At 70.1% G+C, this 42,123-nt stretch carries 36 protein-coding genes and 3 pseudogenes (1 of these 39 running past the window's edge); 17 read left to right on the top strand and 22 right to left on the bottom strand.

Features of this window, described 5'->3' with window-relative positions:
- The 3 genes from ACFYXF_RS27580 to ACFYXF_RS27570 form a co-directional block, all read left to right on the top strand.
- The coding region (locus ACFYXF_RS27580) for an MFS transporter (RefSeq protein WP_389353309.1) at positions 1-727 on the top strand (727 nt) is incomplete at its 5' end.
- A gap of 70 nt (positions 728-797) precedes the next feature.
- Complete coding sequence (locus ACFYXF_RS27575; protein ID WP_389353307.1) at positions 798-2,540, top strand: CocE/NonD family hydrolase; 1,743 nt, start codon at positions 798-800, stop codon at positions 2,538-2,540.
- A gap of 163 nt (positions 2,541-2,703) precedes the next feature.
- Positions 2,704-3,063 (top strand): hypothetical protein, encoded by a 360-nt coding sequence (locus ACFYXF_RS27570; protein ID WP_389353305.1) that lies wholly within the window; start codon positions 2,704-2,706, stop codon positions 3,061-3,063.
- Positions 3,064-3,500: 437 nt separating this feature from the next.
- On the opposite strand, the gene ACFYXF_RS27565 is transcribed toward ACFYXF_RS27570, so the two are convergent.
- Entirely contained in the window at positions 3,501-4,463 is a 963-nt protein-coding gene (locus ACFYXF_RS27565) for a hypothetical protein (RefSeq protein WP_389353303.1), read from the bottom strand.
- A gap of 253 nt (positions 4,464-4,716) precedes the next feature.
- Here ACFYXF_RS27565 and ACFYXF_RS27560 point away from each other — a divergent pair, with 253 nt between their 5' ends.
- The 4 genes from ACFYXF_RS27560 (at position 4,717) to ACFYXF_RS27545 (ending at position 7,409) form a co-directional block, all read left to right on the top strand.
- Positions 4,717-5,199 (top strand): MarR family winged helix-turn-helix transcriptional regulator, encoded by a 483-nt coding sequence (locus ACFYXF_RS27560; RefSeq protein WP_389353301.1) that lies wholly within the window; start codon positions 4,717-4,719, stop codon positions 5,197-5,199.
- A gap of 97 nt (positions 5,200-5,296) precedes the next feature.
- Positions 5,297-6,340: a CE1758 family FMN-dependent luciferase-like monooxygenase gene (locus ACFYXF_RS27555; protein WP_389353299.1), complete on the top strand. Its 1,044-nt coding sequence runs from the start codon at positions 5,297-5,299 to the stop codon at positions 6,338-6,340.
- Positions 6,341-6,476: 136 nt separating this feature from the next.
- Complete coding sequence (locus ACFYXF_RS27550; protein ID WP_389353297.1) at positions 6,477-6,839, top strand: DoxX family protein; 363 nt, start codon at positions 6,477-6,479, stop codon at positions 6,837-6,839.
- Between the two features lie 141 nt (positions 6,840-6,980).
- On the top strand, positions 6,981-7,409 hold the full coding sequence (locus ACFYXF_RS27545) for a DUF6069 family protein (RefSeq protein ID WP_389353295.1): 429 nt from the start codon (positions 6,981-6,983) through the stop codon (positions 7,407-7,409).
- Between the two features lie 298 nt (positions 7,410-7,707).
- Here the strand turns inward: ACFYXF_RS27545 and ACFYXF_RS27540 are convergent, their stop codons facing one another.
- Positions 7,708-8,700 (bottom strand): aldo/keto reductase, encoded by a 993-nt coding sequence (locus tag ACFYXF_RS27540; protein ID WP_389353293.1) that lies wholly within the window; start codon positions 8,698-8,700, stop codon positions 7,708-7,710.
- Between the two features lie 125 nt (positions 8,701-8,825).
- Here ACFYXF_RS27540 and ACFYXF_RS27535 point away from each other — a divergent pair, with 125 nt between their 5' ends.
- Positions 8,826-9,455: a TetR family transcriptional regulator gene (locus ACFYXF_RS27535; protein ID WP_389353291.1), complete on the top strand. Its 630-nt coding sequence runs from the start codon at positions 8,826-8,828 to the stop codon at positions 9,453-9,455.
- A 213-nt stretch (positions 9,456-9,668) separates the two neighbouring features.
- Here the strand turns inward: ACFYXF_RS27535 and ACFYXF_RS27530 are convergent, their stop codons facing one another.
- Positions 9,669-10,286, bottom strand: coding sequence for a TetR family transcriptional regulator (locus tag ACFYXF_RS27530; RefSeq protein WP_389353289.1), 618 nt, complete (start codon positions 10,284-10,286; stop codon positions 9,669-9,671).
- Between the two features lie 98 nt (positions 10,287-10,384).
- Between ACFYXF_RS27530 and ACFYXF_RS27525 the strand changes: the two genes are divergently transcribed.
- Both ACFYXF_RS27525 and ACFYXF_RS27520 read left to right on the top strand, forming a co-directional pair.
- Complete coding sequence (locus tag ACFYXF_RS27525; RefSeq protein WP_389353287.1) at positions 10,385-11,323, top strand: aldo/keto reductase; 939 nt, start codon at positions 10,385-10,387, stop codon at positions 11,321-11,323.
- Between the two features lie 490 nt (positions 11,324-11,813).
- Positions 11,814-13,388, top strand: coding sequence for a carboxylesterase/lipase family protein (locus tag ACFYXF_RS27520; protein ID WP_389353285.1), 1,575 nt, complete (start codon positions 11,814-11,816; stop codon positions 13,386-13,388).
- 56 nt (positions 13,389-13,444) lie between these two features.
- Here the strand turns inward: ACFYXF_RS27520 and ACFYXF_RS27515 are convergent, their stop codons facing one another.
- From ACFYXF_RS27515 to ACFYXF_RS27505, 3 genes are read right to left on the bottom strand one after another with little or no spacing between them, the layout of a single operon-like run.
- On the bottom strand, positions 13,445-14,212 hold the full coding sequence (locus ACFYXF_RS27515) for a glucose 1-dehydrogenase (protein WP_389353284.1): 768 nt from the start codon (positions 14,210-14,212) through the stop codon (positions 13,445-13,447).
- 29 nt (positions 14,213-14,241) lie between these two features.
- Positions 14,242-14,787, bottom strand: coding sequence for a cyclophilin-like fold protein (locus tag ACFYXF_RS27510; protein WP_389353282.1), 546 nt, complete (start codon positions 14,785-14,787; stop codon positions 14,242-14,244).
- 16 nt (positions 14,788-14,803) lie between these two features.
- On the bottom strand, positions 14,804-15,469 hold the full coding sequence (locus ACFYXF_RS27505) for an SDR family NAD(P)-dependent oxidoreductase (protein ID WP_389353280.1): 666 nt from the start codon (positions 15,467-15,469) through the stop codon (positions 14,804-14,806).
- A 202-nt stretch (positions 15,470-15,671) separates the two neighbouring features.
- Between ACFYXF_RS27505 and ACFYXF_RS27500 the strand changes: the two genes are divergently transcribed.
- Entirely contained in the window at positions 15,672-16,553 is an 882-nt protein-coding gene (locus ACFYXF_RS27500) for a helix-turn-helix domain-containing protein (RefSeq protein WP_389353278.1), read from the top strand.
- Positions 16,554-16,622: 69 nt separating this feature from the next.
- Positions 16,623-17,638: pseudogene (gene cofH, locus ACFYXF_RS27495) on the top strand (5-amino-6-(D-ribitylamino)uracil--L-tyrosine 4-hydroxyphenyl transferase CofH); the annotation flags it as partial.
- Between the two features lie 420 nt (positions 17,639-18,058).
- On the opposite strand, the gene ACFYXF_RS27490 reads toward cofH, so the two are convergent.
- On the bottom strand, positions 18,059-18,727 hold the full coding sequence (locus ACFYXF_RS27490) for an FMN-dependent NADH-azoreductase (RefSeq protein ID WP_389353277.1): 669 nt from the start codon (positions 18,725-18,727) through the stop codon (positions 18,059-18,061).
- Positions 18,728-18,744: 17 nt separating this feature from the next.
- Positions 18,745-19,596, bottom strand: a complete 852-nt coding sequence (locus tag ACFYXF_RS27485) for an aldo/keto reductase (protein ID WP_389353275.1) — start codon at positions 19,594-19,596, stop codon at positions 18,745-18,747.
- 141 nt (positions 19,597-19,737) lie between these two features.
- Here ACFYXF_RS27485 and ACFYXF_RS27480 point away from each other — a divergent pair, with 141 nt between their 5' ends.
- Positions 19,738-20,445, top strand: coding sequence for a TetR/AcrR family transcriptional regulator (locus ACFYXF_RS27480; RefSeq protein ID WP_389353273.1), 708 nt, complete (start codon positions 19,738-19,740; stop codon positions 20,443-20,445).
- A 46-nt stretch (positions 20,446-20,491) separates the two neighbouring features.
- Here ACFYXF_RS27480 and ACFYXF_RS27475 read toward each other — a convergent pair whose 3' ends face one another.
- Complete coding sequence (locus tag ACFYXF_RS27475; RefSeq protein ID WP_389353271.1) at positions 20,492-21,748, bottom strand: FAD-dependent monooxygenase; 1,257 nt, start codon at positions 21,746-21,748, stop codon at positions 20,492-20,494.
- Between the two features lie 126 nt (positions 21,749-21,874).
- Between ACFYXF_RS27475 and ACFYXF_RS27470 the strand changes: the two genes are divergently transcribed.
- The 3 genes and pseudogenes from ACFYXF_RS27470 to ACFYXF_RS27460 all read left to right on the top strand — a co-directional run bounded on the left by ACFYXF_RS27470 (position 21,875) and on the right by ACFYXF_RS27460 (position 25,022).
- Positions 21,875-22,606 carry a helix-turn-helix domain-containing protein gene (locus tag ACFYXF_RS27470; RefSeq protein WP_389353269.1) on the top strand — a complete coding sequence of 244 codons (732 nt, stop codon included), beginning with the start codon at positions 21,875-21,877 and terminating at the stop codon, positions 22,604-22,606.
- A gap of 180 nt (positions 22,607-22,786) precedes the next feature.
- A pseudogene (locus tag ACFYXF_RS27465) lies at positions 22,787-23,256 on the top strand (hypothetical protein).
- Positions 23,257-23,364: 108 nt separating this feature from the next.
- Positions 23,365-25,022 (top strand): annotated as a pseudogene (locus tag ACFYXF_RS27460) (IS1182 family transposase).
- Positions 25,023-25,113: 91 nt separating this feature from the next.
- On the opposite strand, the gene moaA (ACFYXF_RS27455) reads toward ACFYXF_RS27460, so the two are convergent.
- The 10 genes from moaA (ACFYXF_RS27455) to ACFYXF_RS27410 all read right to left on the bottom strand — a co-directional run bounded on the left by moaA (ACFYXF_RS27455) (position 25,114) and on the right by ACFYXF_RS27410 (position 36,602).
- Positions 25,114-26,103, bottom strand: coding sequence for a GTP 3',8-cyclase MoaA (gene moaA, locus ACFYXF_RS27455; protein ID WP_389353267.1), 990 nt, complete (start codon positions 26,101-26,103; stop codon positions 25,114-25,116).
- Positions 26,104-26,119: 16 nt separating this feature from the next.
- Positions 26,120-27,271 carry an XdhC family protein gene (locus ACFYXF_RS27450; RefSeq protein WP_389353265.1) on the bottom strand — a complete coding sequence of 384 codons (1,152 nt, stop codon included), beginning with the start codon at positions 27,269-27,271 and terminating at the stop codon, positions 26,120-26,122.
- A gap of 31 nt (positions 27,272-27,302) precedes the next feature.
- Positions 27,303-29,513: a xanthine dehydrogenase family protein molybdopterin-binding subunit gene (locus ACFYXF_RS27445; RefSeq protein ID WP_389353263.1), complete on the bottom strand. Its 2,211-nt coding sequence runs from the start codon at positions 29,511-29,513 to the stop codon at positions 27,303-27,305.
- The gene (locus tag ACFYXF_RS27440) at positions 29,510-30,487 is read right to left on the bottom strand and encodes an FAD binding domain-containing protein (protein WP_389353262.1); all 978 of its coding nucleotides are present in this window, start codon (positions 30,485-30,487) and stop codon (positions 29,510-29,512) included. The genes ACFYXF_RS27445 and ACFYXF_RS27440 overlap by 4 nt, the downstream gene beginning before the upstream one ends.
- Positions 30,487-31,104: a (2Fe-2S)-binding protein gene (locus tag ACFYXF_RS27435; RefSeq protein WP_389353260.1), complete on the bottom strand. Its 618-nt coding sequence runs from the start codon at positions 31,102-31,104 to the stop codon at positions 30,487-30,489. Before ACFYXF_RS27435 ends, ACFYXF_RS27440 begins: the two co-directional genes overlap by 1 nt.
- 179 nt (positions 31,105-31,283) lie before the next feature.
- Positions 31,284-32,132 (bottom strand): helix-turn-helix transcriptional regulator, encoded by an 849-nt coding sequence (locus ACFYXF_RS27430; protein WP_389353258.1) that lies wholly within the window; start codon positions 32,130-32,132, stop codon positions 31,284-31,286.
- A gap of 162 nt (positions 32,133-32,294) precedes the next feature.
- A complete protein-coding gene (locus ACFYXF_RS27425; RefSeq protein ID WP_389353256.1) occupies positions 32,295-32,777 on the bottom strand; it encodes a hypothetical protein in 483 nt (160 codons plus the stop codon).
- 11 nt (positions 32,778-32,788) lie between these two features.
- The gene (locus ACFYXF_RS27420) at positions 32,789-33,508 is read right to left on the bottom strand and encodes a DUF6152 family protein (RefSeq protein WP_389353254.1); all 720 of its coding nucleotides are present in this window, start codon (positions 33,506-33,508) and stop codon (positions 32,789-32,791) included.
- A gap of 188 nt (positions 33,509-33,696) precedes the next feature.
- On the bottom strand, positions 33,697-35,067 hold the full coding sequence (locus ACFYXF_RS27415) for a metallophosphoesterase (protein ID WP_389353252.1): 1,371 nt from the start codon (positions 35,065-35,067) through the stop codon (positions 33,697-33,699).
- Positions 35,068-35,687: 620 nt separating this feature from the next.
- On the bottom strand, positions 35,688-36,602 hold the full coding sequence (locus ACFYXF_RS27410; RefSeq protein WP_389353250.1) for an SDR family NAD(P)-dependent oxidoreductase: 915 nt from the start codon (positions 36,600-36,602) through the stop codon (positions 35,688-35,690).
- 147 nt (positions 36,603-36,749) lie between these two features.
- Between ACFYXF_RS27410 and ACFYXF_RS27405 the strand changes: the two genes are divergently transcribed.
- Complete coding sequence (locus ACFYXF_RS27405; protein ID WP_389353248.1) at positions 36,750-37,616, top strand: helix-turn-helix transcriptional regulator; 867 nt, start codon at positions 36,750-36,752, stop codon at positions 37,614-37,616.
- A gap of 108 nt (positions 37,617-37,724) precedes the next feature.
- Here ACFYXF_RS27405 and moaA (ACFYXF_RS27400) read toward each other — a convergent pair whose 3' ends face one another.
- The 3 genes from moaA (ACFYXF_RS27400) to ACFYXF_RS27390 form a co-directional block, all read right to left on the bottom strand.
- Entirely contained in the window at positions 37,725-38,714 is a 990-nt protein-coding gene (moaA, locus tag ACFYXF_RS27400; protein ID WP_389353246.1) for a GTP 3',8-cyclase MoaA, read from the bottom strand.
- On the bottom strand, positions 38,704-39,813 hold the full coding sequence (locus ACFYXF_RS27395) for an XdhC family protein (RefSeq protein ID WP_389353244.1): 1,110 nt from the start codon (positions 39,811-39,813) through the stop codon (positions 38,704-38,706). The genes moaA (ACFYXF_RS27400) and ACFYXF_RS27395 overlap by 11 nt, the downstream gene beginning before the upstream one ends.
- A 175-nt stretch (positions 39,814-39,988) precedes the next feature.
- Positions 39,989-42,123 carry the 3' portion of a xanthine dehydrogenase family protein molybdopterin-binding subunit gene (locus ACFYXF_RS27390; protein WP_389353242.1) on the bottom strand. The gene runs 58 nt beyond the window's last position, so the window shows 2,135 of its 2,193 coding nt (coding positions 59-2,193); the start codon falls outside the window, past its right edge — the gene reads right to left on this strand; it ends in the stop codon at positions 39,989-39,991.

Here is a 42,123-nt window from a genome sequence, read left to right as displayed (position 1 = left end):
CAGCGCCCTGGTCGTGGGCGTCGGTCTGTGGATCCGGCTGAGGCTGCCCGAGCCGGAGGTCTTCGAGGCGGCCAGGACCGAAACCGAGCGGGAACTGCCCATCAAGGCGGTCTTCCGCGAGCACTGGGCCACCATCCTCAAGGTCGTCGTCCTGGGCCTGTTCAGTGTGGTCTCGACGATCTACGCCGCCTTCGCCATGGCCTACGCCGGACAGCTCGGGCTTCCCCGCTCCGTGATGCTCCAGGCCGTGATCCTCACCGCCTCACTGAGCCTGGTCGTCCAGCCCTTCGCCGGGATCCTGGCCGACCGCATCGGCCGCAAGCCCGTGTTCATCGCCGGCAACCTGGTCTGCTCCGTCGCGGTGTTCGCGGTCTTCTGGTCGATCAGCACGCGCAACGTCCCGCTGATCTTCCTGAGCTCGATCCTCCTCATGACGGTCGGATACGGCCTCGTCAACCCGCTGGGCCCGCCCATGGTCGCCGAACTCTTCCCCACCCGGATCCGCTACTCGGGCGGCGCGACGGCCTCCCAACTCGGCCTCGTCGCCACCGGGTTCGCCCCCACCATCGCCGCCGCCGTCATCCGTCCCGGCCCCACCGGCTGGGTCCCGGTCGCCGTGCTCACCGCCGTGTGCTGTCTGGCCTCCGCCGCGGTGGTCCTGTTCGGCCTACGGGAGAACTACCGGACCCCCACCGAGGAACTGGGCCTCAGGCCGGAAACCGCATGACCCCTGGGGCGGCGACGGACCCCCGCCGCCGCCCCACCCCCCCTTCCTCCCCTCACAGACAAGGCTCCCCGTGCCGAAACACCCCGTCCTCGTCGAGCACGACGTCGAGGCCAAGATGACCGACGGCACCGTCCTGCGGGCCACGGTCTACCGGCCCGACCGGGACGGCGAGACGTTCCCGGTCCTGTTGACGCGCACTCCCTACGGCCGGGACCTGGCTGTCAACTCCGCCTACTTCAACCCGCTGACCGTCGCCGCCGCCGGTTACGTCGTGGTGATGCAGGACTGCCGGGGCCGCTTCGGTTCCGAGGGCTTCTTCGACCCCGCCGTGCACGAGGCCGCCGACGGAGCCGACACGGTCACCTGGGCGGCGGGGCTCCCCGCCAGTGACGGCCGCGTCGGCATGTGGGGCCGCTCCTACTTCGCCGAGACCCAGTGGCGGGCCGCCGCCACCGCCCCCGAACCGCTCAAGGCCCTGGCCCTCGGTGTGTCAGCCGGCGGCACCGCCAACGACGGCGCCCTCTACCGCGGCGGAGCCCACGAGTTCGGCTCCCGCTTCACCTGGGGACACACCGCCATCACCCCCAACGCCCTGGTCCGCGAGTTCGCCGACGCCCCCGACCAGCGCGAGGCCGCCCTACGCGACTGGCTGGCGCTCGACCAGGACGTGGTCGCCGGAGACGTCTTCGACACCCTGCCGATCCGCGCCCTCGGCTCCCGCCTCAACACCTTCATGAACACCCACATCATGGGCTCGGCCGGGCAGGGCCCAGGCAGCCCCGTCACCGAGCTGTGGGACAGCGCCACCGCCCACCCCGTCGACGCGGCCACCCTGCACATCGGCGGCTGGTTCGACATCTTCGCGCCGGCCACCCTCGCCCAGTACCGCATGCAGCTCGCACACCGCCGCACCCGCTCCCTCCCACCCCCGCGCCTGGTCATCGGGCCCTGGACACACAGCGACTTCTCCGGCGACTTCCCCGACCTCAGCCTCGGCATCGCCGCCTCGTCCGGCGCCATGGGCGGCTACGGCGACCTCACCGCGATGCACATCGCCTGGTACGACGCCGTCCTCAAGGACGACGACACCGCGCTGCGCCGCATCCCGCCGGTACTGCTGTACTTCCTCGGCGAGAACCGCTGGCGCGGCTTCGAGGAGTTGCCCACTCCCGCCGAGCACCGCACCTGGTACCTGGCCGACGGGGGCCGCCTCCTCGACGACCCCGGCCGCGACTCCTGTGCCACCTACGACTACGACCCGCTCGACCCCGTACCGACCGTCGGTGGCGCCACGATGATGCACGGCTTCCGGCCGGGCCCGGCCGACCAGCGGCGCGTCGATGCCCGCGACGACGTCCTCACCTTCACCTCCGAACCGCTCACCGCACCGCTGACCCTCTTCGGCGAGGTCCGCGCCACCTTCCACGCCTCCTCCAGCGCCCCGGACACCGACTTCGTGGTGCGACTGTGCAGGGTCTCGCGGGACGGAGTCTCGATCGGCCTCAACGACGGCATCGTGCGCGCGTCCTGGCGCGACAGCTACGCCACCGGCACCTACCGCCCAGGCCACCGGCCGAGACCGCTCGAACCCGGGCAGGTGTACGAGTTCGCCGTCAGCCTGTGGAACACCGCCTGCACCCTGGCCCCGGGCGAGCGGCTGCGCATCCAGGTGACCTCCAGCTGCCATCCCCGCTGGGACCGCAACCTCAACACCGGCACGCCGGCCTACGACTCGGCCGAGTCCGCCGTCGCCCACCAGTCCATCCACATGGGCGAGGACCACCCGAGCCGCGTGGTGATCGGCACCCTCTGACCCTTCCGGAGGACGGCTCCTGGCTCGCAAGAGGTCGCATCGCTCAACGAAGGCGTCGATGTCCTCGGTCCGGTACAGGAACGGTTCGCTGTCTCCATCCTCCGGTAGTGTGTCGTGTTCTCGACCCACGTCGCGCCCGTGCAGTAGCGAATCTCCTACCGCGATGTTGATCGGGAACTCTTTCAGCGCGTTCAGCCGTCGCTTCTCCGGTGCTTCCTCAGCAGCCTTTAGCACCGCGATCAGCAGTCGGAACCGGGCCACAGCCACCGCGAACGGGTTCTTGTCGCAGCCGTCCACCGAAGCCAGCGCACGCCGAATCAATGTCCAGTCGTCCACTGCCTTGTCCACGGCTCGCCACTTCGCCAGCAGCCGCTCGAACAATCCCAGCAGAGACTTCAGCAGGGCGCTGACCTGCGGAAACGTTCATTTTTTCCTGTCGGATCGTCAACTTTGCCTGAACGGACTGAATCCGCTGCGCGTGAGTTCAACGCCCGTTCCCGACCGGCAGTTGGTGGGGCGCTGACCTGCACCGATGTGCTATTCCGTGATCTGCCTGAGCCTCGGCAGGGGGCCTGCGAGGGCGATTGACGGGGAATTCGGGACGCTGGCAGGACGCAGGGTAAGGGAAACAGCCGCAGGAGGGTCGCCACTTCGATCCCGCTACGACGGTGGCCAACCGGAAGCGCGAGTCGGCTTCCTTCGTGTCCTGGCCCGCGGCGAGCCGCCCACCATGCCCTCGAACAGCGCGGCGCCCGCTTGCGACGCATGCCTATGTGCGGTGATGCCGCGACGCGACCGGGGCGCCCCGTGGTCTTGGGGCGCCCCGGGCAATGTTTTGAGCCGGTGTCGGCAGCGAGCGCGACCTTGCCGCTGGCGTGGCGGACTGCCATGCCGTTGGTGCCTGTCGTGACGTTGCCGGGTGGCCGACGCGGACGTCGGTCACCCGGCAGGGGGAGGGAGTCAGCTGGTGGCGTTGCTCTGGGAGATGGCGTAGACGCGGTTGTCGGGGGCGCGGAAGAGCCGGAAGCGATAGTCGCTGCCGCCGGCTCCGGCGCCGGGGACCACCTGGACGGTGGAGACCCACTCGGCGCCGTTGTTCTGGAGCTGGGTCATGGCCTTGTCCAGATTTGTGGTGTTGAAACCGAAGGCGATGGAGGTGGGGCTGGCGCGCCAGGGGTACTGGGGGGCCTTCGGTCCGTAGAGCTCGAACAGGGCGCCGTTTTCTGTTCCGAAGACGGAGAACTGCTTGGCTTCGTTGAGGGGGGTGAGGCCCAGGCCGTTCGCGGCGAGCTTCTTCATCGTGGGGTACTGCTCGGCGGTCAGGGCGACAGCGCCCCATTGCAGCTTGTTGATCCCTGCGGCGCCGGTGTCCTCATCGCTCACCGGCTGCCGGGGGTCGGTGCCGCTTTGGGCGATGGCGTAGACGCGGTTGTCGGGGGCGCGGAAGAGCCGGAAGCGATAGTCGCCGCCGTCGGCTCCGGCGCCGGGGACCACCTGGACGGTGGAGGCCCACTTGGCGCCGTTGGCCTGCAGAGTCTTCTCGGCGGCGTCCAGGTCGGTGGAGTCGAAGCCGATCGCTGTCGAGGTGGGGCTGGTGCGCCAGGGGTACTGGGGGGCCTTCGGTCCGTAGAGCTCGAACAGGTTGCCGTTGGGCGTGGTGAAGACGGAGAACTCCTCGGAGCTGTTCACCAGGTTCAGGCCGAGGGCTTTCTGGGCGAATTCCTTCATCGCGGGGTACTGCCGGGCGGTCAGGGCGACCGCCCCCCACTGCAGCCTGGTGGTACCCGCGTCAGCGGTGGGGGCAGTCCTCTTCGTGCTGGGGCCGGTCTCGGCCGACGCCAGCGCCAGGGTGGTGGCCGTGAGGGATACGCCTATCACCAGCGCCCCTGCTATCGCGGTGCGGCGTGTGAATAAAGTGGTCATGAAGGTGCTCCTGGAGGGTGGGGGTGGGGGGTTGGGTTGCGTTGTCATCGGTGGGTGTCGCCCCGTGCTGTGCCGCGGAGCCGGCAAGATCCCGAATTCCATGACGAGCCCACTCCGGGCGACGCCCCACCGAATAGTTGATATGTGAACAACCTAGAGTCGAATTGGTATACGTGTCAACTACTTATTGGGTGGCGTCAGGTGTCCACCCCCGATTAGTTCACGCATGAACTAATCGGGATAGGATGGCGCGGTGAGCACGGAACACTGGAATGCGCGAGAGAGTCAGGCGTGGCGGGGTCTGCTGGATGCGCAGCGCCTGGTGCGCGAGCATGTGGAGAGGGATCTTGCGCGCGAGACGGACCTGTCCCCGCAGGACTACACGGTGCTGGTCGCGCTGACCGAGGCGCCGGAGGGGAGGATGCGCCCCACGGACCTTGCCGCGGCCATCAGCTGGGAGAAGAGCCGGCTGTCGAACCATGCGATGCGCATGGAGAAGCGGGGTCTGGTGTCCCGCGAGGGGTATCGCGGTGACGGACGCGGTTCCGTGGTCGCGGTCACCGATGCCGGGCGTGCGGCGATCCGGTCGGCGGCGCCGCTGCACCGCGCGCACGTGAGGAAGTACTTCATCGACGCGCTGACCGCAGAGCAGCAGGAAGCGCTGATCGACATCTCCGCCAGCCTTATCCGGCATGTGACCACCGCAGGTCGGGCCGAGGGGGCGGCCGACGGCTGATGCCCCTCGGGCGTGTAGTTGACGCGTGTACTACCTCCGGGTTAGGTTGTACACGCATCAACTACTTGGCGGGTGTGCCCGCCTGGAAGGTCGCGTCATGGAGTTCGGAATTTTCGGCGTCGGGGACCTGTCCCCTCACCCGGTCACGGGGAAGACGGTCAGCGAGACCGAGAGGATCCGGGGCATCGTCCGCATCGCGCGGCACGCCGACGAGGTCGGCTTCGACGTCTATGCGATCGGCGAGCACCACAACCCGCCCTTCATCTCCAGCGCGGGCGCCGCGATCCTGGCCTCCATCGCCGCGCAGACGACGAACATCACTCTGTCGACGTCGACGACCCTGATCACCACGACCGACCCGGTGCGGATCGCGGAGGAGTTCGCCACCCTGCAGCACCTCGCGGGCGACCGGGTCGACATCATGCTCGGCCGCGGGAACACCCCCGAGGTCTATCCGTGGTTCGGCCAGGACATCCGCCAGGGCATCCCCCTGGCCATCGAGAACTACGCTCTGCTGCGCCGACTCTGGGACGAGGACGTACTCGACTGGGAGGGGAGGTTCCGGGCCCCGCTGCGGGGCTTCACCTCGATGCCCCGGCCGCTGAACGGCACCCCGCCGTTTGTCTGGCACGGCTCGATCCGCTCGCCCGAGATCGCCGAGCAGGCCGCGTACTACGGCGACGGCTTCTTCGTGAACAACCTGTTCATGACCATGGAGTACTTCAAGGACTTCGTCGACTACTACCGCGCCCGCTTCGAACACCACGGCCACGGCCCCGCCGTCGGCGCGATCGTCGGCGCAGGAGGCGGCGCCTTCGTCCGCAGGAACAGTCAGGACGCCGTAGCCGAGTACATGCCCTACTTCCGTGCGGGCAGCCGCTTCCACTCCGGCGACTTCGACCAGGTCACGACGGAGACCGGGCTCACTGTCGGCAGCCCGCAGCAGGTCATCGAGAAGGTCCTCTCCTTCCCCGACTACTTCGGCCCCTACCAGCGCCAACTGTTCGGCCTGGACTTCGGCGGCGTCCCGGAGAAGACCATCCACGAACAGCTCGACCTGTTCGGCTCCGACATTCTCCCCGTCCTGCGCCGCGAAATGCCCACACCTCCGGCAGCCGGAAAGACGCGCACAGCCGCCTGAGCCGCGGCATTCCCGCCGCGCCTCCCCCTCGCCTCCCCCTGCGCACACGCCGTGCGCGGGTCGCCCCCTCCGCAGTGGCGTGGGGCACCCCAGTCCCCTCTCTCTGTCCGCATCCGACCTCACGGAGAACTACGCCATGACCATCACCTTCTGGATAGTCGCCGGCCTCGGCACGCTCGTCTTCCTCGCCGCAGGCGGCATGAAGCTCGCCCGAGACCGCGCCGCCCTCAAAGAGGCCAACATGCCCTGGGTGGACGACTTCTCCGCCGGGCCCATCAAGCTCATCGGCCTGGCCGAGGTGCTCGGTGCACTCGGCCTGATCCTGCCCGCCCTGACCGACACCGCGACCGTCCTCAGCCCGATCGCCGGCATCTGCCTCGCGCTGGTCATGCTCGGTGCCGTCAAGGTCCACACCCGCCGCAAGGAATCCCCGGCCGCGCCGGCGGTACTGGCCGTGCTCACCCTCACTGCCGCCGTCCTTGGCTTCGCCGCCCTGTAGAGCCGCGGGCGCGGGACCGCCCACGCATCCAAGTCGCCGGGCGGCTGCCCCACGCCACATCACACGGCACGTCTATCGCGCCCGCGATACACCCGACCTCCCCACGACGCCCGTCGTCCGACCTTCCGGAAAGAAGTCCGTATGTCCTCCGCTGTCTCCTCCCGCCCCCTGGCCGCTTTCGTCCGCACCGTCCTGCCGGCAGCCATCGCCGCGGCGGTCGCCGTCCTCGTCGCCTACCTCCTCTTCGACATGGCGGGAGCCGACTACACCGTCACCACGTCCGGCAGCCAGAGCACGGTGAACGCGCCGATGGCCGGCATCATGACCCTCCTGATGACCCTGGTCGGAGGCGGTATCGCCCTGGCCATCGCCCGGCGGACCGCACGGCCCGGGCGGACCTTCGTCCTGCTCGTGGCGCTCGCCGTCGTCGTGATGGCGGCAGGGCCCCTCACCTCCGCCCACCAGGGCCTGACCATCGCGGCCCTCGAGGTCCTTCACCTGATCGCGGCGGCGACCGTCCTGCTCATCGTCCTGCCGCGCCTCGGCAACCGCCGGACTGCGTCATCCTGATACCCGCCGATCCAGGCAACCCGTACGCCAAGTCACGTTCACCGTGCTTGGTGTACGGGATCCTCGCTGTTCAGCTTCGAGAACGTACGAACCCGCGCGCTTCCGTCTTCGATGTTCTGGAGGTGGCGGGGGCGTGGAGCCGTTGCGCTCCCTACCGCGAGCACCGTGCCGCCCTCGAAGACCTCATCGCCTGCTGCCGCAATCGGCTCGATGTCAGCCGTACCCTTCCATCCGCGCTCCGTTCGGGACGCGTTCGGGACCCTGACGCCGGCTCTCCTCGGTGGGGTGGTGGCGGAGGTCAGTCGGTGGAGAAGCCACCCAGCATCGCCGCCGGGTAGCGACTGCCGGCCGACCCGTGCGGCAGAATCTCGGCGATACGCCCGAGGTCGGCGTCGGTGAGTTCGGCGTCGGCGGCGCCGGCGTTCTCCTCCAGGCGGACGGTGCTGCGCGTGCCGGGGATCGGGACGACGTCCTCGCCCTGGTGGAGCAGCCAGGCCAGTGCGAGCTGGGCGGTGGTGAGGCCCTTGGCGGCGGCGAACTCCTTGAGCTGGTCGGTGGCGCGCAGGTTGTAGGTGTAGTTGTCGCCCTGCCAGCGCTCGTCCCAGCTGCGCATGTCGTCCGCGGGATACTGGTCGGCGGGCTTGACCACGCCGGTCAGGAAGCCGCGGCCGAGCGGGGAGTAGGGCACCAGGCCGATACCGAGCTCCCTCAGGACCGGCAGGATCTTCTCCTCCAGCTCACGCTCGAAGAGCGAGTACTCGTACTGCAGCGCGGTGACCGGCGTGACGACGTGGGCGCGGCGGATGTACTGCGGTCCGACGTTGCTCAGACCGAAGTACTTCACCTTCCCCTCGGCGATCAGTTCGCCGACCACGCCCGCGACCTCCTCGACAGGCACGTCGGGGTCGGAGATGTGCTGGTAGAAGAGGTCGATGTAGTCGGTCTGCAGGTAGCGCAGGCTGTTCTCGGCGACCTTGCGGATGTTCTCCGGGCGGCTGTCGACCCCGGCACCCAGCGGCTCGGCGGCCACGTCGAAGCCGAACTTGGTGGCCAGCACCACCTCGGAGCGGAAGTCCTTGACCGCCTTGCCCAGCAGTGCCTCGTTGCTCCCGGTGCCGAGGCCGTACAGCTCGGCGGTGTCGAAGAAGTCGATTCCCAGTTCGTGGGCGCGGCGGATGGTCGCGACGCCCTCCTCGTCGTTGGACGCGCCGTACGCCATGGTCATCCCCATCACGCCCAGACCGAGCGCCGAGACGCTCAGGCCCTGAGAGCCCAGATTGCGGTGCTGCATGGATCCACTTCCTCAGTACTCGCCGGTTCCACTCCGAACGGTTCAAACCAAACCGTTTGGTTTGACCCTAGAGCCGGAAAGCCCTCAGCGTCAAACCGAACAGTTCGGTGTCCTATCCTGTGGTGGTGTCCCACCCTCCCGACGCCGGCCAGACCGCCGCCCCCGCATCCGCCCCCGACGGCGGCGACACGACGCGGGAGCGGATCCTCACCGCCGCCATGGAGGAGTTCGCCCGCCACGGCATCGCCGGCGCCCGCGTGGACCGCATCGCGAAACTCGGCAGGACCAGCAAGGAACGCGTCTACGCCTACTTCCGCAGCAAGGAAGCGCTCTACGCCCACGTCGCCACGCGGGAACTGGCCGTGATCGCCGAGGCCACGCAGATGGACCCGTCCGACCTGCCCGGCTACGCGGGCCGCCTGTTCGACTACTTCACCGCCCGCCCCGACCACCACCGCCTGATCACCTGGGGCCGCCTGGAGCTGTCAGGTTCCGAGGCTGCCGAGGACGATCCCACTCAGGCGGTCATCGCCCGCAAAATCGGCCAGCTCGGCCAGGCGCAGCGGGCCGGGCAGCTCGATCCCGCCTGGGATCCCGCCGACGTCCTCGCCCTGATCAACCAGATCGCCACCACCTGGGCAGCCCAGCCCGAACTGAGCCAGGCCGCGACCGAACACGCCGCGGACCGCACCCTCGCAGCCCGGCGCGCCGCCGTGGTGACCGCAGTCGAGCAGTTGTTCCCCCGGACACGCTGAGGCCGCCCGCGCCACCAGCATCCCTGCACGGAAGCCCCGGGTCGCGCTCCACAAGGAGGAGCGATGTCGCCCCAGAGGGGACCGGCAGGACCGGCAGGGGGCGACTGCGTCCGATGTCCTCGCACTCCCACGGCCCGCAGAGCACGCGAGCCCTTCCGCCTCCGGCAGCCCGGTCCTGCCGCCGCTCGAAGAGACTGACCTCTCGCCAGGATCCTATGAATCAGCGGCCGTTGGGGCCGCATCGCCGACAGCGACGGCGGGGAACAGTCGCTGAACAGCTGCGACGATGGCCGCCCGGTGGGCCGCCATGAACGCGTCGCGTTCGGCGCCGACGGGAACGAGGCCGGTCTGGCCTGCCCACGACAGGGCCAGCTGACTGACGAACACGAGGATGTCCTCGGGCTCCCACTCGGGATCGAGGTGGCCTGCCTCCTGCGCCTTCCGCAGCTGCTCGATCTTGCCCCGCAGGGACTCCTGCACCGGGTCGTCGGAAGGAGTCTCCCCGGCGGGGAGTTCCAGTTGGCCCCACATCATCAGCCGGTGGCGTTCGGGATGGCTCGTGGCATGGTCGTGCATCCGGCCGGCGTAGCCCGGAAGGTCGGTGGGATCCAGCGGGACCGCTTCGGCCATCGCCGCGAGTTCCCGGCCGGCGACGAAGCGGTACAACGCCTCCTTGCTGCGGAAATACGCGTACACACGCTCCTTGCCGGTGCGCGCGGCCTTGGCGATCCGCTCGACACGCGCTCCCGCGATGCCGTGGCTGGCGAACTCGGCGGTGGCCGCAGCGATGATGCGATCGCTGGTGGCGTCGATGCTGCTACGGGGAGGCATGTATCCAGCTTATCAGACCGAACCGTTCGGTCTTGACAGGGCGCCCGACGCGTGTACGATCGAACCGAAACGTTCGGTCTGACTTACAGGAGCACCTCATGCAGCAGCGCACTCTGGGCCGGCAGGGCCTGACCGTCTCCGAGATCGGCTACGGCGCGATGGGCACCGCCGTCGGCTACGGCCCCTCGGACGACACCGGATCGATCACCGCGATCCGCCGCGCACACGAACTCGGCGTGACCCATTTCGACACCGCGGAGATGTACGGCTGGGGGGAAGGCGAGAAGCTGCTCGGCAACGCTCTCGCACCCATCCGTGACGAGGTGACCATCGCGACCAAGTTCGGCCTTACCCCGACCTTCGCCCCGAACTCACGGCCGGAGCACATCCGGGAGGTCGTCGACAACAGCCTCCGCAACCTGAACACCGACGTGATCGACGTGCTCTACCAGCACGGCCCCGACCCCAGCGTCCCGATCGAGGACGTGGTCGGCGTGATGAAGGAGTTCGTCGACGCCGGCAAGGTCAAGTACCTCGGCCTGTCCAACACCGACAGCGACGCCATCCGCCGGGCCCACGCGGTGCACCCGATCTCCGTCCTTCAGCACGAGTACTCGATCTTCGCCCACGACTCCGAGCAGTTCTTCCCCGTACTGGAGGAGCTCGGCATCGGACTCGTCGCCTACTCCCCGCTCGCCCGCGGCTTCCTCAGCGGCGCCGTCCAGTCCCGCGAGCACTACGACGCCCGCGACTTCCGCCAGATGATTCCCTGGTGGGCCCCGGAGAACTTCGACCAGAACCTCTCCATCGTCAACGAGCTCACCAAGATCGCGGAGAGCAAGGACGTCACCCTGTCGCAGCTCGCCCTGGCCTGGCTGCTCGCGAAGAAGGACTACATCGTCCCGATCCCCGGATCCCGCAGCCCCGAGCGCGTCGCGCAGAACGTCGCCGCCGCCGGCATCGAGCTGACCGCCGACGACCTCGCCCGCATCGCCGAGATCGCACCCGACGGCGCCATCGGCGGACGAGGTATGTGACACACCCGTCCGACAGAAATCCTCCTTGCCCGCATGGGAAAGGACCCGCATACGGCATGGGCCCGCGCCCCCTCGGGAGGGGGCGCGGGCCCATGCCGTCATTGCGGCGCCTGCGCACCAAGTCGGCTCCCACAGCGGAGTTGCGGCGATGCCTGCGCAGAAGGGGGCGTCGCCGTCCCGCCGGAGGTACGGACCGCCCTCGACGCCGGCATCGAGACCACACGTCCGCCCGCCAATACCGCCGTACAGGTGGCCGACCTGTACCGGCCGGAACGCGTGTTTGAGGTGGAAGACCTCGCCATCGTCCCGTGGTGACCGGGCAAGCCCCTGCGGGCACCTCTCAGAGTTGGGCGCAAGGGGGAGGAATCTCTCCCTCCTTCCTTGGCGAGAGACGTGGAAGTCTCGCCGATCAGGCGGTCGTCGACGTCGACTCGTCGTGCTGCCGGTCTCGGCTTTCGTCTCACGGTTCCACCCTGGAAGGGGCACCCCATTGAGTCAGGATCTTGGGCGTAGAGGATTTCTCGGGCTCACAGGTGCGAGCGTCGCCGGTGCGGCACTCGGGACGGGTGCCTTCGCCCCCTCCGGAGCCTCGGCGAACTCCCGCGGTGGCCATGGCACCCGGTCGGTCGTCGTCGCCACGCGCTCGGGCAGGGTGCGGGGGGTCGAGCGCAGCGACGGTGCGCTGGTCTGGAAGGGCATGCCCTATGCCGCTGCGCCGACCGGACGGCGACGCTTCGCTCCACCGCAGCCGGCGGCGTCGTGGACGGGGGTGCGCGACGCGACGGAGTACGGCCATGCCGCACCGCAGGTGCCTCTGCTGCCGGGCCTGCCGGAGACGCCGAACCAGAGCGAGGACTGTCTGTACCTCAACGTCTGGTCCCCGTCGACCACCGGGAAGAAGCCGGTGATCGTGTGGATCCACGGCGGCGGGTTCATCGCCGGGACGGGCAACGACCCGACCTTCGACGGAGCGCAGTACGTACAGCGGGACTGTGTCGTGGTCACCTTCAACTACCGGCTGGGCGCCTTCGGCAGCCTCTACCAGCCGGACCGCTTCGGTTCGGGGAACCTGCGGCTGCTGGACCAGATGGCCGCGCTGCGCTGGGTGCGCGACAACATCGCCGCCTTCGGCGGGGACCCGTGCGCCGTCACCGTCATGGGTGAGTCGGCGGGCGCCATGTCCATCGGCGCGCTGCTCGGTACGCCCAAGGCGCGGGGTCTGTTCCGCCGGGCCGTCATCCAGAGCGGCGGCCCGCGTCCCGTCCACACCGCCGAGTTCGCGTCCGCGACCCGGGAGGCGGTCAAGCGCTCCCTCGGGGTCTCGGACGCCTCACGCCTGACAGCGGTGTCGACCGCGGAACTGCTCGACGCCTCGGTGCAGGCCTCGAACGACCCTCAATTGCTGGAGCCGTTCGGCCATGTGATCGACGGGCAGGTGCTGCCCCGGCATCCGCTGGGGGCCGTGGACGGGAGCGTCGATCTGCTGATCGGCACCTGCAACATGGAGATCGAGCCGTTCATGGGCTCGCCGGTCTTCCCGCGCCGCTTCGAGACCCTCGCCCGCCAGGCCACGGGCGACCGTGCCTGGGACCGTCTCCTCAAGGTGTACGGCGACACCGCTCTCCCCGGTCACACGACCCTCAACGACGTGCTCAGCGGCTGGTTCGTCGTGATGCCGTCGGTGTGGCTGGCCGAGTACGCCCACCGAGCCGGCGCCAACGTGTGGCAGTACACCTTCGACTACGCGCAGGCTGGCCCCTTCGGGCCCACCCACGGCAGCGACGTCCAGTACACCTTCGGCAACTTCGGGCAGGGCGACTTCACCGGTGCCGCGCCGGCCGACCTCCCGACGGCACGGGCCCTGTCCTCGAAGATGGTGGACGCCTTCGCCGCGTTCGCCCGCCACGGTTCCCCTTCGACCCGGGCGCTGCCGAACTGGCCGGCCTTCACTCCTCGCCATCGGGCCTGCCTGTCCTTCGACGTGGAGCCGCGTCTGGTCGACGACCGCCTCGCCGACGCCCGGCGCGAGGCGTGGGACGGGGTCGATCCCTTCGCCGTCTGCTGACACCTGACGATGCCCTGGGGGCCGCCGTCCGTTGCGTGACGGCGGCCCCCACGCCGTCATCGGGCGACGTAGCCGCCGTCGACGGGGAGGGCGACGCCCACGACGAAACCCGCTCCCGGGCTGCACAGCCACAGGACCGCCTGGGCGATCTCCTCGGCCGTACCGAGGCGATTGATCGGCTGGTTGGCCTCGGCCTCGGCGCGGTCGAGTTCCCCCTTGGTGATCATGTCGCGGACCATGGGGGTGTCGATGGTGCCGGGGCAGACGGCGTTGATCCGGATGCCGCGCGGGGCGTACTCCAGAGCGGCGCTGGTGGTCAGGCCGATCACCCCGTGCTTGGAGGCGTGGTAGGAGGCACGGCCGGGGAGGCCGACCAGGCCGCCGAGCGAGGAGCAGTTGACGATGGCGCCGCTGCCCTGGGCGCGCATGTGCCGCAGCTCGTGCTTCATGCAGGCCCACACGCCACGGAGGTTGATGGCGTTGACGCGGTCGAACCGTTCGGCGGGTTCGTCGGCCGCGTCGCTGGGCGGGATCTGGATACCGGCGTTGTTGAAGGCCGTGTCGAGGCGGCCGAAGGTCTCCACAGTGCGGTCGACCGCGGCGGCGACCTGCTCTTCGTCGCTGACGTCGCAGGTGACGGCGAGGACGTGGTGACCCGCGTCGGCGAGTTCCTTGACCGCCGCGTCGAGCGCCGCTTCGTCGATGTCGGCGAGAGCGACGGCGGCTCCGGCCTCGGCGAAAGCGCGGGCCGTTGCCAGGCCCATGCCGGAGCCGGCGCCCGTGACGAAGGCGACCTGGCCGGTGAAGTCGTAGGCGGGGTTCACGTTTTTCTCCCGTTGAGAGTGGGCCGGGTTCAGGAGGCGGCTTCGATGGTGACCTTGGTGGCGGTGGCGAGGCGTTCGGTGTCGCCGTTCACTCGGCCGAGGATGATCAGGCCGGCGTCGCTGGAGCCGCTGCCGCGGTAGTAGAGGGCCAGATTGCCCCAGGGGGCGTAATAGGCCAGGTCACCGGGCTTGGCCTCGGCGGCGTCCGGGGCGCCGGAGGTGGACAGTCGACGCGGCAGATCGGCGATCCGCTCCGTCTGGTGGAAGTCGCTCAGGTTCAGGGTGAGCGGGAGCAGGGCGGCGAAGTCGCGGGCCGTGGCGCTGTCGTCGAGGGTGGCGTCGACCTGGTGGCCGTCGATGGTGAGCCTGATGTTCATGGCGGTGGTGTTCTTGTCTTCGGACGGGGTGACAGGTGCGGTGGCAGTCGGTGTTCCCTGTGCCGCGGAAGCAGAGGACGCGGAAGCAGAGGACGGGGAAGACGGGGAGGGCGGCGCCTCGTCGGTGCAGGCGGTCACCGCGAGCAGTAAGGCAGTCGGGACGGCGCGGGCGAGGCCGACACGGGTGGTTGTGGTCACGGCGTCCTCCAGAGCGTCAGTCGGGCAGGGGCTCGGCGTAGTGGCGGAAACCGTCCCTCTCGTGGTGAATGTCGTACAGACGCCGGGCCAGGACGTCAGGGCTGCTGTGCTCGGCGTCGGGCCGAATCGCGCCCGGGACGATCAGCTGGGCAACGTGGATGTTCTCCGGAGCGAGGGCGTCGTGGAGCATGCGGGCGTACGCGCTCTCGGCGGCGAAGGCGACAGAGGTGCCGGCCCGGTCGGGGTGCGGGCGTACGGCGCTCCCGCCGTTGACGAACAGCAGGGTGCCGCGGCCGAGCTCGCGCATGCCGGGCAGGACGGCGTTCACCGCGCTGACGGGCCCCTTGACGGAGAAGGCGAGGGGCGCGTCGAGGTCGTCGGCAGTCGTGTCGAGGACCGGCTTCATGAAGTCGGCACGGGGCACGGGGCTGTACTGGAGGATCTCGACGGGTCCCAGGGCGGTCGCGGCCGCGTACAGGGCCTCGTTCAGCGACTCGATGTCGAGTACGTCGGCGGTGAAGCCGCGGGCCTGGACGCCGTCGCGGGCCAGCTCGGCCGCCAGCTCCTCCAGTCGCTGCGGATTGCGAGCGATGAGGGCGACGGAGTGGCCGGCGGTTCCGAAGCGGCGGGCGGTGGCGAGCCCGAGGCCGGGGCCGGCGCCGATGAGTGCAAAGGTCGTCATGGTGACTCTGCTTTCGCAGGGATTCGTGCTCGGTCAGGGCTGGAGAAGGGCCTTGGTGACATGCCGCAGCCGGGGGTGTGCAGGAGCTGTTCGATGTCGAGCGTCACACGCGAAGGCAGGGGCGAAAAGCGGAGGGATCTATCGGGGGAGGGAAACATCCTGGGTGGAAACTCTCCCTCCTTCCTCAGGTTCGATCAGTGCCATGCTGGGCAGCATGACCGGCAATGTGCCCCTCAATGAGCTGGGAGAATTCCTCAAGAAGCGCCGTTCGGAGCTGAGTCCGCGCGCTGTCGGCCTGCCCGAGACCGGTGGGCCCCGCCGCGTTGACGGGCTGCGCCGCGAGGAGGTCGCCCAGCTCGCCAGCATCAGCACCGACTACTACACGCGCCTCGAACAGGGCCGTATGCAGGCGTCTGCACCCGTGCTGGACGTGCTCGCCCGGGTGCTCCATCTGGACGACGACGAGCGCGGCTACCTCTTCCAGCTCGCCGGCAGGACCACCACCCGTACCCGGCGGCGCGGTCGGCAGACGGTCCAGCCGCAGCTGCAACGGGTCCTGGACGACCTCACCGCCACCCCGGCCATCGTGCAGGGCAGGCGCGGGGACATCCTGGCCTGGAACGCCCTGGCCGCCGCGCTGGTCACCGACTTCTCCCGCATCCCGGAGAAGCACCGCAACTATCCCCGGCTCATCTTCACCGACCCGGCCATGCGCACCCTGTACGCCGACTGGAACGCCTCCGCCCAGATCGCCGTCGCCCAGCTACGGATGGAGGCCGCGAGGTATCCGGAGGACCCTCGGCTGATCGAGCTGGTCGGTGAACTGTCCCTGCGGGACAAGCAGTTCGCCCAATGGTGGGGCGAACACCGCGTCGCCGCCCGCACCGTGGGCACCAAGACCCTCAACCACCCGGTCGTCGGCGAACTCGTCCTCGACTGGGACACGTTGACCGCCAACACCGACCCCGACCAGCACCTCACCGTCTGGACCGCCGCCCCCGGCTCCCCCACCCACGACCGGCTGCGCATCCTCGCCTCCTGGGCCGCCGACCAGCATCTGCCGGCCTCTCCCCCTCCCGCCTGAGGTCCGGCGAACACTGCCCTGCGGCGGCGCTAGAAGGTGAGGACGATCTTTCCCCGGGCGTGGCCGGTCGTCGGGGACGACGTGACGTACATCGTCACGCGGAGCATCAACTTCACCAACGTCTGCTACACGGGCTGCCGGTTCTGCGCGTTCGCGCAGCGGCGGACGGACGCGGACGCCTACACACTCTCCCTCGACCAGGTGGCCGACCGGGCCCAGCAGGCGTGGGAGGTGGGCGCGGTGGAGGTCTGCATGCAGGGCGGCATCCATCCGGACCTGCCGGGGACGGCGTACTTCGACATCGCGAGGGCGGTGAAGGAGCGGTTGCCCGGAATGCATGTGCACGCCTTCTCGCCGATGGATGTCGTGAACGGCGCCAAGAGGACGGGGATTTCGATCCGCGAGTGGCTGACCGCGGCCAAGGAGGCCGACAGGGACTCGATCCCCGGCACCGCCGCCGAGATCCTCGACGACGAGGTCCGCTGGGTGCTGACCAAGGGCAAGCTGCCGACGGCGACGTGGATCGAGGTGATCGAGACGGCGCACGAGGTCGGCATCAGGTCCTCGTCGACAATGATGTACGGCCATGCGGATGAGCCCCGTCACTGGCTGGGCCACTTGCGCACGCTGGCCGGCATCCAGCAGCGCACGGGCGGCTTCACGGAGTTCGTGACGCTCCCCTTCATCCACCCCAACGCCCCGGTGTACCTCGCGGGCATCGCCCGCCCGGGCCCGTCGATGCGGGACAACCGGGCGGTGACCGCGATGGCCCGACTGCTCCTGCACCCCTGGATCCCCAACATCCAGACCAGCTGGGTCGAGCTCGGCACCGAGGGCGCGGCGGAGATGCTCCGCTCCGGCGCGAACGACCTCGGCGGCACGCTGATGGAGGAGACCATCTCCCGCATGGCGGGCTCGTCGTACGGCTCCTACAAGTCCGTACGCGACCTGATCGCCGTGGCAGAGGCGGCCAACGCCCCTCCCGCCCCCGCACGACGCTGTACGGCGAAGTCACGGAGGAGCGGCGACGGGCGGCGGAGGCGTCGGACGGGCATTCGCCGGAGTTGTTGCCGGTGCTGGATTGAGGGGGCGGCGGGGCGCCGGGCCTTGGCCGCTGTGCCTCAACCGCGCGTGATGCCCTGACCTCTGCCGGTCGGTCATGGTTTCGCACGGGTTGAGGAGCGCGCGCCCGCCGAAGGCTCGGCCTCAGGGCTCTCGCGCAGGGACCTTCCTGCGCGGCCGGTCGTGGAACGTGGCGATCGGCCCGTGCCGCCACGGGCGGCGTCCGCCACGAGATCCCGCCCGCGACCAGCGGACGGACCGCGTTCGGCAGCAGGCGGTGACGGCAGCCGTCGGGCCCGTCCGTCCCGCCCCTGAAGCCGGGCCGGCAACGGCCGGACGACCGCCCACTCCGCGTCCGTCAGGGCCGGGCCGACACCCCTCGCCTCAGCCGGTGGGCACGGTGTGTCCGCGGGGCAGCCGGGTCCCCGCTGTCACGCGTCATATCAGGAAGCGGCCTTCAGCGCGGCCGCCTTGCCCTTGGCGACGGCCTCCTCGTGGGCCCTGGCCCTGGACTCCTCGGCGAGCGGTATCAGCTCCGCCATGGACGGGTTCACGGGCGCCATGGTGAGCTCCGGGACGACGAAGTCGACCTCCATGCCCATCATCTCGCCGAGAACCACCTCCAGGTAGTTCTGTACGTAGTCATAGCCCTCGCGCGGGGTGCCGGGCGCGTAGGAACCGCCGCGGCTGGCTACGACGTACACCGGGACGCCCTTGACCGAGCTGCCGCGGTTCGCGCCCTCCGCGACGCTCGCAGTACGGCCGATGAGCAGGACCTGGTCGAGCCAGGCCTTCAGCGTGGACGGGACCGTGAAGTTGTGCATCGGTGCGCCGATGAGCACGGCGTCCGCGCTCTCCAGTTCCGCGATCAGTTCGAGCCGCGCGGCGAACGCCGCCGCCTGCTCGGGGGTGTGGCCGGCGGGATCGGTGAGACTGGCGGAGTGGGTGACGGTGTCCAGGTGCGGCACCGGGTCGGCGTCGAGGTCCCGGTAGATCACGGTGCCGTCGGGCCGCTGCTCCTGCCATGCCTTGCGGAAGGCGGCCGTGACGGAACGGGAGGCGGAGGCCGACTCGGGCCAGAGGGACGAGTCGAGGTGCAGCAGAGTTGCCACGCAGATCTCCAAGGGAATCAGTTGGCTGCGGGCTCGTAGGTGAGGGCGTGGAACTCGTTCGGATGCGGGCCCGTGCGGACACCGGTTTCGAGGGCGGCGATCGCGGCGATGTCGTCCGCGTCGAGCTCGAAGTCGTAGATGTCGAGGTTTTCCTTCATGCGGGCAGGCGAAAGGGATTTGGGGGCGATGAGGTTCCCTTGCTGTACGTGCCACCGCAGCAGCACCTGAGCGGCACTCCTGCCATGCTTGTGTGCCAAGCGCTGGAGCACCGCGTCCTCAAGCAGTCCCCGCCCTTGTCCCAATGTGTTCCACGCCCAGGTCGTGATTCCGTGCCGGGCGTGGAAGGCGCGCAGGCCCTGTTGCGGAAGGAGCGGGTTCAGTTCGAGCATGTTGACGGCCGGCACCACGGATGTCTCGTCGAGCAGCCGTTGCAGATGCTCGATTTCGAAGTTCGAGACGCCAATGGCCTTGGCGCGCCCCTCGGCGTGAATCCTCTCCAACGCCCTCCAGCTGTCCACGTAGGTGTCGTGGAACGGAACGGGCCAGTGGACGACATAGAGATCCACGTACTCCAGACCCAGGTTCGAGAGTGACGTGTCGAAGGCGCGCAGGGCGGAGTCGTACCCCTGATCGCGGTTCCAGAGCTTCGTGGTGACGAACAGTTCTTCGCGGCGTATTCCGGATTCCCTCATGGCCGATCCGACGGGCGCCTCGGTGCCCGTCACGGCCGCGGTGTCGAAACTGCGGTAGCCCGCGTCGAGCGCTGCCCTCAAGACGGTGGGCGACCGCCCGTCGAGGGTCCAGATGCCGAAGCCGATCTGCGGGATGGCGAATCCGTTGTTGAGTGTCGCCATGGGAATGTCACTCATGGGGGACCTCTCTCTGATGCGAAGGGTTCGGCGTTCGGAAAGGCGACGGCGTCCATGAATCAGGCCTGGTCCGGGCCGGGTACGGCGATCGACCTCTCGCGCCAACCTTGACCCCCTGGTCAACTTAACTCCGACGGTAGCATGGAACTTGACCATGAGGTCAAGTTGACCCTTGCCGGGGATGCGACCATGGACGCCGCGACGCCAGACCAGGAGGACGACCGGATGCGGGCCGACGCACAGCGCAACGCGGAGAAGCTGAGGGCCGCCGCCGCCGAGCTGTTCCAGGAGCGCGGCCTTCAGGTGCCCCTGAAAGAGATCGCCCGCCGCGCCGGTGTGAGCCACGGCACCCTCTACAACCTCTTCGGCAGCCGCGAGGCGCTCATCGACGAGGTGGTGACCGAGCTGGCCTCGGACCGCCTCGACGAGGTCGCCCAGCACGCCCTGACCCTGGAGGACGCGTGGGAGGGGTTCGCGTACTACGTTGAGAAGCTCTGTGAACTCCAGACCACCGATCCCGCGGTCGCCGACGTGGTCGGCGGACGCTACCCGGGCGCCGAGCGGCTGATGGCCGTCTGCGGCAGGGCGCACGGCGCCGCCACACAGGTCATCGAGCGCGCCCGGCAGGCGGGTTCACTCCGCCCGGACTTCACCCTTGAGGACCTTCTGTTCACCAACGCTCTGCTCGCCCGCGCGTCCGCGGACACCGCGCCCGACGCCTGGCGCCGTGGTGTCCGCTTCCTCCTCGACGGACTGCGCACACAGGCCGCACAAGGACCACTTCCCATCGGCCCGCTGACCCGTCAGCAGATGTACGACGTGATGGGCAGGCTCGTCGGCACGCCGTAGCGGGGCGGACGGAGCGCTGATACCTGGCCCGGCGGGCGCGGGCTCGTCAGTAGGAGTCGAGTTCGATGGCGTTGGCCGCTCGGGTGAGTACGTCTCCCGCGGTCATGTCGGCCCCGGCCGTGTCGCCGCTGTCCCGCTTCGCCATGACGGCGCGCACGTCCGCGTCGCGCCGCTCGATGCCCTCCCAGGTGGACGGAATGGCCAACTCCGGGGACTGGAAGGGGACGGCCTGGTTGAGCTCCACATAGGGACGGACCTTCGCCTCGTACCGGGAGAAGGCCACGGCTGGGTCGCCGCCGGCGGCCTTCAGCTCTCCCGCCAGGACATAGGAACCCACGACGGCCGTGCTGGTGCCCTGACCGCTCAACGGCGTGGGCGCGAACGCGGCGTCGCCGACCAGCGCCACCCGGCCGCTCGACCAGGCCGGCATGGTGATCTGGGTGACCTCGTCGAAGTACAGGTCCGTCGCACGGTCCAGTTCCGCGAGCAGAGGGGCGACCGCCCAGTAGGCGTGGTCGTCCTTGAATGCCTCCCGGATGAGCGCCTTCTGCGCCTCGGGGTCCCGCCTGTCGAATTCTATGGGCGGCGAGGCGAAGACGAACATCCCGCGGGTGTGCTTGCCGAGCCCGTACTGCATGACGGTGACGAGCTTGCCGGGAAGCGTCGACATGAACATCTGCTGCTCCATGTCGAGGATATTCGGGATGCTGAAGATCGCCACGTGGTAGCCCAGCCGCTTCTCGTACGCCTCGGCGTCCCCGAACGCCAGAGCGCGCACGGTGGAGTGCAGCCCGTCGGCACCCAGCACGAGATCGAAGCGGCCGGGCGGGCTCTTCTCGAAGGTCACGTCGACGTGGTCGTCGCTCTGCCGGACCGACGTGACGCTGTCGTCGAACCGGTGGGTCAGGCCCTCGACTTCGGCACAGGCACGGCCCAGGAGCGCGGTCAGGTCGTCGCGCAGGATCTCCACGTCTCCGGTGAGCCCGGCGCCGGCCCCGAAGTTGCCGTCCGTCCTCCAGACCGGTTCGCCGAGATGGTCTAGGTGCACGATCTCCTTCATCCGTACCCGGCTTGCGCGGACGGCGTCGATGATGCCCATGCGCTCGGCGACATGCACCGCCGGGCCCCGCAGATCGATCGCGAACCCACCGATGCGCGGAGCGGGTGCCCGCTCGACCACCGTGGTCTCGAAGCCGTGCCGGGCCAGCCAGTAGGCGAGCGTCTGACCTGCCGCCCCCGCACCGGAGACAAGGACTTTCCGACGCTCGGCACGTGGAATCGAGCGGGAGTTGTCGGACTGCATCACAGGCTTCCTCTCGGTGGGGGACCCTCGCGAAACGGCCAGGTAAGGCGACCCTAAGATTTCGCGTGACCGGAATGTGGCCAACCGTGACCGTGAACGGGCCGACCGATCGTCGAAAGGGGCGCGGTGCGGGATCAGGAAGACTTCAGCGGTCTGCATCACCATGACCGGCACCTGGTGGTGTGGTCCACGACGGCCGCCTTCGCCGTCCACGCCGACGGCCACGACTGGGCCGTACTGCCGAGCCACGCACTGTGGGTGCCAGCCGGAACACCGCACTCGGGTACCGTCCTGCGGCCCGGACGCAGTCACGACGTGCTGCTCGACACGGGGCGCTCCCCGTTTCCCCGGGCGGAGGCCACCGATGTGCTGCTCACGCCTCTGATACGTGAGCTCCTCGCCCATCTCGCCCGCGACCGGGAGCGGACGCGTACCCGCCTGCGCGCCGAAAATCTCCTGCTGGACCTCCTGGAAGGCGTTCCCGGCGCGGCGTTCCGGCTTCCCATGCCGCAGGACGCACGCATCCGGACGATCGCGGAGGCTCTCGTCGCGGACCCGTCGGACAGCCGTGACCTCTCCGCGTGGGCCGATACCGTGAACGCGGGCGCCCGGACCCTCACCCGCCTCTTCGTGCGCGAGACCGGCATGCCGTTCGGCCAGTGGCGCGCCCACGCCCGTGTCCGCGCGGCACTCGGCCAGCTGGCCCAGGGCTCCTCCGTCGCCGCCACGGCACGAGCCGTCGGCTACCGCAGACCGGCGGCGTTCACGGACGCCTTCCGCCGCCTGACGGGCCGGAGCCCCAGCGACTACCAAGCGCACCTCCACTCGGAAGGCGATCGGGGCAGGCCGTCACGGTGAACCGCTCACGTACCGCCGGAAGATCACCCAACCCCGGTCCACACGTTCCGGGATCGCTGGGGACACGGCTGAGACACGGCTTCCGAGGGGCGGCCGGCGCCGAGCCGAGGGGACAGGTCGTGAGGCAGGAGCCGGTGCGATGATCGGACCCCCGTTTGTCGGGGATCCTTAGCCGAGGAGATGCGTGCCGTGCCAACCGCGAAGGTCTGGGTGACGGGTCTGACGGTGGAGGCGATCGCCGCTGTCGTCGCCCTGGCCGTGCAGGCCGACAAGGGAACGAAGCCGAGTGCGGCCTCCGCCCCCCGTTACCTTTTTTCGTGGCTCCGCAATGGAGCCTCCGGCCTTCGGGCCCGGTATGACTTCCCCTTCCTGTTGTTCACGATCCGGGGGGTGGTGTCACCGGGTCCGGAGGCATCGACGGACCGCTGATGAGGGGCATGAGCACCGGGTCCGACGGCGTGCAGATCGAGCACATCGTGAACTTCACCGCCGTGAACGGCGTCAACGTCGCCTTCTCCAACGCGGTCGACGGAGCGTCGCCCACGCCCGCGAACGGCACTCGGACCGGCGGCATCCGCATGCGGACGGCGGACGGCTCGGCCCTGTGGACGTTCGGCGAGACGGGGACGACGGTAGTGGTCGTCGACTAGCTCCAAGGCCGTGACTCTGTTGGCGATGTTGGCGGGGTGCTGACGTCCGGGCCGGTGGGTGGTTGGCTGTTTGTAAGCGGGGCGGTGTCGGCGGTGGGGGTGGTCGCGGTGTCGCTGCGGCCGGAGAGTCATCAGCGGATTCCGGTCAGGACGGTGCGGACGGCGCGGGCGGCGCGGGCGGCGTGTCCGAAGGGCACGCCGGCGATGCTGATCAGGGACCGGTTGGACGTGCTGTTCGAGGACGGGGAGTTCTCCGGGCTGTATCCCGCGGACGGCAGGCCGGGGCTGTCGCCGGGGCAGTTGGCGTTGGTGTCGGTGCTGCAGTTCGCGGAGAACCTGTCCGACCGGGCGGCGGCGGACGCGGTGCGGACCAGGATCGGCTGGAAGTACGCGCTCGGCCTGGAGTTGGAAGATCCCGGGTTCGATTACTCGGTGCTGTGTGAGTTTCGGGCTCGGCTGGCCGAGGACGGCGCTGTTGACCGGCTGCTGGATGCGATGCTGGACCGCCTGAGGGAGGCCGGCCTGCTCAAGGCCGGTGGACGGCAGCGCACCGACGCCACCCACGTGCTGGCCGCGGTGCGCTTCCTCAGCCGTCTGGAGCTGGTCGGGGAGACGGTGCGGGCCGCTTTGGAGGAGCTGGCCGAGGCCGCCCCCGCCTGGCTGACTCCGCTGATCGAACCGGAATGGGGCAAGCGGTACGGACGGAAGGTGGAGATCGGCAAGCTGCCGGGCGGGAAGGCGGCGGTGACCGAGCGGGCTGAGCAGACCGGCCGGGACGGGCGGAAGATCCTTGCCGCTGCCTGGGCCGCGTCCGCCCCGCCTCACCTGCGGCTGCTGCCGCAGGTGGAGATCCTCCGCCAGGTCTGGGTCCACCACTACTACTGGGATGTGCACGGGCGGCTGCGCTGGCGGGATGGCCATGCCTTGCCCCCGGCTCACCTGCGCTTCGACTCCCCCTACGACACCGAGGCGCATTACTGCGTCAAGCGGGACACCGCCTGGAGCGGCTACCGCGTCCATCTGACCGAGTCCTGCGACAAGGAGCGCCCCGAGCTGGTGGTCCACGTGGCCACGACGCACTCCACCGTGCAGGACGTCGAGATGACCGCGATCATCCACGACGACCTCGCCGCACGGGAGTTGCTGCCGCGCGAGCACGTCGTGGACAGCGGTTACGTCACCCCGGCGCACATCGAGCGGGCCGCTCGGGTGCACGGCATCACCCTGCTCGGCCCGGTGGTCCTGGACAACAGCCGCCAGGCCAAGGCCGGTTCGGGTTTCGCCTGTCGGCCTTCCCCGTCGACTGGGACCGCCAGCAGGCCACCTGTCCCCAGGGCGCGATCAGCCGGGAGTGGAGACCACTACGGATCAGCGGACACGACTACATCCAGGTCAAGTTCGCCAAGGCCGACTGCCTGGCCTGCCCGGTCCGCCCGCAGTGCACCACCTCCGCCACCCGGCCAAGAGCCCTCGCCCTGCTGCCCACCCGCGAACTCCACGAGATCCAGCTGCACAACCGGCGTGACCAGGCCACCGAAGAGTGGCATCACCGCTACGCGATCCGAGCCGGCATCGAGGCCACCCTCTCGCAGAACGTCCGCGCCCACGGCCTGCGCCGCTCCCGCGGCCTGGCGAAAACCCACGTCCAGCACGTCCTCACCGCGCTGGCCTGCAACGTCGCCCGCATCGCCGACTGGATCAACGCCCCGCCCACAGCCCGCAGCCGGTCCAGTCACTTCCGCGCTCTCTGTACCGCCGCCACCTGACCCCGCCAACATCACCAACAGAGTCACGGCATTGGAACTAGTTCCGCGTCAGGCAGCGGGCACCCCTATGACAGGCGCCCGCACACAGGCGTCATCCTCCGATGGCTGACATCGGTCGGTCCGGCTGGACGAAGGACGGGTCGTCCAGGCCGGCGCCTGCCTTCTTGCCCCACATCGCCTCGCGCCAGATGCGGGCTATCTCCTCGTCGGGGGCCGTGGAGCGGAGGGCCGCGCGGAGGTCTGTTTCCTCGCGGGCGAAGAGGCAGGTGCGGATCTGGCCGTCGGCCGTGAGGCGGGTGCGGTTGCAGGCCGCGCAGAACGGGCGGGTGACCGAGGCGATGACGCCCACGACGTGCGGGCCGCCGTCCACCAGCCAGCGCTCCGCAGGGGCCGAGCCCCGCTTCTCCGAGCCCTCCTCCGTCAGCTCGAAGCGGGTGCGCAGGGAGTCCAGGATGTCGCCCGCCGTCACCATGCCCTCGCGCTTCCAGCCGTGCTGCGCGTCCAGCGGCATCTGCTCGATGAACCGCAGCTCGTAGTCGTGCTCGACCGCCCAGGCCAGCAGGTCGGGGGCCTCGTCGGCGTTCAGGCCCGGCATCAGGACCGCGTTGACCTTCACAGGGGTCAGGCCGGCCTCACGAGCCGTTTCCAGGCCCGCGATGACGTCCTCGTGGCGGTCGCGGCGGGTGAGCGTCTTGAAGACGTCCGGGCGCAGGGTGTCCAGGGAGACGTTGACCCGGTCCAGGCCCGCCGCCTTCAGCGCCGCCGCCGTACGGACCAGACCGATGCCGTTCGTCGTCAGGGACATCTGGGGGCGGGGAGCCAGGGCCGCGACCCGCTCCACGATGCCGACCAGACCCAGACGCAGCAGAGGCTCGCCGCCGGTGAAGCGGACCTCTTCGATGCCCAGCAGGCGGACGGCTATGTCTATGAGACGGACGATCTCGTCATCCGTGAGCAGGTCCGGCTTGGCCAGCCACTGCAAGCCCTCCTCGGGCATGCAGTACGTGCACCGCAGGTTGCAGCGGTCGGTCAGCGAGACGCGCAGGTCGGTGGCCACTCGGTTGTAGGTGTCGATGAGCACGTGGTTCCTGTTCCGCTCACGCCGTCAGGGGAACGTCCGGAGCAGCGACACCGGACACTCGGTGGATCGGGCCGGTGACCCGGGTCAGGGGCAGGCCGGTGCTCCGGTTGGCGTGGGCGATGATCTCGGCGGTGATGGAGATGGCCGTCTCCTCGGGGGTACGGGCACCGAGGTCGAGGCCGATCGCGGAGCGCAGCCGGGCCAACTGGTCCTCGGTGACGCCGACTTCACGCAGCCGGCGCAGGCGATCCTCGTGCGTGCGGCGGGAGCCCATCGCACCGACGTAGCCCACGGGCAGGTCGAGGGCGAGCCGGAGCAGGGGGACGTCGAACTTCGGGTCATGCGTCAGGACGCAGACGACGGCGCGCCGGTCGAGCCGCTGGGCGTCGAGATAGCGGTGCGGCCAGTCGACGACGACCTCGTCGGCGTACGGGAAGCGTTGCGAGGTGGCGAAAGTGCGCCGTGCGTCGCAGACCGTGACCCGGTAGCCGAGGAACGCCCCGGCCTGCGCGAGCGCCGCGGCGTGGTCGATCGCGCCGAAGACGAGCATGCGGGGAGCGGGTAGGGCGCACTCCACCAGCAGCGTCAGCGGGTCGGTGCCGCTGGTGTGCGGGCCGACCTTCACCGTCCTGGTGCCTCCCGCCTCCAGTGCGGCGCGTGCCTGGGCCAGCGCCTCCCGGTCGAGACCAGCGTTGCCGAGACCGCCGACGTGACTGCCGACGCCGCGTACGGTCATCGCCCGCCCCAGCAGCTGCCCTGGGCCCTCGACGACCGTGACCAGGGCGATGGCCCGGCCGTCGGCGGCGTCCGCCAACGCGGCGCGCAGCTGCGGGCGTTGCGGGGCGTCGATGCGCTGGACGAGGACGTCGAGTTCGCCTCCGCAGGTGAGACCGACCGCGAACGCGTCGTCGTCGCTGTAGCCGAAGCGGTGTACGGCCGCCCCGGCACCGGCATCCTCGGCCAGCAGTTCGGTGCACAGTGCGTGGACGCTGCCTTCGACGCAGCCGCCCGAGATGCTGCCGAGGGCGGTGCCGTCCCGGTCGACGGCGAGCGTGGCGCCGGGTGGGCGCGGTGCGCTGCCGCGTACGGCCGTGACGGTGGCCACCGCGAGGGGCGCGCCCTCGTCCTCGTCGAGGCGTCTCAGTAGTTCCTTGCCCAGTTCGAGCATGAGTGTCGTTCCTGACGGGTGTGTTGAGGGGTCAGCCCAGGAGTTTGTCGAGGGTGATGGGCAGGTCGCGGACGCGGATGCCGGTGGCGTTGTGGACGGCGTTGCCGATGGCCGCGGCCGCGCCGACCGAGGGGAGTTCGCCCAGGCCGCGGGCGCCGAGCTCGCTGACGACCGGGTCGGGCCGGTCGAGATAGTGGACGTCCAGGTCGGGGATGTCTGCGTTGACGGGCACCAGGTAGTCGGCGAGGTTGCCGGCGGCGAACCGCCCGGACTCCTCCATGGGGTTGGCCTCCAGCAGGGCGTGTCCGATGCCGAAGATGACCGCGCCGGAGATCTGGCTGCGGGTGGTCCGCGCGCTCATGATGCGGCCGGCGTCGATGACGGTCGTGAACCGGGTGACGCGGGGTTCGCCGGTGAGGCGGTGCACCTTCACCTCGCAGAAGTGCGCGCCGAAGCTGTTCAGGGCGTACTGGTCGGGCGGCGGGGGCGCCGACGAGGCCGCCGTGGCCTGGACCCGGGGCAGTCCGATGGTCTGGAGCAGGCGCCGGAAGGTGACGGAGCGTCCGCCGCCGCTGATCCGTCCGTCGCTGTAGGTCACGTCGTTCTTGTCCAGACCATGGAAGGGCGAGCGCTCGTTCCCCACCGCCTGGTCGATCAGGGCGGTGACGGCCGCGCGTGCCGCCGCCTGTACGGCGGGGACGGAGCTGGCGGTCGCCAGGGAGCCGGCGGCCATCGCTCCCGGGGGCAGCGCGGAGTCGCCCAGGTCCGCCGTGACCCGTTGCAGCGGGATGCCCAGGGCGTCCGCGGCGGTGACGGCGATGACGGTGCGCGCCCCGGTGCCGAGGTCGGCGGTGGCGGTGCCCACGGTGGCGGTGCCGTCGGCCTCGAAGCCGACCCGGGCCTGGGCGGGGATACGGCCGCCCCCGTAGATGGCGGTGGCCATGCCCATGCCGATGAGCCAGTCGCCCTCACGGTGCGAGCGCGGTCGGGCGTTGCGGCGCGACCAGCCGAACCGCTCGGCCCCGACGCGATAGCACTCGTCCAAGTGCTTGCCGGACCAGCGCAGCCCGGTGCCGGGGACAGTGACGGCGTAGTTCTTGCGCCGCAGCTCCAACGGGTCCATGCCGAGCTTGTCGGCCAGTTCGTCCATCGCCGTTTCCACGGCGAAGGCGCCGGGTGACTCGCCGGGGCCGCGCATCGCGCAGACCGGCGGGACATCGAGTTCGACGAGACGCTGGTCGATCGCGAGGTTCTCCGTCTTGTACAGCAGGGTCGAGGTGCCCTGGGCGGGGAGCATGGGCCAGGCGCTGACGGCGGGGTCCTCCGCGTCGGACTCGTGCGCGACCACCTTCAGCGTGCCGTCGGCCGAGGCGCCGAGCCGCACCCGCTGGGTGAGGGCCGAACGGTGGCCGGTGAGGACGAAGACCTGCTCGCGGGTGAGGACCAGCTTCACGGGCCGCTTGAGTTCCCGGGCCGCGGCGGCCGCGAGCACCGGCTCGCTCCAAGTGGGCGCCTTGCTGCCGAACCCGCCGCCGACGTAGGGGTTGACCACCCGTACCCGGTCCGGCTCGACCCCGATGCGTGCGGCGATGCTCTGGGCGTGGATCAGCGGGGCCTGGGTGCCGGTGTGGATGGTCAGGTGCCCTTCGTGCCAGATGGCGAGGGCGGCGTGCGGCTCCATCGCGGCATGGCTCTGCGCGGGCTGGGTCACGGTCGTGCTCACGGTGACGTCGGAGGAGCGCAGGGCGTCCTCGATCGAGTCGACCCCGGAGGCCAGCACGGTCGACCTGGCCGGTCCCCCACGGTCCGAGGGCGGCGCCGTGGTGCCGGGTGACTCGGCCGACAGGGAGGTCCGCGGCTCCTGTGCGTCGTAGGTGGCGGTGACGAGACCGGCGGCATAACGGGCCTGCTCGAAGGTCTCGGCGATCACCAGGCCGATGATCTGGCCCCGGTAGCGCACTCTGGTGTCCTGGAGCGGGGCGTAGTTCTCGACGATGGGGCCGCCGGCCGGTGCGTAGAGCTTGAGCGGGTTGAACGGCGTGTACACGGCGACGACACCGGGGGCCTTGGCCGCCGCGGTGGTGTCCATGGCGCGCACGGTGCCCTTGCCGATCGTGGCCTGCACGAGATAGCCGTACGCCTTGCCCCGCGCCTGGTAGTCGGCGGCATACCTGGCCCGTCCGGTGACCTTGGGCCGGGCGTCGACGCGGTCGAGGTCGCGGCCCACGGGAGACAGCGTCATCGGGCACCTCCGAGCTCGGTCAGGGCGCGCTGCACGGTCCGGCGCACCAGGGTGGTCTTGTAGGCGTTGTGGGTCAGTGGGCGGGCTCCGTCGTCGGCGAGCGCCGCCGCCTCCTCGAACGTGGCGGCCGTGCGGGGGCGGCCGACCAGGGCACGTTCCACCGCCGGCAGCCTCCAGGGGCGCGTGCCGACACCGCCGACGGCGACACGGGCCTCGACGACGGTGTCCCCGTCCAGGCGCAGGGCCACGGCGGCCGAGGCGAGGGCGAACTCGTACGACTGCCGGTCACGGATCTTCAGGTACGACGAGCGCCGCGCCCAGGCCAGCGGGGGCACGGTGACCCCGGTGATCAGCTCGGCAGGCTTCAGCGCGTTCTCGATGTGCGGGGTGCTGCCCGGCAGCCGGTAGAACTCCCGCAGGGGGATGGCGCGTTCGCCGTCGGGGCCGCGCAGGCTCAGGACCGCGTCCAGGGCCATCAGGGCGACGGCCAGATCGCTGGGGTGCGTCGCGACGCAGGAGTCGCTGGTGCCGAGGATCGCGTGGATGCGGTTCTCGCCGTGGAGGGCGGAGCAGCCGCTGCCCGGTTCGCGCTTGTTGCAGGGGGTGGTCACATCGCGGAAGTAGCCGCAGCGGGTGCGTTGCAGCAGGTTGCCGCCGATGCTCGCCATGTTGCGCAGCTGGGGGGAAGCGCTCAGGTCCAGTGCCTGGCTGATGACGGGGTAGTGGGTGCGGACCAGGGGGTGCGCGGCCACGTCGCCCATGCGCTCCAGCGCGCCGATGCGCAACCCTCTCTCGTCACGGGAAATGCCGTGCAGCGGAAGGCGGTTGATGTCGACCACACTGCGCGGGGTCAGCACGCCGAGCTTCATCAGGTCGACCAGGGTCGTGCCGCCTGCGAGGTAGGCGCTGGAGTCGTTCGACCGGTCCAGTGCGGAGCGCACGCTGGTGGGTGCGGTGAATCCGAAGGTGCGCATCAGCTCATCGCCTTCTTGCCGTCCTGCACGGCCCGCACGATGTTCGGGTAGGCACTGCACCGGCAGATGTTGCCGGACATGTGCTCCCGGACCTCGTCGTCGGTGTGCGCGCGCCCCTCCTCGACCAGCGCCACGGCCGACATGATCTGGCCCGAGGTGCAGAAGCCGCACTGGAACCCGTCGCGGTCGACGAACGCCTGCTGCATCGGATGCAACCGGTCGGCGGAGGGCTCCAGGCCCTCGATGGTGGTGACCTCGCTCCCGTCGGCCGCCGCCGCCAGCGTCAGACAGGACAGCACCCGGCGGCCGTCCACATGGACCGTGCACGCACCGCACTGGCCGCGATCGCAGCCCTTCTTGGTGCCGGTCAGCTCCAGCCGCTCGCGCAGCGTGTCCAGGAGTGTGGCGCGGGGGTCCAGGTGCAGGGTCTGCGCGCTGCCGTTCACCTTCAGGCGCACGGTCAGCGTGCCGTCCGGCGCGGAATCGGCGGGGGTCGAGCCCTGGGCCACACCGACGGCTCCGACGCCGACGGCCCCCACGGCGGCGGTGCCGCCGAGGAAGCCGCGACGGGAGAACCGGGAGCCGGTCTGCCTGTGTTGGCCTGTGGATTCCTGCATGAGCGCTCCTGGGTGCCTCGTCGGGGAAGGGTCCATGGGCACCGGGCGTCAGACATGGGCCGTCGCATTCCGGCCCGTACAGCCCGGTGGACGCTCAGCATGGCAAGGACCCGGCAGCGGAGGGAGGGACCGTTTGTCCGCCCATCGACGATCCCTGGCTGAGGTCTTGCCGGGCACGCTCAGGCACTGATACGCCCGTGCGCGAGCACATTGAGGAGCTGGAGCTTCTCGTGGTCCTCCGAGCCCGGGGTCGCCGTGAAGACCAGCAGGGCCTGGGCCTGGTTCTCGGTGAACAGCACCTGGCAGTCCAGGTCGAGCGCGCCGACCTCGGGGTGCAGCAGCGTCTTGCGCCGCCCGACCTGCACGGCGACCTCGTGCAGCTCCCACAGCTCCCTGAACTCCTCGCTGCGCCGGCGCAGGTCGCCGACCATGGCCACGAGGCGCGGGTCGTCACCGCCGCGCGACAGAGCCGCGCGCAACCCCGCGACGTGCGTGCGGCTCTGTAGCGCGTGCTCGGCCCGTGCGTAGCGGTCGCGTGCCCGCGGGTCGGTGAACCACCGGTAGAAGCCGCTGCGGGCCATGCCCGTGTACTGGGTCTCGTCGCCCAGCAGCGCGGTGGCGAGACGGTTTTGTACGAGGGTCTCCGCGAGATCGGAGATGACCTGTGCCGGGGTGTCCTCCAGCCGGTCCAGTACCCGCATCAGCCCCGGGCTGACGTGCTCCTCACGGCGCACCCGTACCGGCACACCGTGCCCGGCGAGGCGGAAGAGGTGGTCGCGTTCGTCAAGACTGAGCCGCAGGGCGCGGGCCAGCGCGGCGAGGAGTTGCTCGGACGGGCGCGGGCCGCGCTGCTGTTCGAGGCGGGCGAGGTAGTCCGTCGACATCCCGGCGAGCACCGCGACCTCCTCACGGCGCAGCCCGGTCGCCCGGCGCCGCGCTCCCTTGGGGAGGCCCACGTCCTGGGGCTGAAGTGCCTCGCGGCGCCGCCGCAGGAAGTCCGCCATGGCTGCCTGATCGAAATGCTCCATACCCCCATCATCCGAGCGGGCGGTGACGGCAGCCAGGGATCGGCGATCCCTGGCTGGGCGGTAGCCGCGGACCGCCTCTCCCCGAATGGGCGGTCTGAACCGCCGACTCGTATGGCTGTAGCGTCGGAATCCGTCCCCCGACGGCTCCACCCGCTGTAGCGGTCAGGTATAGGCCAGGAGTCTCCCCGCGATCGTGACACCGGACCACGACGTGAGGGAGACGACCGCAGCGAGCCGAGCGGCGACAGGCGTCGGCTGGTCCATATCCCAGTCGGCCACGCTGCGGTAGGTCCGCCGATGGAAGACCAGGATGTTCAGACCTGCGAGCAGGATGAGGCCGAGCTTCCACGGAGCACTGCCACGGTCGGCGATGAGACTCGCGCCGGGCAGGAACATGACCACGCCGGTCACTGCCGCGATCACGAAGCCGAGGTGTGACAGGCGGAGCAGGTAGTTGGCCGCGGTCGTCACCCGCAGCGCCCGCCGGCCGAGCCCCAGCAGCCGAAGATCGAATGCCGCGGCCGGACCGATGAGGAGGGCGATACCGATGATGTGGACGCTCTCGAGCATCGGGTACAGGTAGGCCGTGCCACGGACGGCCTCGGAGAACCCGCTGTCCTCCAGCCAGGAGAAGACACTGTCCATGACGAGCGCCATCACCCTCGGGGCGAGCGTGCTCGCAGGTAGAAGGCTCCACCTGCGACGACGGCGACCAGTACACCACCGAGCGCGGCCCACACCACGATCGGTGACGTGCCCTCGGAGTCCGCTGCGGCCGACGGGGAATCCTGGTCGGCGTCAGCGGACGGTGCGTCGCCCTCCGGATAGGGGACCGTCAGCGGCGTCGCCGGGAGTTCCTCGTTGAGCACCTGGTTGACAGGCTTCCCCTCTTCGTACCAGAACACGACCGGACGGAACTCGTCGGTGTGGCTCTTGCCGACGTAACCGACGGCTTCGATCCGCTCGCCCTCGTCGAGCTCGCGGTCGAGGCCCCACATCCCCGTGAAGCTCGGCGGCGCGATGGTGACCTCCAGCTCGTCGTGAGAACCGCTGTAGGACGGTGCGGCGTTGATCGGGTCGCTGTCGGGAGCGTCCCGCAGTCCTTCAGGCAGATCGCGCTCGGGTGTGTCGGAGGGGAGATCGCTCTCGACGGTCACGGTGAAGTGGGAGTGCGGCTCGCCCCAGCGGACCTGCGAGACGGTACCCGCTATGTAGTAGAGGCGACCGGTGTCGTAGTCGTCGAACCCGTGATGCGCCTGCGCGGCACCCGCCGAGAACAGGATGAGCATCGTCGCGGAGACCAGGGACGCTGTCCATAGCCTGATGCGACGGGCGCTGGTGCGAGCCAGCGGCGCGGCGATCGTGGTGAAGCGCATGGCGAGTCGATCCTTCCGGAGGGCTTGGAGTGGTCCGCATCCAGCGGACCTCATCGTGCAGGGAACAGGGAGTGCCTGCCGTGGGAGGTACTAGGTACTGACAGGGCACTTTCAGTGGGAGTCTTCGGTACGGACTACGACCAGGGTCTTTCGTTCGGATCAGACCGGCATGATCCGAACGAGAGGCCCTAGGCCTGGCGTGAGGCGAGTTGGACGACCGTGATGTCGGACGGTGCGCCCACGCGGACCGGTGGGCCCCAGGCACCGGCCCCCCGGCTCACGTAGAGCTGGGTGTCGCCGTAACGTTCGAGCCCGGCAACGGTGGGGTTGGCCAGTTCGGCGAGGAAGTTGGCGGGCCAGAGCTGGCCGCCGTGAGTGTGGCCGGAGAGCTGGAGGTCCACGCCGTGGCGAACGGCATCGTGGATCACGACGGGTTGGTGGGCGAGGAGCACGGCGGCGCGGGAACGGTCGCGGTCACCGAGCGCCCGGACGAAGTCGGGCCCCTGGCCCTCGTCCACGCCGCGAACGTCGTTGACCCCGGCCAGGTCGAACCCCGGCAGCTCGGTGCGTGCGTTCTCCAGTGGTCGCAGCCCCAGGTCACGTACCTTGTGGATCCACTGCTCGGCGCCCGAGAGGTATTCGTGGTTGCCGGTGACGAAGTACGCCCCGTGCCGCGCCCGGAGTTGGGCGAGCGGCTGTACGGCGGAGCCGAGGTCATCGACGCTGCCGTCCACCAGATCGCCGACGACCGCGATCAGGTCGGGCTGCGTCGCGTTGATGGTGTCGACAACCCGTTGGGAGAAGCCGCGGCCCAGGATCGGGCCGAGGTGCACGTCGCTGACCACGGTGATCCGGAACCCGTGTGCGCTGCGGGGCAGTTTGGCCAGGGGAACGGTGACGCGCTTCACCTGCGGGCCACGCAGGACGCCGTACGTGCCGTGGCCGACGGTCCCGACCGCGACGGCCGCTGCGGCACCGCCCACGATGCGGGAGACGAACAGGCGCCGCGAGGGCGGGGCAGGAGCGGTGGTGGGCGACGGCTCGGGCTCCTGTACGGGCGCGGGTGCCCGTACGGCGAGCCGCTCGGCAGTGTCCCGTGCGTCACCGGACTCGTCGCCTGTTGTGGTGACGGACCGGAGCCGGCCGGCCGGGACGAGTGCCTCGTCCCGCTCTGCTCCGGGCTCAGCAGGGTGTGCCGCCGTGGCTTCCACGTCCTGCCGCGTCTTGTGTTCCGCTCCAGTGTCCCGCCGCGCGAGCACGCGGCGCAGCAGGGGACGGACGATCTCGCCCACCAGAAGGGCGAGCAGCAGGTACAGGAAGAGCGCCAGCCACAGGAATCCGGGCCAGGCCAGGATCTGCTGGAGGAGGAACGGCGCTCCCGCACGGTCGGCCACCAGGGTGCCCACCGTGAGCAGGGGACCAGCCACGAAGACGACGCTTCCTGCTCGCCGGAGGGCCGAGCCCCGGGCCGTGGTGTCGCGTACGAGGCGGCGCCACGCATACCAGTGGAGTGCGCCGAAAGCGGCCAGTACGGCGATGGAGACCAGCACAATGACCACGGCTCGGCGCTGTCCTTCCTTGAGACGTTCCCGACGATGACTCGGCCTGGGGCGGAGGCGTACCTCTACGGCTTGTGACCGGTCGCGTCACGGGACGTGCGGGTGATCCGCGACCCGGTGTCCGCAGTCTGCGGAGCCCGACGGTCGCGACGGATGTCCACAGCACATTAACCAGGGGACTGCAGATCGAACGCCCCGCCAAGGGGGGCGAATTTCCTCCCTGGATAACGGCGGTCATGCCGATCAGGAGCCCGAGACGGGCATCGACGTGGTCCGTGACGGCTGGTTCAGGCAGATGGCCGACGCCGAACGCCTGCTCGCCGCCTACGAGTTGTCCTCCGGCGACACGGCACTCTCGCTCCAGACGGTGTAGGACCGGGCCCGTCGGCCCGCGCACCCTGGTCGGCGAGGTCGCGCAGTTGGTCCGGGGCCAGGGCCAGGCCGATCAGCATGTCGCCCGGTTCGTCACCGGCTCGCCCGGTGCACCGGGCGAGCCAGAAGCCCACCGAGCGCAACCCCTGTTCATGATGAAAGGCTTCGACAACCTTGATCATCAGGTTCGCGTTCACTGCTGCCAGTCGGGCTGTTCGGTCACTGTTCGATCTATCCGTCCTCGCTGCTCACGCCGCGGTGAATCGTTCGGCGGCATCCCAGAGTTCGCCTTCGCGCCGTGGGTCGTAGGACTCCTCCGACGAGTGGTCCACACGGGTGCGGTCGACGTAGGAGCCGGTCGGCGCCTGGAACGTGCCGAGGACGACGTCAGCGAGACAGCGGCCCGCGGCATTGCGGCTGGTGGCGAACGGGGTGAGGCTCATCACCGGCAGGATGCGCCGCATCGCGAACCGAGAGACGGGGTCGGCATTGCGGGCAAGGTCGGTGCCGGGGACGAAGCCCGGGTTGTAGCCGACAGCGTCGATCCCGGCCGGCAGGCGGCGCGCGTACTCGTGCACGAGGTAGATGGCGGCCAGCTTGCTCGTCGAGTACGCGGTGCGCCCAGCGACCACGGTGTCCGGCTTGGGAAAGGCGCAGGTGCGGGCGAGGACGTCCGGCGACTTCCAGGCCGGGCCGGGCACCATGCCCATGTTGTGCCTGAAGTCGCCGAAGTGGGTGTCACTGGCGGTGATCACGATCCGGGCGGGAGCGACGAAGCGGTCCCAGAGCAGGCGGACGAACAGGTGGTTGGCGAGCACGTTGACGGCGAAGGTGGACTCGAACCCGTCGGGTGTCTCGGTGAGCGCGTTCGCGTACTGCATGCCCGCGTTGCCCACGAAGCCGCGCAGCGGCGGCAGGTCACCGCTATCGAGCCGGTCGCAGATCTCGGTAGCGGCCGAGCGGACGCTGCCCAGCGAGCCGAGGTCCGCCGAGACGTGCGAGACCGTGTGCCCGCCCGTAGCGAGTTCCGCAGCGAGCTGTGCGCCGGAGGACCCGCGGGCAACGACGAGGAGGTGCACGTCCGGCGACCGACGCAGGATGCGCCCCGCAGCGACGCGGCCGATCCCGCGGCTCGCGCCCGTCATCACGATGGTGTGCTTCATGCAAGACTCCTTCGCTGCTTCGCCGAGGCGCCCGGCTCGGACACGTCTCCACGCTCGCCGCTTGCACCACCGCCAACCAGTGCCGTCCCCGTCACCAGGACCGGCAGTACCCAGGCTGATGCGGCGCCGCGCGGCGAGAATGACCCCATGGCTTCCTCCCGCTCCGGCTTCGGCGCCCTCCTGCACGCCTGGCGAGACCGCCTGGCTCCGGCCGACGCCGGCTTCCCCGTAACGGACGGCCGTCGTGCCCCGGGACTGCGCCGCGAGGAGCTCGCGCAACTGGCCGGGCTTTCCGTCGACTACGTCCTGCGCTTGGAACAGGGACGCGCGAAGAACCCCTCGGCCCAGGTCGTCGGCGCCCTCGCCCGGGCCCTTCAGCTCTCCAACGCCGAGCGCGACCAGCTCTACCGGAGCGCCGGACTCTTGCCGCCGCAGGACGGGACTGTCAACACCCATGTCCCCGCGAGCATCCAACGGCTCGCCGCGCGTCTGGGCGACGTCCCGGTCGGCGTGTTCAGCGCGGACTGGTCCCTGGTGTGGTGGAACACCCTGTGGAGCGCCGTGTTCGGCGACGCCGCCGTCGTCCCGCCCGCCGAACGCAACCTCGCCCGCGCGCTCTTCGGCAACGGCCTCGCACACGCCGCGATGCTGCCCGTCCAATCCGAGCGCGGACCAGACGTCTTCGAGGCGTCGATCGTCGCCGACCTCAAGGACGCGGTGTCCCGCTATCCCGGGGACGCCCAGCTCGATCGTCTAGTACAGGAACTGCGCGTCGTGTCCGACGCCTTCGCTCATTACTGGGCCGCTCAGACGATCGCCGCCCAACACACCACTGACCGCAAGACGATTCAACATCCGAAGATCGGCAACATCCAGCTCGACTGCGACGTCCTCATCGTCCCCGGTGCCGACCTGCGTCTGGTCGCCTACACGGCAGCGACCGGAAGCAGCGACGCGGGGAAACTGGACCTTCTTCGCGTCACAGGTGGCCATACCGCCACCGCGCTCCCCTGACCGACGGCTGCTGGGCGGTTTCACCAAGCCGACCGGGGCGAACCTCACCGCTGCCGCCAACCAGTATCGGTCGGGGCCGATTCCTTTTCTGTCCCCCGAGAGAATTTCCTAGCCGCCGATGGCGGACATGGGTCGGTCCGGCTGGACAAAAGACGGGTCGTCCAATCCTGCGCCCGCCTTCTTGCCCCACATCGCCACCTTCCAGATGCGGGCTATCTCCTCGTCCGGGGCTCCCGCGCGCAGGGCCGCGCGCAGGTCCGTCTCCTCCATCGCGAACAGGCATGTGCGGACCTGGCCGTCGGCGGTGAGGCGGGTGCGGTCGCAGGCGGAGCAGAACGGGCGGGTGACCGAGGCGATGACGCCGACTACGTGCGGGCCGCCGTCCACCAGCCAGCGCTCCGCGGGGGCCGAGCCGCGCCTATCGGCTCCCTCCTCCGTCAGCTCGAAGCGGGTGCGCAGGGAGGCCAGGATGTCGCCGGCGGTGATCATGCCGTCGCGCTTCCAGCCGTGCTGGGCGTCCAGCGGCATCTGCTCGATGAAACGCAGCTCGTAGTCGTGCTCGACGGCCCAGGCCAGCAGGTCGGGGGCCTCGTCGTCGTTCAGGCCCGGCATCAGCACCGAGTTGACCTTGACCGGGGGCAGGCCCGCCTCTCGGGCCGCGTAGAGGCCCTCGATGACGTCCTTGTGACGGTCCCGGCGGGTGAGGGTCTTGAAGACATCCGGGCGCAGAGTGTCCAGGGAGACGTTGACCCGGTCCAGGCCCGCCGCCTTCAGGGCGGTCGCGGTGCGCTTCAGCCCGATGCCATTGGTCGTCAACGACATCTGGGGACGCGGCTCCAGGGCGGCCACCCGCTCGACGATGCCCACCAGGCCCGGCCGCAGCAGCGGCTCGCCGCCCGTGAAGCGGACCTCCTCGATGCCCAGCGAGGTGACCGCGATGCCGATCAGGCGGACGATCTCGTCGTCCGTGAGCAGATCGGGCTTGGCCAGCCACTGCAAACCCTCTTCCGGCATGCAGTACGTACAGCGCAGATTGCACCGGTCGGTCAGTGAGACTCTCAGGTCGGTGGCCACTCGGCCGTAGGTGTCAATGAGCATGGATCGGTCCGGTGACCCGAGTCAGGGGCAGGCCGGTGCTCCGGTTGGCGTGGGCGATGATCTCGGCGGTGATGGAGATGGCCGTCTCCTCGGGGGTACGGGCGCCGAGGTCGAGGCCGATCGGGGAGCGGAGTCGTGCCAACTGCTCCTCGGTGACGCCGACTTCGCGCAAGCGGTCAAGACGTGCGTCGTGGGTGCGGCGGGAGCCCATGGCGCCCACGTAGCCGACGGGCAGGTCGAGGGCGAGCTGGAGCAGCGGGATGTCGAACTTGGCGTCGTGGGTCAGGACGCAGACGGCGGTCCGGGCGTCCACGGCTGTCTGGGCCAGGTAGCGGTGAGGCCAGTCGACGACCACCTCGTCGGCGTGCGGGAAGCGGGCGGCGGTGGCGAACACGGGGCGGGCGTCGCACACGGTGACGTGATAGCCCAGGAACCGGCCGGCCTGGGCGAGGGCGGCGGCGAAGTCGATGGCGCCGAAGATCAGCATGCGGGGGCGGGTGGCGGCCACGTGGACGAGGACGGTGAGCTGCTCGGGGCAGGTGTCGGCGTCGCCGCCGAGCGAGACAAGTCCGGTGCGTCCGCTGCGGAGTTGGGCGGTCGCCCGGTCTCCCACGGCCCGGCCGGTCGGCCCGTCGCCGAGTGCGCGGCCGGCGATCCAGCTGTCGCCGAGCACGCTCAACGTGGCGCCGAGCAATTCCTCAGGCCCGTCCACGACCTGGGCGATGGCGGCGGGCCGCCCCTCGACCGCCTCGGCGAACGCGGCGCCGAGATGCGGCTGGGCGGCCGGTTCGATGTGCTGGACGAGGACGTCGAGTTCGCCGCCGCAGGTCAGCCCGACGGCGAACGCGTCGTCGTCGGAGTAGCCGAACCAGGCCCGCTGGGCAGGCCCTTGGTCGTGCAGCACCTGTCGGCACAGTTCGTACACCGCGCCCTCGACGCAGCCGCCGGAGATGCTGCCGACGGCGTTGCCGTCCTCGTCGACGGCGACGGACGTACCGATGGGCAGGGGTGCGCTGCCGGTGACGTCGACGACGGTGGCGAGCGCGAAGGGGCGTTCCTCGCGGCACCAGCGGTGCAGTGTGTCCGCGATGTTGAGCATGGGGGGTCTCCAGAATCTCCAGGGTCTCCGGAGCAGGCGGTCGCTGTCGCAGAGGTCTCGGAAGGGGTGCGGGCCGCCGCCGCGTCGACAGGGGCGCGTGCGTGGCGGCGGCCCGGGGAGGGTCCGGCAGCCGTACGGGGGGTCGCTGCCGGACCCGTCTATGGAGGCGGTGGTGTCAGAGCAACGCCTCGGCGGTGATGGGCAGTTGGCGGACCCGGCGGCCGGTGGCGTTGAAGACCGCGTTGCCGATCGCTGCCGCCACGCCCACCTGGACGACCTCGCCGAGTCCCTTGACGCCCAGCAGGTTGCCGGCGTTGTCCTCGCCGTCCAGGTAGATCGCCCTGATCTCGGGGACGTCGGCGTTGACCGGGACGAGGTAGTCGGCCAGGCTCGCGTTCGCGATCCGCCCGTCGCGATGGTCGGTGACCGTGTGCTCAAGGAGCGCCGTGCCGATGCCGCCCACGATGCCGCCGAGCGCCTGGCTGTCGGCGAGCTTGGGGCTGATGATCCGGCCCGCGTCGTACACACCGAGCATCCGCCGCACCCGCACCAGGCCCAACCGCCGGTCCACGGCGACCTCGGCGAAGGTGGCGTTGTAGGCGAAGTAGGCGGACCGCTCGGCGCCCGGACCCTCGTAGGAGCCGTTGGCTTCGATTTGGGCGCGGTCGTTGCGGGCCAGCAGGCGCTTGTACGTCTCGCCGCGCGCCGGATCGCCCTGCACGTGCAGTCGGCCGTTGCGCACGACCACGTCGTCCGCGTTCACGCCGTACAGCGGCGACTCGTGGTCCTCGACGGCCAGCTTGATCGCCTGTTGCCGCACCTTGTTGCAGGCGTCGACGACGGCCGAGCCGACACTGGCCATGGTCGCCGAGCCGCCGTGCGGCGAGGTCGGCGGATAGAGGGAGTCACCGAGCCGGAAGGTGACCGTGCGCATGGTGAGCCCGAGCGCGTCGGCGGCGACCTGGGTCTGGGAGGTGTAGGTGCCGGGGCCCATGTCGGTGGTGGCCGCCTCGACCACCGCGGTGCCGTCGGCGTCCAGGCGGGCCCGGGCCTGCGCGGGAAAACGCCCCGGGTCGTACACGCCGGCGGCCATGCCCAGGCCGATCAGCCAGTCCCCGTCCCGCGTCGAGCGCGGCTTCGGGTTGCGGCGGTCCCAGCCGAACTCGCGGGCCCCGACCGTGTAGCACTCGCTCAGCCGCCGGGTGGAGAACGGCTCGTTAGTCGACTCGTCCTCGCTCGGCTCGTTGCGTCGGCGCAGTTCGATCGGGTCGATGCCCAGCTTGTGCGCGAGCTCGTCCATCGCGGACTCGATCACGAACGACGCCGAGGCGAAGCCGGGGCCGCGCATCCAGATCGGGGTGTTCACGTCCAGGGGCACCCTCCGGTACGCCTGAGTGACGTTGGGCATGCTGTAGAGCATCTGGCCCGCACCCATGACGGCCTCGAAGAACGTCTCGTACGACGAGGTCTCGGCGTCGATGTCGTGGATCGCGGCGGTCAGTCGGCCGCGCCGGTCGCTGCCCAGGCGCAGCCGGTACTCGTAGGCCGGCCGGAAGCCGGTGCCGAAGTACATCTGCCTGCGGCTGAGGACCAGCTTCACCGGGCGCCGCACCACCCGCGCGGCCAGCGCGGCGACGATCGTGTGCGGCCAGCAGCGCAGCCCGCTGCCGAAACCGCCGCCGACGAACGGGTTGATGACCCGTACCGCGTCCGCCGGGAGGTCGAAGACCGCGGCGATCTCGTCGTGGGTGCCCATCACCCACTGGGTCTTGTCCCACACGGTCAGCTTGTCGCCGTCCCAGCTGGCGACGGTGGCGTGCGGCTCCATCGGGTTGTGGTGGTTGCGGGCCAGCTCGTACGTCAGGTCCAGCCGTACGGCGGAGGAGCGCAGGCCGGCTTCGGCGTCGCCGCGCGCGTAGGGAACCGCCTCGCCCGGCTCGGCCTCGTGCAGGTCGGTCGAGGGCTGTCGGGCGTCGTAGGCGAGTTCGACCAGGCTCGCGCCGTGCTGCGCGGCCTCCAGGCTGGTGGCGACCACGACGGCGACCGGCTGACCGTGGAAGAGGACCTGATCGTCCTGGAAGACCCGAAGTCTGCGCCCGGGCGGGTTGTTGGAGCCGGGGTTGTCGCGGTACGGGAGTTTCGGGGCGTTGCGGTGACTGATGACCCGCAGGACGCCCGGGTGGGCTTCGGCGGCGCGGGTGTCGATGGAGGTGATCCGGCCGCGTCCGATGCTCGCGTCGACGATGACGGCGTGCACGGCACCGTCGACGTCGTGCTCGGCGGCGTACTCAGCCTTGCCGGTGACCTTGA

This window comes from Streptomyces sp. NPDC002680 (assembly GCF_042889145.1).
Classification (GTDB): domain Bacteria; phylum Actinomycetota; class Actinomycetes; order Streptomycetales; family Streptomycetaceae; genus Streptomyces; species Streptomyces adonidis.
The sequence above is the reverse complement of the archived record's forward strand: the minus strand, read 5'-3'. Positions and strand labels throughout refer to the sequence as shown.

Excerpts from the sequence above, each read along its gene's own strand:
- ACFYXF_RS27480 (WP_389353273.1), top strand. The coding sequence starts at position 19,738 with ATGGAACTTGACCATGAGGTCAAGTTGACCCTTGCCGGGGATGCGACC.
- ACFYXF_RS27475 (WP_389353271.1), bottom strand. The coding sequence starts at position 21,748 with ATGCAGTCCGACAACTCCCGCTCGATTCCACGTGCCGAGCGTCGGAAA.
- ACFYXF_RS27540 (WP_389353293.1), bottom strand. The coding sequence starts at position 8,700 with ATGCAGCACCGCAATCTGGGCTCTCAGGGCCTGAGCGTCTCGGCGCTC.
- ACFYXF_RS27550 (WP_389353297.1), top strand. The coding sequence starts at position 6,477 with ATGACCATCACCTTCTGGATAGTCGCCGGCCTCGGCACGCTCGTCTTC.
- ACFYXF_RS27565 (WP_389353303.1), bottom strand. The coding sequence starts at position 4,463 with ATGACCACTTTATTCACACGCCGCACCGCGATAGCAGGGGCGCTGGTG.
- ACFYXF_RS27570 (WP_389353305.1), top strand. The coding sequence starts at position 2,704 with ATGTTGATCGGGAACTCTTTCAGCGCGTTCAGCCGTCGCTTCTCCGGT.
- ACFYXF_RS27450 (WP_389353265.1), bottom strand. The coding sequence starts at position 27,271 with ATGCTCGAACTGGGCAAGGAACTACTGAGACGCCTCGACGAGGACGAG.
- ACFYXF_RS27525 (WP_389353287.1), top strand. The coding sequence starts at position 10,385 with ATGCAGCAGCGCACTCTGGGCCGGCAGGGCCTGACCGTCTCCGAGATC.
- ACFYXF_RS27395 (WP_389353244.1), bottom strand. The coding sequence starts at position 39,813 with ATGCTCAACATCGCGGACACACTGCACCGCTGGTGCCGCGAGGAACGC.
- ACFYXF_RS27405 (WP_389353248.1), top strand. The coding sequence starts at position 36,750 with ATGGCTTCCTCCCGCTCCGGCTTCGGCGCCCTCCTGCACGCCTGGCGA.
- ACFYXF_RS27440 (WP_389353262.1), bottom strand. The coding sequence starts at position 30,487 with ATGCGCACCTTCGGATTCACCGCACCCACCAGCGTGCGCTCCGCACTG.
- moaA (WP_389353246.1), bottom strand. The coding sequence starts at position 38,714 with ATGCTCATTGACACCTACGGCCGAGTGGCCACCGACCTGAGAGTCTCA.
- ACFYXF_RS27425 (WP_389353256.1), bottom strand. The coding sequence starts at position 32,777 with ATGGACAGTGTCTTCTCCTGGCTGGAGGACAGCGGGTTCTCCGAGGCC.
- ACFYXF_RS27500 (WP_389353278.1), top strand. The coding sequence starts at position 15,672 with ATGCTGGGCAGCATGACCGGCAATGTGCCCCTCAATGAGCTGGGAGAA.
- ACFYXF_RS27505 (WP_389353280.1), bottom strand. The coding sequence starts at position 15,469 with ATGACGACCTTTGCACTCATCGGCGCCGGCCCCGGCCTCGGGCTCGCC.
- ACFYXF_RS27485 (WP_389353275.1), bottom strand. The coding sequence starts at position 19,596 with ATGAGTGACATTCCCATGGCGACACTCAACAACGGATTCGCCATCCCG.
- ACFYXF_RS27420 (WP_389353254.1), bottom strand. The coding sequence starts at position 33,508 with ATGCGCTTCACCACGATCGCCGCGCCGCTGGCTCGCACCAGCGCCCGT.
- ACFYXF_RS27435 (WP_389353260.1), bottom strand. The coding sequence starts at position 31,104 with ATGCAGGAATCCACAGGCCAACACAGGCAGACCGGCTCCCGGTTCTCC.
- ACFYXF_RS27430 (WP_389353258.1), bottom strand. The coding sequence starts at position 32,132 with ATGGAGCATTTCGATCAGGCAGCCATGGCGGACTTCCTGCGGCGGCGC.
- ACFYXF_RS27410 (WP_389353250.1), bottom strand. The coding sequence starts at position 36,602 with ATGAAGCACACCATCGTGATGACGGGCGCGAGCCGCGGGATCGGCCGC.
- ACFYXF_RS27445 (WP_389353263.1), bottom strand. The coding sequence starts at position 29,513 with ATGACGCTGTCTCCCGTGGGCCGCGACCTCGACCGCGTCGACGCCCGG.
- ACFYXF_RS27545 (WP_389353295.1), top strand. The coding sequence starts at position 6,981 with ATGTCCTCCGCTGTCTCCTCCCGCCCCCTGGCCGCTTTCGTCCGCACC.
- ACFYXF_RS27530 (WP_389353289.1), bottom strand. The coding sequence starts at position 10,286 with ATGCCTCCCCGTAGCAGCATCGACGCCACCAGCGATCGCATCATCGCT.
- ACFYXF_RS27555 (WP_389353299.1), top strand. The coding sequence starts at position 5,297 with ATGGAGTTCGGAATTTTCGGCGTCGGGGACCTGTCCCCTCACCCGGTC.